At 40.2% G+C, this 57,671-nt stretch carries 48 protein-coding genes and 2 tRNA genes (1 of these 50 running past the window's edge); 4 read left to right on the forward strand and 46 right to left on the reverse strand.

The window, feature by feature from the left end; all coding sequences use genetic code 11:
• Positions 1-428: 428 nt before the first annotated feature.
• From J7K40_13885 to J7K40_13950, 14 genes are all read right to left on the reverse strand, one after another.
• Positions 429-1,781 carry a sigma-54-dependent Fis family transcriptional regulator gene (locus J7K40_13885; protein ID MCD6163487.1) on the reverse strand — a complete coding sequence of 451 codons (1,353 nt, stop codon included), beginning with the start codon at positions 1,779-1,781 and terminating at the stop codon, positions 429-431.
• An 11-nt stretch (positions 1,782-1,792) separates the two neighbouring features.
• Positions 1,793-2,995: a PAS domain S-box protein gene (locus J7K40_13890; GenBank protein MCD6163488.1), complete on the reverse strand. Its 1,203-nt coding sequence runs from the start codon at positions 2,993-2,995 to the stop codon at positions 1,793-1,795.
• A gap of 265 nt (positions 2,996-3,260) precedes the next feature.
• Positions 3,261-4,334 carry a chemotaxis response regulator protein-glutamate methylesterase gene (locus J7K40_13895; protein ID MCD6163489.1) on the reverse strand — a complete coding sequence of 358 codons (1,074 nt, stop codon included), beginning with the start codon at positions 4,332-4,334 and terminating at the stop codon, positions 3,261-3,263.
• 10 nt (positions 4,335-4,344) lie between these two features.
• Positions 4,345-6,087, reverse strand: coding sequence for a chemotaxis protein CheA (locus tag J7K40_13900; GenBank protein ID MCD6163490.1), 1,743 nt, complete (start codon positions 6,085-6,087; stop codon positions 4,345-4,347).
• 101 nt (positions 6,088-6,188) lie between these two features.
• Positions 6,189-6,797, reverse strand: coding sequence for a protein phosphatase CheZ (locus J7K40_13905; protein ID MCD6163491.1), 609 nt, complete (start codon positions 6,795-6,797; stop codon positions 6,189-6,191).
• A 13-nt stretch (positions 6,798-6,810) separates the two neighbouring features.
• Entirely contained in the window at positions 6,811-7,188 is a 378-nt protein-coding gene (locus J7K40_13910) for a response regulator (protein MCD6163492.1), read from the reverse strand.
• Positions 7,189-7,200: 12 nt separating this feature from the next.
• A complete protein-coding gene (locus J7K40_13915) occupies positions 7,201-7,593 on the reverse strand; it encodes a response regulator (GenBank protein MCD6163493.1) in 393 nt (130 codons plus the stop codon).
• 17 nt (positions 7,594-7,610) lie between these two features.
• Positions 7,611-8,531, reverse strand: coding sequence for a protein-glutamate O-methyltransferase CheR (locus tag J7K40_13920; GenBank protein ID MCD6163494.1), 921 nt, complete (start codon positions 8,529-8,531; stop codon positions 7,611-7,613).
• Positions 8,532-8,638: 107 nt separating this feature from the next.
• A complete protein-coding gene (locus J7K40_13925) occupies positions 8,639-9,052 on the reverse strand; it encodes a response regulator (GenBank protein ID MCD6163495.1) in 414 nt (137 codons plus the stop codon).
• On the reverse strand, positions 9,030-10,874 hold the full coding sequence (locus tag J7K40_13930; GenBank protein MCD6163496.1) for a HEAT repeat domain-containing protein: 1,845 nt from the start codon (positions 10,872-10,874) through the stop codon (positions 9,030-9,032). The genes J7K40_13925 and J7K40_13930 overlap by 23 nt, the downstream gene beginning before the upstream one ends.
• Before the next feature lie 20 nt (positions 10,875-10,894).
• Positions 10,895-11,227, reverse strand: a complete 333-nt coding sequence (locus tag J7K40_13935) for an STAS domain-containing protein (protein ID MCD6163497.1) — start codon at positions 11,225-11,227, stop codon at positions 10,895-10,897.
• A 23-nt stretch (positions 11,228-11,250) separates the two neighbouring features.
• Positions 11,251-11,682, reverse strand: coding sequence for an ATP-binding protein (locus J7K40_13940; protein MCD6163498.1), 432 nt, complete (start codon positions 11,680-11,682; stop codon positions 11,251-11,253).
• The gene (locus J7K40_13945; protein MCD6163499.1) at positions 11,679-12,995 is read right to left on the reverse strand and encodes a SpoIIE family protein phosphatase; all 1,317 of its coding nucleotides are present in this window, start codon (positions 12,993-12,995) and stop codon (positions 11,679-11,681) included. Before J7K40_13945 ends, J7K40_13940 begins: the two co-directional genes overlap by 4 nt.
• A gap of 51 nt (positions 12,996-13,046) precedes the next feature.
• The gene (locus tag J7K40_13950) at positions 13,047-13,451 is read right to left on the reverse strand and encodes a response regulator (protein MCD6163500.1); all 405 of its coding nucleotides are present in this window, start codon (positions 13,449-13,451) and stop codon (positions 13,047-13,049) included.
• A gap of 328 nt (positions 13,452-13,779) precedes the next feature.
• Here J7K40_13950 and J7K40_13955 point away from each other — a divergent pair.
• Positions 13,780-13,851: transfer RNA gene (locus J7K40_13955), tRNA-Cys, on the forward strand.
• Positions 13,852-14,134: 283 nt separating this feature from the next.
• Positions 14,135-14,944: a mechanosensitive ion channel gene (locus J7K40_13960; GenBank protein MCD6163501.1), complete on the forward strand. Its 810-nt coding sequence runs from the start codon at positions 14,135-14,137 to the stop codon at positions 14,942-14,944.
• Between the two features lie 321 nt (positions 14,945-15,265).
• Here the strand turns inward: J7K40_13960 and J7K40_13965 are convergent, their stop codons facing one another.
• From J7K40_13965 to J7K40_13980, 4 genes are all read right to left on the reverse strand, one after another.
• Positions 15,266-18,448, reverse strand: coding sequence for a pyruvate, phosphate dikinase (locus tag J7K40_13965; GenBank protein MCD6163502.1), 3,183 nt, complete (start codon positions 18,446-18,448; stop codon positions 15,266-15,268).
• A 211-nt stretch (positions 18,449-18,659) separates the two neighbouring features.
• Positions 18,660-19,946 carry a Glu/Leu/Phe/Val dehydrogenase gene (locus tag J7K40_13970; GenBank protein ID MCD6163503.1) on the reverse strand — a complete coding sequence of 429 codons (1,287 nt, stop codon included), beginning with the start codon at positions 19,944-19,946 and terminating at the stop codon, positions 18,660-18,662.
• Between the two features lie 476 nt (positions 19,947-20,422).
• The gene (locus tag J7K40_13975; protein ID MCD6163504.1) at positions 20,423-25,324 is read right to left on the reverse strand and encodes a T9SS type A sorting domain-containing protein; all 4,902 of its coding nucleotides are present in this window, start codon (positions 25,322-25,324) and stop codon (positions 20,423-20,425) included.
• Between the two features lie 711 nt (positions 25,325-26,035).
• A complete protein-coding gene (locus tag J7K40_13980; protein ID MCD6163505.1) occupies positions 26,036-28,675 on the reverse strand; it encodes a zinc-dependent metalloprotease in 2,640 nt (879 codons plus the stop codon).
• Between the two features lie 171 nt (positions 28,676-28,846).
• Here J7K40_13980 and J7K40_13985 point away from each other — a divergent pair, with 171 nt between their 5' ends.
• Entirely contained in the window at positions 28,847-29,695 is an 849-nt protein-coding gene (locus J7K40_13985) for a proline dehydrogenase family protein (GenBank protein ID MCD6163506.1), read from the forward strand.
• 46 nt (positions 29,696-29,741) lie between these two features.
• On the opposite strand, the gene J7K40_13990 is transcribed toward J7K40_13985, so the two are convergent.
• From J7K40_13990 to J7K40_14110, 25 genes are all read right to left on the reverse strand, one after another.
• Positions 29,742-30,218, reverse strand: a complete 477-nt coding sequence (locus J7K40_13990) for a hypothetical protein (protein ID MCD6163507.1) — start codon at positions 30,216-30,218, stop codon at positions 29,742-29,744.
• 130 nt (positions 30,219-30,348) lie between these two features.
• Complete coding sequence (locus J7K40_13995) at positions 30,349-30,543, reverse strand: hypothetical protein (GenBank protein MCD6163508.1); 195 nt, start codon at positions 30,541-30,543, stop codon at positions 30,349-30,351.
• A 178-nt stretch (positions 30,544-30,721) separates the two neighbouring features.
• Positions 30,722-32,167 (reverse strand): RtcB family protein, encoded by a 1,446-nt coding sequence (locus J7K40_14000; protein MCD6163509.1) that lies wholly within the window; start codon positions 32,165-32,167, stop codon positions 30,722-30,724.
• 328 nt (positions 32,168-32,495) lie between these two features.
• Positions 32,496-32,984 (reverse strand): archease, encoded by a 489-nt coding sequence (locus tag J7K40_14005; protein MCD6163510.1) that lies wholly within the window; start codon positions 32,982-32,984, stop codon positions 32,496-32,498.
• 66 nt (positions 32,985-33,050) lie between these two features.
• Positions 33,051-33,404, reverse strand: coding sequence for a hypothetical protein (locus J7K40_14010; GenBank protein MCD6163511.1), 354 nt, complete (start codon positions 33,402-33,404; stop codon positions 33,051-33,053).
• Positions 33,405-33,526: 122 nt separating this feature from the next.
• On the reverse strand, positions 33,527-33,769 hold the full coding sequence (locus J7K40_14015; protein MCD6163512.1) for a hypothetical protein: 243 nt from the start codon (positions 33,767-33,769) through the stop codon (positions 33,527-33,529).
• 257 nt (positions 33,770-34,026) lie between these two features.
• Positions 34,027-34,401 (reverse strand): PEGA domain-containing protein, encoded by a 375-nt coding sequence (locus J7K40_14020; protein MCD6163513.1) that lies wholly within the window; start codon positions 34,399-34,401, stop codon positions 34,027-34,029.
• A gap of 364 nt (positions 34,402-34,765) precedes the next feature.
• Positions 34,766-35,533, reverse strand: coding sequence for a ComF family protein (locus tag J7K40_14025; GenBank protein ID MCD6163514.1), 768 nt, complete (start codon positions 35,531-35,533; stop codon positions 34,766-34,768).
• Positions 35,505-36,326 carry a prolipoprotein diacylglyceryl transferase gene (gene lgt / locus J7K40_14030; GenBank protein ID MCD6163515.1) on the reverse strand — a complete coding sequence of 274 codons (822 nt, stop codon included), beginning with the start codon at positions 36,324-36,326 and terminating at the stop codon, positions 35,505-35,507. The genes J7K40_14025 and lgt overlap by 29 nt, the downstream gene beginning before the upstream one ends.
• A 2-nt stretch (positions 36,327-36,328) precedes the next feature.
• Entirely contained in the window at positions 36,329-37,537 is a 1,209-nt protein-coding gene (rodA, locus tag J7K40_14035) for a rod shape-determining protein RodA (protein MCD6163516.1), read from the reverse strand.
• Positions 37,534-39,246: a penicillin-binding protein 2 gene (gene mrdA / locus J7K40_14040; GenBank protein ID MCD6163517.1), complete on the reverse strand. Its 1,713-nt coding sequence runs from the start codon at positions 39,244-39,246 to the stop codon at positions 37,534-37,536. The genes rodA and mrdA overlap by 4 nt, the downstream gene beginning before the upstream one ends.
• Positions 39,247-39,320: 74 nt before the next feature.
• A complete protein-coding gene (locus tag J7K40_14045; GenBank protein ID MCD6163518.1) occupies positions 39,321-39,818 on the reverse strand; it encodes a hypothetical protein in 498 nt (165 codons plus the stop codon).
• Complete coding sequence (gene mreC / locus J7K40_14050; protein ID MCD6163519.1) at positions 39,808-40,596, reverse strand: rod shape-determining protein MreC; 789 nt, start codon at positions 40,594-40,596, stop codon at positions 39,808-39,810. The genes J7K40_14045 and mreC overlap by 11 nt, the downstream gene beginning before the upstream one ends.
• Positions 40,597-41,052 (reverse strand): PTS sugar transporter subunit IIA, encoded by a 456-nt coding sequence (locus tag J7K40_14055; GenBank protein ID MCD6163520.1) that lies wholly within the window; start codon positions 41,050-41,052, stop codon positions 40,597-40,599.
• Between the two features lie 9 nt (positions 41,053-41,061).
• Positions 41,062-41,229, reverse strand: a complete 168-nt coding sequence (locus tag J7K40_14060) for a Trm112 family protein (protein ID MCD6163521.1) — start codon at positions 41,227-41,229, stop codon at positions 41,062-41,064.
• Positions 41,230-41,241: 12 nt separating this feature from the next.
• Positions 41,242-42,228 (reverse strand): acetyl-CoA carboxylase carboxyltransferase subunit alpha, encoded by a 987-nt coding sequence (locus J7K40_14065; protein ID MCD6163522.1) that lies wholly within the window; start codon positions 42,226-42,228, stop codon positions 41,242-41,244.
• The gene (locus tag J7K40_14070) at positions 42,225-43,268 is read right to left on the reverse strand and encodes an undecaprenyl/decaprenyl-phosphate alpha-N-acetylglucosaminyl 1-phosphate transferase (protein MCD6163523.1); all 1,044 of its coding nucleotides are present in this window, start codon (positions 43,266-43,268) and stop codon (positions 42,225-42,227) included. The genes J7K40_14065 and J7K40_14070 overlap by 4 nt, the downstream gene beginning before the upstream one ends.
• The gene (locus tag J7K40_14075; protein MCD6163524.1) at positions 43,265-44,125 is read right to left on the reverse strand and encodes a glycosyltransferase family 2 protein; all 861 of its coding nucleotides are present in this window, start codon (positions 44,123-44,125) and stop codon (positions 43,265-43,267) included. The genes J7K40_14070 and J7K40_14075 overlap by 4 nt, the downstream gene beginning before the upstream one ends.
• Positions 44,126-44,309: 184 nt before the next feature.
• Positions 44,310-45,629, reverse strand: a complete 1,320-nt coding sequence (locus J7K40_14080; GenBank protein ID MCD6163525.1) for a glycosyltransferase family 2 protein — start codon at positions 45,627-45,629, stop codon at positions 44,310-44,312.
• A 129-nt stretch (positions 45,630-45,758) separates the two neighbouring features.
• The gene (locus tag J7K40_14085; protein ID MCD6163526.1) at positions 45,759-46,754 is read right to left on the reverse strand and encodes a flippase-like domain-containing protein; all 996 of its coding nucleotides are present in this window, start codon (positions 46,752-46,754) and stop codon (positions 45,759-45,761) included.
• A 2-nt stretch (positions 46,755-46,756) separates the two neighbouring features.
• Positions 46,757-47,869, reverse strand: coding sequence for a glycosyltransferase family 4 protein (locus tag J7K40_14090; protein MCD6163527.1), 1,113 nt, complete (start codon positions 47,867-47,869; stop codon positions 46,757-46,759).
• A 1-nt stretch (position 47,870) separates the two neighbouring features.
• Complete coding sequence (locus J7K40_14095; protein ID MCD6163528.1) at positions 47,871-50,309, reverse strand: DUF2723 domain-containing protein; 2,439 nt, start codon at positions 50,307-50,309, stop codon at positions 47,871-47,873.
• On the reverse strand, positions 50,296-51,045 hold the full coding sequence (locus tag J7K40_14100) for a class I SAM-dependent methyltransferase (GenBank protein ID MCD6163529.1): 750 nt from the start codon (positions 51,043-51,045) through the stop codon (positions 50,296-50,298). Before J7K40_14100 ends, J7K40_14095 begins: the two co-directional genes overlap by 14 nt.
• Positions 51,046-52,008: 963 nt before the next feature.
• Positions 52,009-53,379, reverse strand: a complete 1,371-nt coding sequence (locus tag J7K40_14105) for a chemotaxis protein CheV (GenBank protein ID MCD6163530.1) — start codon at positions 53,377-53,379, stop codon at positions 52,009-52,011.
• 2 nt (positions 53,380-53,381) lie between these two features.
• Positions 53,382-54,152, reverse strand: coding sequence for a hypothetical protein (locus tag J7K40_14110; GenBank protein ID MCD6163531.1), 771 nt, complete (start codon positions 54,150-54,152; stop codon positions 53,382-53,384).
• A 376-nt stretch (positions 54,153-54,528) separates the two neighbouring features.
• Here J7K40_14110 and J7K40_14115 point away from each other — a divergent pair.
• Positions 54,529-54,601, forward strand: a tRNA-Thr gene (locus J7K40_14115).
• 384 nt (positions 54,602-54,985) lie between these two features.
• Here J7K40_14115 and J7K40_14120 read toward each other — a convergent pair.
• The 3 genes in view from J7K40_14120 to J7K40_14130 are tightly spaced (at most 51 nt apart) and all read right to left on the reverse strand, a layout consistent with a single transcriptional unit that may run on beyond the window.
• On the reverse strand, positions 54,986-55,687 hold the full coding sequence (locus J7K40_14120) for a hypothetical protein (protein ID MCD6163532.1): 702 nt from the start codon (positions 55,685-55,687) through the stop codon (positions 54,986-54,988).
• 51 nt (positions 55,688-55,738) lie between these two features.
• Positions 55,739-57,088, reverse strand: coding sequence for a TldD/PmbA family protein (locus J7K40_14125; protein ID MCD6163533.1), 1,350 nt, complete (start codon positions 57,086-57,088; stop codon positions 55,739-55,741).
• Positions 57,085-57,671, reverse strand: partial view of a TldD/PmbA family protein gene (locus J7K40_14130; protein ID MCD6163534.1) — the 3' end only. 856 nt of this gene lie beyond the right edge of the window; 587 of the gene's 1,443 nt are visible here — the last part of the coding sequence; its start codon lies beyond the right edge, outside the window; the stop codon is at positions 57,085-57,087. The genes J7K40_14125 and J7K40_14130 overlap by 4 nt, the downstream gene beginning before the upstream one ends.

Below are 57,671 nucleotides of genomic sequence, written 5' to 3' on the forward strand. Positions count from 1 at the left end.
TTAGCATGATCAATCTCTGGATTTCCAATCAAGTTGGGAATGACGTGGGCAGTGTGGGAATGACGTGGGTAATGTGGGAATGACGTGGGTAGTGTGGGAATGACATAATTATTACATCCGCCTAAGGCGGACAAAAGCCCGGACAGTGGTGAATAATTATATAACGTGTGTGGCCTCTATCTATAGTATTCTCATCCCTTGAGAAAGGTTAGGGGACATATGCAATATACCCCTACGTGATTGATATTATTCCCCTCTTGAGAGGGGTTAGGGGTGTATTTTTAACGCTAAATTTTCAACATAATTCAGAACAATATTTTAATCCATCTGTAATTATATTGCACAATCCGGATTTGTAATTGGTCTAATAAAATGAATATATTGTCGAGCTTCCATACCTGACAACGCCGAGTAATTTTCGCGCTTGACTATTGCTGTGTTCTATATTCGCCTAATTTATTTCTTAGAGTTCTGGAGGTTATGCCAAGTATTTCTGCTGTTCGGGCTTTATTCCAATTGTTAGCCTCTAAGGTTTTATAAATCAAACGCCGTTCCATATCTGCAATTGTAGCTCCCGCTTCATTATCGGTTTTTTCAAAACAGGGCGATCCGATCGCGACTTCCATAGGGAAATCTGAAACTTTCAATTCCTGACCTTTCGACATAACAACCGCGCGTTCAATATAGTTTTCCAATTCTCTGACATTTCCCGGCCAATTATAGCTCATGAAGAATTTAATGACTTTTTCGGAAAGGTTTTTGATTGGAACTCCTTCGCGGTAACAGTATTTTTTTAAAAAGTGATCGAATAATAGAGGAATATCATCAAGCCGTTCTCTCAGCGGCGGCAGATTTATTGGGATAACCTGAAGTCTGAAAAACAAATCATCCCTAAATCTTCCCTTTCTAACTTCCTGTTTAAGTTCACGATTGGAAGTGGCGACAAGCCGAACATCAATAGGAATAGTCTGTCCGGAGCCAAGCCGCTCTATTTCTCTTTCCTGAATTACCCTTAGAAGCTTTACCTGTATTCGGGGAGAGATTTCAGATATTTCATCCAGCAGGAGAGTTCCGCCATTGGCCTGCTCGAAGCGGCCGACAGTTGATTTCACGGCGCCAGTAAAAGCTCCTTTTTCATGGCCAAAAAGTTCCGATTCTATAAGACCTTCGGGCAAGGCGGCGCAATTCATTTTTATAAAAGGCTTTTCCGCCCTATAAGAATTGTAATGGATGGCTCGGGCGACCAGCTCTTTGCCGGTGCCGGTTTCGCCGTTGATAAGCACAGTTGATGGGGAATCGGCAATATTATTGATAATCTCATATATTTTCTGCATATCGGGAGATTTCCCCACAAGGCTATCGAAAGAATAATTCCCCGCAAGTTCCTGTTTAAGTTTTTTATTTTCATCTTTGAGTTTTTTAAACTCTAAAGCTCTTTCGACCAGGATTTCGAGTTCTTTGGCATTGAATGGTTTGGTAACATAATCATAGGCGCCCAGCTTCATAGCCTCAACAGCGTTTTCAATTGTGCCGAATGCAGTTACAACCATAACCCGGCATTCGGGCTGAACTGTAATAACTGCTTTTAAAACACCCAAACCGCTAATTCCCTGCATTTTCAAATCGGTTATAACTAAATCCAACTCCAGCTGGTTAAGTATTTCGACAGCTTTTTCACCCGAGTCTGCCTGCTCGACCTGATACCCTTTTCTTTTTAATACTTCAATTATAAACTCTCGAACCAGGGCATCATCATCAACAACTAAAATTCTTGAATACATACTACAATACCTCAAATTGGCAAATCTATTATAAAAACAGCTCCGCCGTTTTCTGATATTCCGGAATCAATAACGCCATTATGAAAATCAACAACCTTTTTTACCATAGACAACCCCAATCCGATACCGTTGTTGCGAGTAGTATAAAAAGGTTTGAATAATTTTTCCTTTTCTTCTATGGAAAATCCTTTGCCAGTATCAATGAATTTTATTCTTAAATTATTGCTATTTATAATTTCCAAAGTTACGGTTACCGTCCCACCGTCAGGTTCCATAATCTGACAGGCATTTTGAATAATATTGATAAATGCCTGCCGCAGTAATATTGGATCAAACTTGTAAGATATCGATTCGACATCGGTTTTGAAATCGATTACACTATTAACAGCATACGGTTCGTTTGAGAGCGATTTAATAATATTCTCAATAAAGTTCACCATATCAAGTTCGAGATATTTTGGTTCCATTTTCTTTGTGAAATCTAAAAGGCTGGTTATGATTCTGTTTAGCTCTTTTGCGCCGGTTGATATCTTTTTAGATATCAAAGATGAAGAATGGTCTTCAGGCAAATCTCTTTGCAAAAGATCAGTAAAACCAATAATACCGGCTAACGGATTCCTAACCTGATGAGCAACAGTAGCCGCCATCTCACCCAAAGCCGCCAGCGCCGATACATGACGTATGGTTTCTCTCAATTTCTTCTCAGCAGAAATATCATATAATATTTCCACCACGCCGCAAAACACATTATCGTCATCAAAGATTTTGCTTGATGAATAACCTACTGGCTGAGCGCCAAACCATTTTTCGCCATGAACCTTAATTTCCTTGCTTTCCAGCAAATTATATGTTGGCGCATGCTCATCCTGTGGAAAGACATCTTGATAATTAGTATTAAGAATATCAATTTTTGAAATACCTGTCAATCTTTCGGCCGCCTTATTAAATAAATTTATACTCCCGTCAATGCCAAAAACCACAACTCCGGCATTTAGGCATTCGAGGATATTATTCAGATATACCGAAAGTTTGCTGTTGCTTACTAATGCTTCGGTTAACTGTATATTAGTCTGTTCGAGTTGTTGGCTTTGCAGTTCGAATTTTTCTGATATTTCCTGATAATCTTTCTGAAATTTTTCAGCCAAATCAGAAATGGAAATATAAGAATCTGAGATTCTCTTTAAGTTGTTTAATTTTTGATTATCTTTTCTCATAGTTATTATTTTACCATAAACCTGAAATATTTCAATTGTTTTATTTGATTATTTTTCACAACATTTTCTGCGAATTAATAGTACAGCCTGTAAAAATAGAATAATGTTCCCATAACTTTAGTCATAATCAACTTCTTAGTATTTAATTTTGGAGTGTATAACTTCCGAAAAACAACTTCTTACCGTACAACTTTTATCTGAACTCCGTGTTATTGCAGCCAGCATTTTAAATCAAACATCAGGCTGGCAAAAATAAATAGTACTACTAGAAACAATTCACAATTTCTGAAGCCATATGCTGAAGCGGAACAACTCTATCGGCTAAATTATTTTCCACTACTGCTCTTGGCATGCCGTACACTATACATGTTTCTTCATTTTGAGCAAAAACTGCTCCTCCTTTACTTTTAACAAGCCGCATACCCTCCAAACCATCCGCGCCCATTCCGGTTAATATCACTCCAAGAACTCGTGAGCCATACCCCTCTGCTACAGACTTGACCATAACATCCACCGCCGGTTTGTGAAGCGTATCGGTTGGCTCATCAGATAAACGCACTTGCGATAATGATGGCATTTTTCTTACAAGCAAATGTTTATCGCCAGGAGCGATATATACGGTGCCGGGATTTAATTGTTCGCCTTGTTCGGCCTCTTTTACGTTAACTTTAGAAAGTGAATTAAGTCTTTCGGCTAAGGATTTGGTAAACAGCGGCGGCATGTGCTGTACAACTGTTACCGGTACTGGCAGATTTTTTGGTAAAAGCGGAATGATAGCCTGAAGCGCCGGCGGGCCGCCGGTTGAGACTCCGATAGCTATAATGCTTGCGTTTAGCTTTTTTCCCTTACTTTTCAGCGAGCTTGCGCCCATAGTTGTTGCTACGGATATTGTTGGCTTGCTGCTGTTTTTGTTCCGAAAAGCCCTGATAAGACGCGCTTTATTTAAGGCAATATCCTTAATCTTTTTAAGCAATTCCTCTTTTATATTAACAATATCAAGAGCCACAAAAGATAACTGTTTTGGGATAAAATCAACCGCTCCCAGCGAAAAAGCCTCGAGCGTAGCCGATGCCCCGTCAGTAGTAAGCGAACTTAGCATCATAACCGGCGTGGGATTCTCGTTCATTATATGCTTCAAAGCCGTAAGCCCATCCATTCTCGGCATCTCGATATCCAAAGTTACAATATCGGGCTTAAGCTTTTTGACCATCTCGATGCCTTCTAACCCGTTGTTAGCCGTGCCAACAACCTTGATGTCAGGGTCGGACTCTAAAAGCATTGATATTGCTTTCCGCATAAAAGCGGAATCATCTACAACTAAAACTTTTATTTGTATCATGATTTTTCTTCTAAACTAACTCAAAAAGGCTTGCCAGATCTATAATAAGCCTCACTCTGCCGTCGCCCATGATTGTAGCACCCGCCACACCGGGCGTTTCACCCAGGTAATCGCCCATTGATTTAATAACGATTTCTTCTTGTCCGACAAGCGAATCGACGATTAATCCCATTCTCTTTTCGGCTAAACCGACAACCACGATTCTTAAGTTGTCCCTATTTTCGGGAGATATGTTAAATAATACATGAGTTAATTCCACAATAGGCAGTATGCTGTCGCGAAGCTTTATTACCGGTTTTTGATTTATATATTTAACTTGACCTATAGGCACAATCACGGTTTCAATAACTGACGCAAGCGGCACTGCAAAAACATCCTTGCCACACTTTACCAGCAATCCTTGAACTATCGCCAGAGTAAGAGGAAGCCTTATCGTTACCAGAGATCCTTTCCCCTCTTCGCTAGATAGTTCAATAGTGCCTTTTAGTTTTTCAATGTTTGTTCTTACTACATCCATCCCTACACCGCGCCCCGAAACTAAAGTTGTTGTTCTCGCGGTAGATAAGCCGGGTTGGAATATATAGGAAAGAATTTCCTTTTGCGCCATTTGTTCTACAGCCTCAGGAGAAGCTAAACCTTTTTCAATAATCTTCTTCTTAATAGACTCCAAATTCATTCCTTTGCCGTCATCCCCCACCTTGATAACAATATTATTTCCTTCCTGACAAGCAGATAGTTCAATTGTACCGCGTTCAGGTTTGCCGGCGTTCACCCTGTCTTCAGGCAATTCAATTCCATGGTCGGCCGAGTTTCGAATCAGATGCATTAAAGGATCATTGATTTCCTCGATTACCGATTTATCAAGTTCTGTATCCTCGCCTGAAATTTCCAAGTCCATTTTTTTGGATAATTCACGTGAAAGGTCGCGTACAATTCGCGGGAATTTGTTGAATACATGACCAATCTGCAGCATTCTCATTTTCATAATGGCCACATGAAGTTCGGTGGTCATAAAACTGATGTCTGATGCTGCCTGAACAAGTCGTTCTACATTTTGGTCGGCCTCATGTGCGCCCTGAAGTATGTTTGTTGTCTGTATAAGGGCGTTTCTATGAAGCACCAGTTCGCCAACCATATTAACCAAACTATCCAACCTGTCGACGCCAACCCTGATAGTTGATTCGATAACATTGCTTGCGCTTTTCTTAGGTGGCGCAGAACTTGAAACCGCCGCTTCAGTCCGTGGAGATTCCTTTGGCTTATCGGAAGCTGCTGTTTCTGCTTTTATTTCGGTTGTTTCAGCCGCCGTTTCACCTTTGGTTTCCTCTACTTCAACGCTTGCTGAATCAGCTGCTTGCGGTTTTGATTCAGGGAGCGGTTCGCTATTGTAAATTGCGGTTAGCTTAGAAATAATTCCGGAGGTGTCGGTATTACCCTGCTGATTATCGATTATATCCTGTAAAACCAACTTAACATAATCGACAGCCTCAAGCAGAACATCCATTACTTTTTCCGTAACCTGTAGTTCGTTTTTACGAAGCTTATTTAGCACATCCTCCATGCGGTGAGTCAAATTCATCAGGTGGTCATATCCCAGAAACCCGGAGGTACCCTTCATTGTATGAGCGCCCCTGAATATGGAATTTAGTAGTTCTAAGTCATGGGGGTCCTTTTCGAGTTTAATCAGATCTGAATCTAAAGATTCGACAATCTCAGTAGTTTCTATCATAAACTCATCTATAATTTCCTGCATATCATCTAACGAATTATCGGTTTCACTCATTATTTGCTCCAGTAAGAAAAGTTTAGCATTTACACAGTTTTGAAAACTAGATCGGCTATTTCAAAATTATATTACCGGTTTTTAATGATATCATCGATTTCCCGCTGCTGTTTTTTGTCTTCTACGGTAAATTCTGCATTGGGATCGAAAGCGCGCTGTTTTTTAGTGCCTTTGTTTTTAACAATACCATTTTTGTTGCCAATAGCGTTAAGCAGGGACATTAATCTATCCTCAACATCATCAAGCAGCGTTATAGCATGATCCACCTGCTGAGTAGTAATATCCTGAAACTGCATAGCATCCATGATATTGAACAGATCATTGAGATTACTCACGGTATTTTTTCCGACTTTATCCATTAATGACTCTAATTCATTTGATGCTGACAACACTTCTCTGGGGATTAGTTCTTTAATCTTGCTAACCCATTCACTGATTTCAGATTCACGATTATTGATAGCTTCTACCATATCCAAAACTCTATTAGTGGCTTGTTCGGTTTGTTCGGTTACTTTTTCAAGTTGTTGAGCGGTCGTAGGAACTTTTTTAACTGATTCCACAATAGGTTTGCGTATTTGACGGAATGCTTCCATCATTTTACTTACGGATGATGTTAATTCTTTTAATTCGTTGCTTATCATACCGGTAATTTCAATTTTGTTTATCTTTTTTGCTGTCATCCCTAATCCTCCACTAAATAGATTGAAGTACTTGATTAATCTTTTCCGCAAGTGTCTCTGGCGTAAAAGGTTTAACGATGTAATTGTTAACTCCGGCATCCATAGCTTGAATAATATCATCCTTGACAGACCTGGTTGTAATCATCAAAACGGGCATAGATTTTAGACTATCATCGGCTCTGAGCGTAGTAACAAATGTCAAGCCGTCCATTTCGGGCATATTCCAATCAGTAATAACAAAATCGAATTTGTCTATTTTTAGCTTTGCCAAAGCATCTTTACCGTCGCATGCTTCGGCAACATTATTGAAGCCGGCTCTTTTCAATGTGTTGAGAATAATTCTCCGCATAGTTGGAGAATCGTCCACAGCTAATATTTTTATATCAGACACTCTATCCCTCCTTTATATAGCAGGCTGCTTTGTTTTCAGATACTTTGACACTTCAGCCATCAGAACTGGTGGCTTGAAAGGTTTCACTAAATATGACGAGGCGCCAACTTTGGTTCCAAGTTTCTTGTCTTTTTCCTCCTCCTCAGAAGACAGAATGATAATTGGAACATTAGTATACGCAGGGTTTTCCCTAACTGTTTTAATTAATTCGTAGCCGTCAACATTCGGCATGTTAAGATCTGTTATTATCAGGTCAACTTCTTTCTCAAGTGATGACATTTTTTCAATGGCATCCATACCATCACAGGCAGTAACAACCTTACAGCCTGATGACCTTAATGCGAAAGAAACAAATTTGACAACTGTCGGAGAATCGTCAACTACCATTATCAGATTTTCGTTCATATCGTACTCCATAAATATTATTCTTTTTTATACACAAGCCCATTTTTCAAGTAAACAAGTTTAAAAGCCTTGCTAATACCATGCAGCGATTCCGAATGACCAATAAAATAGTAGCCGTTCTTAACAAGACTGCTATAAAAAGATTTAGTTATTTTTCTCTTAACCTCATCCGAAAAATAAATCGTAACATTCCGGCAGAAAATAATATCTATGTTCTTTATTAATGACATTTTTAATGAATCCGTCATATTTATCTGAGAGAATTGAATCAGCTTTTTAACTATGTCATTAATATGATAAACACTGCCTTTTTTAGTAAAATACTTATCTTTATAATATTTAGGAGTAGTCCGCAGAGACAATTCATGATAGATGCCTTTTCTGGCGGCTTGAAGAACATCTAAAGATATATCGTTGGCGATTATCTCAATATTATAAGTTTGCCAATTGGGAATTTTCTCCATAACAGTCATTGAAAGCGTAAATGGTTCTTCTCCGGTAGAACAACCGGCGCTCCATATTCTCAAGTTCTTATTATTGGTTTTAGCTTTTTCTTTTATCACCATAGGTAATACCTCGTCGCTAAAAGCAGTAATCTGAGGTAGATTGCGAAAAAAGGATGTTTCATTTGTCGTCAGCAGGTTCATTAAGACATTGAATTCTTTCAAGCTGGTATCATATTTAACCATATAGAAATAGTCTTTGAAGTTTTTGATGCCGAGTTGATTCATTCTATTCGAAAGACGGTTTTTAATCAGATACATTTTATTTTCATGAAAAAACATGCCGCATTTTTCATGGATGAAATCTCTAAAATTTATAAAATCCTCGGTTTTAAGTTCGATTGTTTTTATTGATACAGAAAATGCTGGCGCAGATTTGACGACCGTACTTCTACCCCCAACATCCTTTTTAGGCAATTTCGCAGTTAATGTCATAATTTCACCTATACTCTTATATCTATTTACCTAAGTATTTAATGATTAAATACACCATTCCTTCTTTAATAAACTGCATGAATCAGTTCGTTAGCTACAGTACCGTTTTATGTGCAGCCTCTTTCCATTCTGTATTTAGCCTCATTTAAAGCGCTTTTCACTGTTTCGGCCAATTCAGTCATTTTGAATGGTTTGACAATATAATTAAATACTCCTTTTCGTATTGATTCTATAGCGCTATCCATTGATGGAAATGCAGTCATAATTATTATCGGCACTTCCGGTTTTTTTCGTTTCAACTCAGATACAACTTGTATTCCATCAACTTCCGGCATTTTCAGATCTACCAAAGCTACCTGAAAACTAACCTCATTGATTATCTTGAAAGCTTCCTTCCCATCACCTGCCATATGAACTTTATAGCCCTGGGATGTAAAAAAATCATAAAGAAGATCCCTTATTAAAAGTTCATCATCCACAACCAGTATTTGAGCATTCTCAGCTTGCATTTCTGCTTTCAATCGCCTCCATAGCGGCATTTCGAATATCTTCGTTTTCTGATTTTGATATTTTTTCCAGTTCCGATACAACTTTAGAATCATCAGCTATTGAAATCAGATTAATTATTGGGATTTGCACAAATGGCGGTTGAGCCGGCATTATTTCAAGCAATTTATCAAGGCAGCTTGCATCGTTGATTGAAGCCAAAGCATTAATAGCATAGAACCGCACCCACATATCATCATCATCAAGAAGAACTCTTATTTTTTCGCCGGCATTTTCACCCAAGATATTCAAATAGGCGTCAACGACAGCTTTTCTGACCTCCGGGTTCTCATCTATAAGCAGATATGTTAATTTATCATCTAAGCCCGGATAGTGCATTTTTGATAAGCCAATAACCGCATGACGGCGCACTTCAGCTTCCTCGTTGCCTAATGAGTTCAGCAATATTTCAACTGCCTGCTGTTCGCCAATCCAGCCTAACCCGCGGACTGCCAATATTTTTCTCTGTATGTTCGAGCTTTCAATATCCCTTTTAAACAGGTTAATTGTTTTTTCGCCGCCAATCAGCACTAATGCGCCAAAACAAGCCTCGCTTACGTCCGAATACTCATCATCAAGATGTTTGGCTATATTCTCAACGATAGACTCATCACCGATATAACCGAGCGTTTTAAGGGCTTCTGCTTTAACATGACCAACATCATCATTTGTGAGACTCAGTAGGACATCAATAGTTTCTTGATTATAGAATTTTGCCAGCGTTTTAGCCACAGCCACTCTAACATCAGGGTTATCAGATTTTGCTTGAGATAGAATAACCTCAAGCAATTCGGGCGATTTTAAAAACGATGATATTTCGATTAGATATGTTTTTATTAAATCCGTACCGTTTTTAACACCGTCAATAATAGCGTTCAACCCGGTACTGCCGGCAATTCTTAGCGCTCCCTGAGCCATTTCAACAACTTCCTGATTGGGAAATTCACACGTTTTGATAAGAGCTTCCACTACCTTATCGCCGCTCCAAAAAGCCATTTCGCCGATAACAGCTTTTTTTACTTCCAGGTCATCGCTGGCTGAAGCCTCTATTAAATAATCAACGAATTTGCCTCCGGAAGCATTGAAGAGTTCGTCTCTACTTCCGGAACCAGCCTTTTTTAGTATCGCTGTCAGAACAAAATTTCTGAGTTCGGGATTTTCAACATTCATCAGCCTTAAGAGGTTCTTTAAAGAATCGGGTGAATCGATTTTACCAATCGCCTCAATAGCGGCATAAGCCAGCACTATGTTGTCGGACTCGGATTTTTCATAGAGTATGGGAATAGCTTTATCAGAGCCTATATTCCCTAAAGATTCGATAACCTGAGGACCGGCATCGGGATGCGAGTTCAGGCATTCTATCAAAGGTTCAATAGCCTCGGCGCTGGTAACCTTGCCTAAAGCTTCCGCCGCTGAACCGATTACGTTTTCGTTTGAGTCTTTCAGTAGTTTTATTAAGACGGGCACATATTGAGAGTCACCAATAAGAGCCATAATATCGACAGCAAATTTTCTAACATCATGGTCGCTTGATGAGCATTCTTTTATCAATGCTTCAGACGCAACTGTTCCCATTTTAACTAAAACTTCTGCAACAAGATTCCGAATAGAAATATCCGGATCATAAAGAAGCGAGCATAATTCTTCAGCCATTTGAGGGGCAGGATTAGCGGCCAATTCATAAGCCGCATCCTCTCGCTCCATTCTGTCGGGGTCTTTCAATTTCAAGACCTGTTCAGAAAGCTTGACATGCTTCTTCTTGCTAATATTCTTTATTGCTGAGGATGAAACTGACATAATTTCTCCTGTAAGTCCGGTTAATAACTAGAAAGCGCCTGTTTTTCATCAGGGAAAATCTCGAAGATGTTTGCAAGCTGAGTTATATCGAATATCTCTTTGACATAAGGCGCCAGATTTGTCAGTTTCATCGACCCTCGCGAGCTGCGCACTTCTTTGAGAATCGATACTAAAGCACCAAGTCCTGAGCTGTTAATAAAATCGACTTTATTAAGGTTTAAAATCATTTTTTTCGATTCCGATTCCAGCACCTGTTTTGATGCATCTTTCAAAGATGAAGCGCTTGTTAAATCAAGCCGACCTTCGATGTTTAGGATGGTAATATCACCTTCCATACGTTTTTGAATATCCATTTTTGCATCCTCCAGCAAATATATTAAGATCTCACTATTTTATTCTCATCAATTTCAATTTCGACAAATACTTCAAATATATTATTACTTATTTTCCTGAATTCTACTTTATCGCATAATTGCTTAATAATTTTTAATCCCCTCCCCGATTCGACATCTGCTGAAGGGTATTCATTCCAGCTAATATTTTTGTCGTCAAATCCCGTCCCTTCATTTATTATCGAAGCTGTAAATTTATTATTTTTGAAACATGTTTCAAAAACAATTTGGGCATCTAACGAGTCTTTATTGCCATATAGATAGGCATTATTATAAGCTTCCGATAAAACGGTCATGATATTGTATGCTTTCTGGCGATCTGAGGTGACATTATTAGCAATAACGCTGAATATATCCTCCGCTATTTTCAGGTATTCCCATCTGGCTGGAAAATATATTTTTAGCGGGCATGTCATTTTTTTACCTCTATATGCATCAAGGTTGTATCATCAACATAGCCAACATCATAAGAGTATTCCTTAAGCAGAATTTTTAAATCATTAACAAAATCATGCCAAGGAGCGTGACAGTGTTTTTTCAGGAATTTTAAGGAATTAGCTAAACCCAGCATTTCTCCTTTCGAGTTGACAGATTCGAAAATGCCGTCAGTGTAAACAATCAACTTATCGCCGGTTTTTAAAGGCGTTTTGTTTTCTATATATTTAATACCGGAAAATTGACCAACGAAAGGACCGCCGGTTTTTAATTTTATTACTTCATCACCGCGGAAAAGATAACCGGGAGGATGTCCAGCATTTACTGATAATAGGATATTTTCTTTTAGGTCGAATAGTCCGAAAAACATGGTTATAAACATACCGCCCATTCTTTGCATATCCCGACATAAAAACTCGTTAAATTTGGCAACGAATTCGGATAAAGAACTAATATCTTCGGCTAGTATGTGAATATACGATCTCGCTGCTGTCATTATCAAAGCCGCCGGCATACCCTTATTAGACACATCAGCAACAATTGCTAGATATTTGCCATCCTCCAATTTGACAATATCATAAAAATCGCCCCCAACCTGACCTGCTTGATGATGATAGACGTTAACATCAATTCCATCATATTCTACATTTTCCTGAGGCATCAGTGTTTGTTGAACATGTTCAGCTATGTCAAGTTCATGTTCGATTTTTTGCTTAATCAGGGCTTCCTCGTGAAGTTCCACATTCATAACAGCCACAGCCGCGAAACTACCGAGAAGTTCCAGGGAAAATCTATCATCTTCATCGAATTCCTGGCCATCTTCTTTATTGGCAATTGTAACGACGCCGACAACTTTATCTTGAGCTTTTAAAGGTGTTGATATAATTGAATTTATGCTAACCTGATGAACTCTAACTTTATCGTTGTCATGGAAACTAAGATTATTTATTGTTATAGATTCACCTGTATTCCTTACATGGTCAATTATATTGACGCCCTGTTGGGTTTTAATTTTCTGAATGTTTTCATATGACAACCCCCAGCTTGCCGTTTTCGGCTGTTCCCCGGAATCAAAAATGATTATCTCGCCTACTTCGCCCTTTACTATCCTTAAGGCGGTCTCAATAACCATAGGGAGAATCATATCCAGGTCGAGAAGAGATGTAAAAACAGCGCCTATATGTGATAGGTCTATAATTTTGTTTATTTGGTCTTCAAGTTTTTCTTCAATTTCGGTAAGCTGTTTTTCTAAAACTTCGCCAATTTGAAAAAAGTCGTCAATTGATTCGCCCATAAAAATACACCTGTATATTTATACTGCTTTTGATTGTTTAGATGCCTAACATCAGGCAGAAGTTTCCTTAATCGAATTATCTATCATCTCCATAACAGCATCTAAGAAAATCGGTTTATGATAGATTTTTTCAATTCCTAATGATTTTTGCATATTGAGCATGTTTTTATCATAATATCCGGAGATTAAAGCAATCGAGATTTGTGGATATTTATCTTTCAAATATCGAACAAGATCAAAGCCATTCTTTCCCGGCATAATGACATCAGAAATAACCATAAAGTATTCATCCGAATTTAGAATTTTCAAAGCCTCATTCACAGAACCAACAATTACCGGAATATAGTTTAACTGCTTGATATAATTGCTTAACAACGATGCCATATCACTTTGGTCATCAACAATTAAAATTTTTTTCGTTTTCTGACCAACTTCGTTTTCTTTAGTTTGGCGCATATTTATAATTCCCTATCAACAACAATTCATTTATAAACATAGTCGGTTAATCATAATAGAATGTTTAGCAGATATTAATGGTATTGTTCATAGTGATTTTAAAATGTTTTGACATTTTTAATAATAAGGAAAGAGATTAGCATTTAGATATCATGATATTAATATAAATAGTGATTTTCTGCTTTAGATTCTATATATGTGAAACTTCCGGAGAACTTCTGCAAGTTTTTTCCTTGACATTCTCAAGCGACTTAGTATTCTATAACGATAATAAATATGAGTCTATTTGAGGGATTCATAGAGAATAATTAAACTGAATACTTTTTTAGGCGGCTTAGCCAAGTGGTAAGGCAGAGGTCTGCAAAATCTCTATTCTCCGGTTCGAGTCCGGAAGCCGCCTTTTTTCTTTTATTATACAAATAATATACTAATCGCTTGGGGTCTATGCTTTTGCGAGAAGCATTCATGGAAATACTTCGGATTTACTATAGATGCCAAGCATCGTCCCAAACCAGATAGCCTCAGATGAGCCGTATGGCTGATTAACAATGTTATGATATCTCATGAAACTCCTGCGCTTATTTATGTTGACATTATAACTTCGAATCTATATTTAGCTTTTTTAATTGCAAGTGGGTTAAGTGATTTATGATAACTTTATATTTAGACAAAAGGAGATTAGAATGGAAAAAGCTATTGAGCAGTTAACTATTTTTGCAACGGGATATGGTTTAAAAATAATCAGCGCTGTATTAATCCTTATTATCGGACGTGTTATTGCCGGCGTTGCGCGAAAATTCGTAATTAAGCTATCAACCAAAGCTAAAATAGACCCGACAGTAATTTCATTTGTCGGGAGCGTTTCTTATGTGCTCATACTTGTATTCACCATATTGGCCGTTTTAGCGAAATTCGGGATTGAAACCGCTTCTATGATAGCAGTGCTTGGGTCGGTCGGATTCGCCATAGGGTTTGCCCTGCAGGGTTCGCTGTCAAATTTTGCGGCGGGATTGCTCATTTTAGTGTTCCGATATTACAAAGTTGGCGATTATATCGAAGCTGCCGGAGTATCAGGCACGGTAAAAGAAATATTGTTGTTTAACACTGTTCTGGCTTCGCCCGACAATGTGAAGATAATGGTGCCCAGCAGTAAAATATTTGGCGATACTATCAAGAATTACTCAGCTAACGACATCAGAAGGATTGATCTGATTGTGGGTGTTGGCTATACATCCTCCATTCAAAAATCGATGGAGATTGTTTCAAAATTACTAAATGAGGATAAAAGGATATTAACAAATCCTAAACCGCAAATAGATGTATCTGAACTTGCCGATTCAAGCGTAAACCTTTTCATACGTCCCTGGGTAAAAAGAGATGATTACTGGGCAGTCAAATGTGATATTACTTACAAAATCAAAGAAGCTTTTGACCGAAATAATATTGAGATACCATTTCCCCAGCAAGTGGTGCATATGGTTTCTGCCGTGTAGAATATTCGGTCTTGAGAGATTTTCCTCTCCCGCATTATTCACAATATTAATATGTGATTATTATACCAGAGCTGTCGGAAGCAACTTCTGACAGCTCAAAAATACAGTCCCTGCGAGTAATGTAGCGACGAAGAAATCTCTTGTTAGACAAAGGATTGAGATTGCTTCGCCCGCCTTCGGAGAACTCGCAATGACTAATTGTAATGAAGTTATTTACGGGATAGCAGATTAGGATGTCTGCTTCTCGTAATGATTTTGAATTGACTGAAATTATATTCTCTTCAGGAAACGCTGATAAAGCTATCCGGGAATTGAGCTGGATTATTTAGTTTGCTTCATTAACTGCAAAGGTCGGGCTGCATCAGTAACTGCCTCGATTTTAATAGCATAGCTTGTCTTCTTGGCAATATCATCATCGGTAATAATATGGATATCCAAAAGGCCACCATTATCAAATCCGGTCTTCTGGTAATTCATCTCAGCCAAACTCAAACTCCACCCCTCCAGCCACAACATAAGCTTTTTACGCTGCTCATCTGTTCCCTGAAAATGAATTAAAACATTAATATCGCTTTCCGGTCCGGCTGTGGCATTTTTAGTACTTCCAAAAACATAAAAACCTTTAACTCCAAAACGATCGGGGGCAATCTGTGAGGCAATTTTTTCAGCCATCTGTAGTCGCCAAGCCCAGTGATTTCCCGATTGCTGTTCGCTATAATCTTCAATACTTTTCCGAAAAGGTGCTTCCTTTGAGGGTTTTGCTAAAATTCCAATCGCTTCATTAAGTTCGGCATTCATGAGCACTTTTAATATTTCACCATCGGTAGAAGCGGATACATCAATCAGCTGTACTGTATCTTTTAGCGATTCATATTTTGGCAAAACTTCAGAAAGGATATTATTTGAGCCTTTCAGGAATTTTTTATTGAATAATGTATTTTTTTCATCCGGATAAAGAGGCAGATAACGAATTCCTGCTTCTACTAAATCCTGGAAAAAATGTGTTCCAAAAGATAAATCAGGCGTGTAATTCCCTTTCTTCCAGGCAATCTCAATAAGCATAGCAGTATTGTTAATATCAGAATAAGTAACATTAACTCCTAGCTTAATATCGCCGCGGCTGCCCCAGCGTCCTGGCCCCATCAAAATAAATTGACGTTTAGGAAGAAGCTTGTTTAACCTGCCAACTGCTCGTCCGACAGAAAGCAGGGATGATTTATCCGATAGCTCGCTATAACTCTGCGGATCAACATATACGATGTGAGTAATATCCGGAATCTTTCCATTGGAAATGTAGCGATTGGCTGAAAACACTATCTTTTCTTTTGGGACATCCTTTGGAATTGGCGAAGGAAAGCTATCCTCCGAATAACTCTGCGGCCGGCATTGCAAAAGATAAAAGTTTTTCCCATCATGAGCAAATTCAATATCAACGGGAGTTTCAAACTTATCTTCCAAAAGCTTTAGAACGTTCCCTATCTGCTTGACAAAAGGAGTATCTGTGATTAGCCCCTCAAATGTTACCAACAGGTCATCCTTTTGATAATCTATGTTAAAGCCTATCGGTTTGCGAATATGATGACCATCAAAAATGGAAACTGCTTTACTGATGCCGGGAATCTGATCGCCGTACTGTTTTAATAAATCATTAATATCGATTGTTTCAAAAGTATTATTTTTCAGATTTACAACATCAATTTTCTTGGGAGAATATCGAACCACTTCATCAGTGGTAACATTAACCCGCAAGCCTGGCTGGCCGGGCGCTATTAAAACGGGATAATCATCAGCTACCCTGTCAACGGCTCGGGTTCCCAATCCGGGGACTAATCTGACTAAACCATCTTTCCGTTTTATTCTTGGCGACCAGCAAAACTCGTTTCTGCTAAAGGCAACTCCGGCAAAAGTAGGGAGGAAATAATCGCCGATTTTAGTTCCTACTACCTCTTGAATCATGATACCCATTTCTTCACTAAAATCAAGCAGCCCCCTCTCGGCTCGATACTCAATCGGATCAGGTCCAAAAACAGAGGCGTATACTTCAGCTATAGCGTCGGTTAATGCCTCGAGCCTTTGCTGCTTACTACCCTGATTAGAAATAAACAGGCTTTTATACTTGCCGGAAAACGCAGTCCCCATCCTGTCTTCCAATAAACTGGAACTCCGAACAATCAAAGGACAATCCTGAAATTCATCAAGAACCATCGCAAGGCTCTGAATGATATCCGGAGGGAAATGACAATTTTTAAATGATTGAACAATATGGGGATATTCAAAGCGAATCTGGTTAATATCTTTGTATTTTTGTTCTATAACTTCACCAAGGTTGTTATATTTTAAGAAATACAGCAATATATTCGATGTGATAAACCACGATCGGGGAATCTTGATATTACTAAGAATATCAGAAGAATCACCGGCCTTTTTAATTATCTGTTCAGCCAATAGTAAACCGGCGCTCTTACCGCCAAGCTGGCCGTGGCTTTCACCGGAATAGATAATATGATCGATTTTATCATGAATATCGTTGATAGTAAAAAAGTTTTTGGCAATATTAATATATTGCATCTGGCTGGAAAGAAGCCGTCGAACAAGAGCAATTTCAACCCCTTTTTTAGTAGCTGGAGGCAACTCAATTCCTTCGGGCGCAATAAAATGATAGCGGCGAACAGCATCAAAAATCTCAGCCAGTGATGAATTCTTGTTGGCTGCATAGGTTAAGAAATTCAGTTTATCCTGCTGTATCCATTTTTGAATCTGGGCAAGTATTTGATCATCATAAACATGCTTCTCGGCAATCTCATAGATTTTATTGCAAAACTCTTCTGATAAGACTAATTCTCTTTTTAGATGCGGCTGGTTATCCTCACCTAAAACTTCTTCTTTATATATATTTTGAATACTGGATTGTTGAAGCAACTGTACCGCCTCATCATATCCGCTCCAACTAAGAAAGTTTAGCATTTTTTGCGTAATGTTCAAATATAGATTTTTATCGGTTTGACGGAGCAGGTTTAAGACAACTCGCCATTCTATTGTTTTATTTTCGGCTATATGTTTTCTGACAGTTCGGTATTCCAAAGAAATCTGTTTCATTCTGTTTATCATCGTAAAATGACCTATCCGGTCGGCAATCATTTTAAGAATCTTGGTCTCTTCTTTAAGAAATGGGCTGTCATCAATGTTGGGCATTTCCTTAGTATAATAGACGCTGATTTTTCCAATTACCTGGTCATGAATGTTTATATCAGCGCTCTGTACCCAAGGGGTTTCTTTAAATCCCCGGGATTTATACTCGGAACCCTCAAGAACAATTTTTACCTGGCAAACATCGGAATATTGCCAGCCTGATGGAATAGATTCTATTGCTCCCCGGCAAACATCCTCTATGGCAACATCAGCTTTATTTATTATTTCTTCCAATCGATAAAGGCAGCTTAATTCCTTTTCCCTTTCTCGAAGGAAACGAATAATATCACTGGTATCTTTCTTCTGCTCATCCATGGCAAATTACTCCTCGCCCATTTCGGCCATCAACTTTTACCTGTAAAGGGGATTGGATTTCAACATATTTTATAAATTTATTTTCCGCATCTGTATTTTGGCAATTGAATCAAGCCAGCACTTTATGTACAATTGTTTCTCGTTACTTGTATTATCATACCGCATCTTTCCGGCTTAGTGCAGAAAGATGCGGCATCAAATTTAAATAAAATTATACCCAGCCACGGTCTTTGCAAGCCTGAGCAACGCGTCCAATAGCAATTACATAAGCGGCATCACGCATATAGAGATTTCTTTTTTTTGCCATTTCGCTAACCGCTAAAAAGGCTGACGTTATTTTAATATCAAGCTTGCTTAAAACCTCATCCTTTTCCCAGAAATAATTCATGTTGCTCTGAACCTGTTCGAAATAACTGCAGGTAACGCCTCCGGAATTACAAAGAAAATCAGGAATCAAGAAAATACCACGTTCTGCGATTACTTTATCAGCCTCAGGGGTTGTTGGTCCGTTGGCGCCCTCGGCGATAATTTTAACCTTTTTACTGATTTTATTAACATTATCTCCCGTTATCTGGTTTTCCAGAGCCGCTGGAATTAAAATATCAACATCCTGCTCAAGCCAGGCATCCCCGGGAAGTATTTCATAACCCTGTTCTTTAGCCTTAGCCTTATCTATTCCGCCAAAACGGTCAGTGATTTTCAGAAGAGCTTTTAAATCTACGCCATCGCTTTTTTTAAAGCTATATGAGGTTTGATCTTTTTGGTCCCAGCAAGAAACGCAAATCACCTTGCCTTGAAGCTGTTCATAGAGTTCAATTGCATATTGGGCAACATTACCAAAACCCTGAACGCTTGCGGTAGTATCTCCGGGCGGTAAATCTAATTCTTTTAAAGCTTCTCTGACATTAAAAATAACTCCATACCCCGTAGCTTCCGTGCGGCCAAGAGAACCGCCCATGCCAACCGGTTTTCCGGTAATTAATCCGGGAGATTTTTGCCCGTGAATGGTTTCATATTCATCGAGCATCCATAACATATGCTGAGCGCTAGTCATAACATCGGGAGCAGGCACATCAACATAGGGTCCTATATCTTTCGATAATTGCCGCACCCAAGCCCTGCATATCTGTTCTTGTTCCCTCATACTCAGATTATGGGGATCGCATATAACGCCGCCTTTACTTCCGCCCAATGGTATATCTACCACAGCGCATTTCCAGGTCATCCACATGGAAAGCGCCTTTACTGTATCTATTGTTTCCTGCGGGTGAAAACGGATACCGCCCTTGGCAGGTCCTCTGGCATCGTTGTGCTGAACTCTAAAACCGCGGAATACTTTCGTACTGCCATCATCCATCCTTACGGGGATGCTTAAATGGTATTCTCTTAACGGCTCTCTCAATAAAGCTCTTGTTGCTTCATCTAATTCCAGTCTGTCGGCTACTTTATCGAACTGAGTCTGAGCCATTTTGAATGGATTATATGCTTTGTTAGCCATTTGATTGATCCTTTCTAATAATAGGATTTAGAACAATTTCTAATACTATGTTTATAAAAAGTAGAGAAAAGCAAAATATTAAAATATCCCAACTTCAACCGGGACATGCAAATTTTACTTTTTTCATTAACAGCGTCTATCATTGCCTTTAAATTCTCCTCAATTAACAAAAAAGTATAATCTTTTCAATATTGCATGTCAAGATTGATTAGGCAATAGTTTCTCTAAATTATTATAAAGTAACGAAATCCATTGGATTTAACAGGCGAACCCGCCAAAACCTGTAAATCGCAGGAGCGCCCGCCTAAAGCGGATAGATATACAAGATGCCCTCACGCTCTACAGTATATATTATTTATGCCCTAATGCATTACTTGCTAACAACTTAAGGGGCGTTCAATTGAACGCCCCTATAGATAGATACTGTTTTTATTCTAAAACAAGCCGCAACTGAGTATGACCTGCTGATTAGACTTTTATTTTAGCAGCAGCATTTTCTTTGTCTGAGCAAACTCGCCTGCCTGTATTCTATAGAAATACATGCCGGATGAATTATTCCGGGCATTCCAGACAACCTGATGATAACCCGCCTGCTTGTTTCCATCAACAAGCTCGGCAACTTGTCGCCCAAGAATATCATATAATATGATGCTAACATAACCCGATTTTGGTAAACCATATTTAATAATTGCGATGTTATTAAACGGATTCGGATAAGACTGATATATAATATAATCATTGGGTACCAGTCTGTCGGCATCATCATCGATACCGGTCAGGTTAGCCGTAAATGTCCACACTTCCGACCAATCGCCCCAGCCGACGCCATTACCGGCTTTAGCACGCCAGTACCAATCATTGTCGTTGATGTAATCAGTGATGTCAATAGATGTTTCATTGCCATCAACAGCGAAGGATATAGCATCTATAAACAGCGTATCCTGGCACAAATCGATTTTAAATGAATCAACATGATTAATCTCATGCCAGATTAAGTATATCGGATCATCTAATAGCGTATCGCTATCGCAGGGGAATATCAATTCGGGAGACGGCGGCAAATATGATTCGCCAACGCCCAATATGCACGGGATAACAATTTCCGGGTTATCGGTGTCATTTACGGCAAGCAGAATATCCGACAGATGCTGACCGATATCAAGACCGGAAGCATCGAATGTAACATCGATAGCCATTGTTTCATCAGGCAGCACAATGCCTTTCATCGGGGAAACAGTCAGCCAGCTTATTGGCAGGCTTATTTTTACCGCCAAATCCGGCTCAATATAAGTTTCATTAAAAGCAACCAAAGTGGCTATGGAAGCGTCATTATTCTGAATGCCTACAGTGCCGCCATTAGCAGCGCCAACAATCTCATCATACTGGAAAAGAATGCTGCCATTATCATAAAGAATTATCTGAAATGTTAATGATGCGCTGGGATCGTTAGCAAGCGGCACATCAATATAGGAAATAACCAAGGAATTATCGGACGAGTAATAATACGCCTGTCCCCTTTCGTTGAAATTCAGATTATCCCAGAACGGAGCAACAAGATTTAGCGGTTCAATTCCATTAGTAGGCAAAGAACGATTGAATGAATTAGCCGCCGCGGATGTAAATGAAATAAACCCGTTGGTGCAGAATCTGAATGTTTCAAAAGTATTTCCATAAAATGGGAATTCAAAACCGATATCGAAAGGCCCAACATTGATATCATCATCAATATCGGTTATTTCAACTCCAACGTCTGAAATATCTACCCAATTGAATACAGGTCCGTTCGGCTCGCGCGAGTCTTTCCATGAATAGCCGAAATCATCAGGACCACCGAAATCCAAAAGTAAATTGTCATCGGAAGGCGAGTTGCTGTTTTTCTTGGAGATAGGTGTTGTTCTATCATGCCTCATTGTCAACGGTATAGCATTATCCGGAGACGATGAAAGCAAAAGCCCGTCTGATTCAATAGAAACATCAAACTCGAGTATGCCCTCGCCGCTGTTAGATAGCAGTATCGGAATAGTTGAAATCTCTCCCTGTTCGAGCGAAACATTAAACGATGACGGATTATAGCCAATATCCGGCAAAACATCAGCGCTCCACCCGTAGCCATGTATAACAACACCATCGATATACCAACCAGCGCGGTTTCCGAAATTATCTGAACCAAAACGGAACTTGGCAATAATCGTTTCGCCGATATAACCGGATAAATCTATATGGCAATATCTCCAGTTCGTTATTATACCGGAGAAACCGGGTTCGCCGTCAAGACCGGTTATGTTTGCAGCGGCATAACCGCCTTCCGGCTCGGCTATTTCCCAAGTCCAACCGCCATCAGATGAAATTGATATATTCCCGCCATCAGCTTGCTGGGTTTCGTACCATTGATAAAATGAAAGAAAAGCTAGAGAATCGCTGATTGAGTAGTATGGAGTATACAACGCGCAATCGGTATTGTTGGGATAATCGCCATCCAAAACAGTAGCCCAAACATTATCGCCATGATAGGCATAATCCGGGCCAGAGGTTGGTGAACCCCATTCCCAAATATCATCACCCTGCCAACCAGCTCCGTCAACTTCGAATGATTCGAGACTTTGAAGCGTAAAACCCAGACTTGTTGTATAGCCGCTCTCAGCTTCAATGACCAGATTAAACGCAACCGAATAGCCAGTAGGAAAATCAGAGCTGGCAGTTACAATAAATGGCTCATCAGTATTATTTGAACTGCCGCCGGAGGGGCTTAAATCGCCAAAGGCACTGCTATTATTTGCAAGGCTAACATACTCATCATCCTCAGACAAAACGCCGGTTACATTATAAGCCTCAGCAGAACCTTTATTTATAATAGCAACAATTACTTCAACCGTTTCACCTGCATCAAGCATACCATTATTATTACCTGAGGCGTCATTTATATCGACAAGAGTAAGTTCTACATTAGGAGCATGGGTAGTTAGATTAAAAAAACTTGTCCAGGTGTCGCGGGCATTTCCGGTAATCTCCAGTTCAAATGGGACAATATGCCCATCAGGAGTAAAATTAGATACCTCGAAAGCATAAGCGTCATCTATATTCAATGTACCGCTGTTGCCGCTTATTGTGCCGAAGGTTTCGGCAGCATCAGTAATCGCAATGAACGTATCGACTGAGCTTAAAGAGGCTGCTACGCTATATGCGGGGTCAAGCCCGGGATTAATCAACTGCATCCCAAGCAGGATATTTTCACCGAAATCAATAAGATTGTTGTTATTGCCGTCGGCATCGTTAATGAAGCAAGTATCATAAAAAACAATCGGCTCTTGAGGAGCTATCACCACGATAGTATCAATATACGGTTTATAATTATGAGCTGAAGCGGTTAAAATAATTCCGCCAAGAGATTGCGGTAGAATAGGCAAACTAACAGTTCCGGAGGAGGCAGTGCCTACTGAATATACTTCATCGCCTTTCCATAGGCAAACCATAGCGTTATACGGCAAACCCGAAACCATAAAATCGGAGCCGCCTATATATGTAGAGTCAGCAAACATCGGATTCATAGTAAGCGGATTTTCGGTAAATATATCTAATGCGGGGTCGCCGATTGAGTTTATTCCGTAATTGAGCCACCTCATGATGCCATCTCCGCATTCGGGGACTTTAGAGGCTTTATGAGCAGCCGCAACAGCTCCCATCCAGTAGGGATAACCCTCAGGTATTCCAATAGATTCGCCGGTGAAAAGATAATGGAAGAAAGCATCCGCATACTGAAAGGAAGCGCCATGCTGTTGATACGGCGGGCCGGGAAAGCCCCAGCCATATCTGCTGCAAGCCTGAAAGCCTACCGCTCCGCCGTTGCCGTTGCGGATAAATCCTTCCGACAGACAGGGGTCATTATGGTAGCTTCCATCGCAATCAAAAGCATTCACGATACATGATATCGAATAAACAATTCCTTGCTCATCGCTGTTGGTCAGCGAAAGCGCATGACCGCTATTGAAGCCGTTGCCGGTTTCCGTTGACCAACCAGTCTGCCAGCCATGGGTTGCCATAAAGAAGAAACTGTAGCCGTCGCTCAGCACATCAATCATATTGGCGGCAGAAACCTGGTAGCTGGGTCCGCCGAAATCCGTATTGGTGTCATAAAAGCGTTTTCTGGCATGAAGCGGCCAGACTGGAGCAACATAGTTGTTCCAGAGGTTTTCGCATTTTGCCTCAGCATCTCCCGAATTCCATAATAATACACCGCATAAAAGCATGGGATCGACAAAGCTGTTATCCGGAGGATTTTTAATATAATTTATGGTTTTATTAACGAAATTATCCGCTTGATAGCTCGCGCGGATAGGAGCGCGGGAAATGAAAACCTCAGGATAAAGATCAATACCGTCAGAATATTCGCCTACTTGAGTATCGCCATCGGAATTCCAGTCGAATCGGTTATCGAAACAGGCATAGAACAGGTCGGTGGGCATAGTATTATCGGTATTGCTGCCGCCATCAGCCAGGCAGTTCTGGTCAGGAACAACAGTATCATCGCCGCCTAACAGGACGAACATTGTTCCCTTGTTTACTGCATAATCATAGATACAGGTTTTTATTTTAAGCTGAGTAGTAGCTCCTTCGTAATTACTGATAATATCCGACATGGTGATAATCTCAGCCGGAAAGCCTGATTGAGTGTGCCAATCTGCTAACGGCCGGTAAGATGCAACAAGATCGTCTTCGGCAATTATCAGGTATTTCACATCATTGGGGTCAATCGGAGAAAGAACTACAGGCTGAAATCGAACATCCGCTGGATTATCCACCATCTTTGAAACAACTGTTCCAATTTCAATTGATGGTGAAAAAGGCGTAAAGACTGCCGAATAATCTACCTCAATTTCCAATTTCTGAAGCAGTTCGAGGCGACCTGAAACCGGATAGTATCTCAAAGGATAGATTATATATCCTGCTAATGAATAGCCGCGCATCTGGCCGCCGCCGCTGAAAAACATGGGACTTGGCGGATAGGGGTTGTCGGATGAGTAGATTGCGTTATTACGTACAATTTCAGGCAAAGGTCCCTTGTATGATATCGGAACCTGTGTTGGCGCCGGTTTGATATTATATTCGCCGGGAAGCTCAATCCAGCTTTCGCTGATAATTCTGATATTATCAGCCTTAGTGCCAAACGGCAATACAATATGCCCCGATTTTGACGGAATAAATGGCTCGCCCGGAATGCCGGTTAAGTCGCAGCCTTCAATTTCCAGCAGATCGCCATATTGATCGCTTGTTGGCTGAATCATATTCTGGTCGAATGCAAACTCATACGAATTCGCCCAGACTCCTGCCGCCGATGCTATAACAAACATCGAAACTAAAATCGCCCTCATTAAACATCTCATGACTATTACTCCCTTAAGTCTTCTTTATATCTCACGGCAACTGCCTTTAAACAGGTCTGAAAGTGAAGTACTGCTAAAAAGGCGCTTACAATAAGATAATAAAATCATAAAATAAATCAACTTGTAAAATCTATTATTATTTTTGGAAATTCTGTTATTGCAGATAAAAACCAGCAGGTCTGTTTCCGAGATATTAATAACTTCAAAAACCAAAACAACAACCTCATGGAACAAAGAAAACTCTAATATAAATATTATCGTCATTCCTGCATATATAGTAATAAATAAAACAGCTTAAAATCAATGATTTTTTGATATCGCTATATTGTGTAGCCAAACTGGTTAGTACTTGCTTGCAAAAATCAGTTTAACATGATTTGGTTTTGATAATGAAAAGCCATTAGATTATTATAAATAATAGCAATAGGTTACCAAGCAGAGCTTGGTAACCAGGAAAAAATACAGGAGAGTCATTGCGAGGAGCAGAGCGACGTGGCAATCTCGTTGTTGCTGTGCTGATTATAAGCATTGAGATTGCCGCGCTCCCTTTGGTCTCCGCCTAAGGCGGAGCAATGACAGATTGGCATGCTGTTGCATTACCCTATAGAGTTTATGAATTATCCGGATTAGACTAACTACAAACTGACACACAAAAGGGCGTCCGTTTTAGGCGGACACCCTTACTCTCAATTAGATTATTATCTTATAATATTATTTTTTCACAACGCCAATATTTCTATCGATACCGGCTTTCAAAGCGGCATCAATACGCGCTTTCGACTCTTCAAGGTGTGCTTTAGTGATTATGTCTAATGTGGGAACAGTAATAGCCTTAGCAATAGCTCTCTGGAGGATTTTCAGGTCGTTCCTGGCTAATGTTCTGGCATCCTCAGGTATACCGGCCTGCTTTTGCAAAACCATGCCGATTGCTTTATCCAGATGATAACGCTGGAGTCGCCTTCTGAAACTATTGATATTCTTACCGCTGACAATTTCTGGAGACCAAACAGCCCGTCGTAAATCGGTGAACATATCAGTCATAGTATAAATTTCCTGACCTTTTTCATAGTGAAGGACTATGTCTTGTAGTCTCGATAAAGCGATTGGATTATATAGGCGGTCTATCGCTATTTTTTGGCAGGAAAATACTCTGTCATGAATAGGGTAATCCAAACGCTTAATTTTGCCGGCAGACCATTTGAAATCCTCAAGCCTTTCGGGCTGAAGCTTATTCAATAGCGATGCCGGGAAACTAAACACATCCGGCGCAAACAGATGTTCTTTTAGAAACTGCATAGCCTCTTTTTGCTTTGATGCTGGTACCGGCTCAAAGGGAAGTGTGTTTTCCGAATCGCCAACATGATAATTATTATGATAGATGCCGCCGATAAATTTGGGAATCAGACGAGCAATATAATAATACGGACTCCAACCGCGGTTAAAAGCCGTTAACATTTTCTGATATCGATTGCCGGGGTTTTCAAATTTCTCCTCTATTTTATCCCAAAGCTCCGTAGATAGAGATATTTCATCCAAAAGGTATGCCATCGGATCAGAACTTAAATCAAACATATTACAAAGCGGGTCGATTGATGTCATGGAATTGCCGAACACGTCCTCATCGGTGGCATAAATCAGAAGCGGGTCGGTGCAGCGGGAAGCGATTTTCTCAAGTTCAGGCAGTTCATCCTCAGGAGTTGCGGCATCAATAGGTTTGTAGCCATATTCGATTGCCCAAAAATCATATGTGCCGGGTATGGAATGGAAAAACTCGCCCTGCTTGGTTCCCTCGGGAGCGATATTGGCGGGATTGTAATCCATAACCGAACCGGTTACACCAAGCTTTTGCGTTCGGGTTTTATCATGCCGCTGTTCATTGGTATTGATAGTCGAGGCTTTGAAATTATGACGAAGGCCTAAAGTGTGCCCAACCTCATGCACAACAAGATCGACTATATATGCCTGCACAAATTCCTTTGTTGTTTCGTTTTCATCATCAAAATCGCTGCGAGCGTTTAGAATATTCATGGCAAAGGAGGCATCCTTGGCGGACTCCTGGGCATAATTGCAGCGGCGATGGTTAGAAAATATGCCGTCATTATAGAAATCGGGTTCAGCTGTTTCGCTAACCAACGGGTCGATATAATATTCTGACTTGATATACATCCAGCGAATAAAATCGACACAAATTCTGACATCGGCATCATATATCTGGCCTGTATACGGATTAGTATGTGATGGTCCCACCGCATAACTTCTGCCGGGAAATACCACCCATTGAATAGTACTGTATCTCGCATCGGCAGGGTCCCAACTGGCAGTATCAGACATCTGCTTAACTACGATAGCATCTTTAAAGCCAATTTTCTCGAACGCCTTATTCCACAGAAGCACTCCCTTTCTTACATATGGCCGATACTCTTCGGGAATAGTATTTCCCAGCCAATATACTATCGGTTTCACGGGCTTCGAAAGCGCCGAATCGGGATAGGCTTTTTCTAGATGCCAGCGGTTGATATAGCGAACATACGGCGTCTCTTTATCCAATTGATTATAATCCTGATAAAGCGTCTGGAAATACCCGATGCGGTCATCGGCAAAGCGCGGCTTATAACCGGTATCAATCAATGCCGACAGTGAAAAATGATAGGTGTGAAGCATACTGTATGAGCTGGGGAATGTCTGAGCATCATTGGGCTTTTTGGTTTCAAAATGATAGACAGCGTCGATTTCACTGTTTAGCGGGAAAGATTTAATTTCCCCGAAATAGCTGTTGTCTTTATCGAAAGTGTATTCCAGCTTGCCTTTTTTCCCAAGATAATAACTGATATTGCTTATATCCTGAATGAAGAAAGCCGAGGGGTCGACTAAGACCGTCTTAGTCTCTTTTTCGGGTTCCGATTCGATTTTGGCAATTCCGAAAATCGAATTGCTAACACCTCTTTCGATAGCTCGAGACAGCGTTGAAGAAGTATCGGCTCTGAACCGCAAATTTTTCTGAATCATATGAATATTTTTTCCGATTCGCTTAAACTCGAATGGAAACTCTCCTATATCGGCGCCATTGTCATAATAAGTGCCATCGCCGGCAGAACGAGTGATATTACACATATAAGTTTGCTCAAATTGATCAGGCTTTATCTCCATATAAACTTTGCCTTCATCGGCTTTAGTATAAAATGTGAAAAAACCATCGATTTTTTTATAATCCTTGATTACTTCCTCGAACGCTTTGCCATTCTCTTTTTTCTTGTCATTGTCTTTTTTCTTTTTAGCCTCAAGCTCGCCGGCAGGTATTAGCGCAATTAAGACAGACAGCAGGATTAGAAGCAATTTAGCGGGTTTAAACATACAACCTCCATGTATTTGAAATATGTTGAATTGTTAAATTAGATTCGATAAAATGAATTGTCATAATGCTAAATAGAATAATATTATCTTTATAATAAAGCAATTAAAATATTCTCTTGCATATTTGAGCCTGTGATTTTAAATTGGGGGGTCATATTAGCGGAGGAATTAATGGGTTTTTTAGCATTTTTTGCGCAACGGTTTATTGCGGGAGAGACAGTGGAAAGCGCCATTACGGCGGTAAACCAACTTAACGCATCGGGCATGACAGCGACTCTGGATATTCTTGGAGAGAATGTCAAATCACAGGAGCAAGCGATACGGACGGCTGATAAATATATTAGCATGCTTCAGACTATTGCCGATACCGGCATCAATTCGAACATATCGATAAAGCTTACTCAAATGGGGTTGGATATATCCGACCAGTTTTGCTATGATAACGTCAGCCGGATATTAGACAAAGCTGACAAGCTGAACATTTTTGTTCGGGTTGATATGGAAGGTTCTGATTACACCGAAAGGACTCTTCAGCTTGTATTCAAATGGTATGAGAAATACAAGAACATGGGCATAGTAATTCAATGCTCTCTTTATCGCTCTGAGAAAGATATAGAGGAGTTGAATAAACGTAAAATAACGGTAAGACTATGCAAAGGAGCATATAAAGAGCCGAAAACAGTTGCTTTCGTATCCAAAGATGAGGTTAACGCCAATTTTATAAAGCTGACCGAAATGCTTATTAAGGATGGCGTTTATCCCGCTATTGCCAGCCATGACAGCGTCATGCTAAAAGCCGGTTTGGATTTAGCTGAAAAATATGGCAGAGGCAAAGATGATTTTGAATTTCAGATGCTTTATGGGATCAACCGTTCGGCTCAACGCGAGTTAGTGGAGCAAGGTTACCGGGTAAGGGTTTATACGCCATTTGGTAATCACTGGCTGCCGTATTATTTAAGACGGATGCGCGAACGCAAAGAAAACGTGCTGTTTATATTAAAGCATCTGTTTAAGGATTAATTATATCAGTAAACGCGTAGGGGCGTCATATACCCTGAGAGATTAGCTATTCGATAGAGATTTCGGTATTTTTATTACATTCAGGGAATAAGTCAATTAGAATAATTTCAAGTTTATACAATCTTGCTAGTATAATATATTGATTTACCATTAGCGAAGATGCTACTTTTATATATCCGCTTTTTCCTGCGCCTTTATAATCATGATTTCTCATACAAATATATAATTTTTTTACTCGAGAATCCAGCAAAGCTTTCAGAACATCTTTAAAAAATTCAGAAAATGCATCAGATAAGCTTATTTCGAAAGCAGTTCCGGTATCCAAATCTAAAATATCAAATGCTTGTAGTTTTGAAGAGTCGATTTTTGTTTCTTTACTTTCATTTAATGCATCAAACCTTAAAGTCATTCCTTCAGCTACAGGTGCTTCAACATTAACTCTGGTTTTAAATCTTTCCTTGATTATTTCTTGTAATTTTTTTGTAGTTCTAGATGTCTTAGCTTCATCTCTATAATCTTCCAATAAATCTATTTGTTTTAGCCATTATTTTTTGTAGGAAGCAAAATGATATCCTCTTCTATTTGTTTTAATCTTAAAAATCTGATAAAAGAATTTTTTTATTTCATTTAATATTTCTTCTTCTGGTTTCATTTTACCAATCTATCTCTTTAAAACCATTCATGGCAAATTCTTTTCCGCAATTAGAACATCTAATTAATTCAATATATTCTGAATCTGGAAGACAAACAAGAATGTTTTTTTCGTCAAAAAAACCTTCATACATCTTATCTGCATGAATTATAAATTTGTTATTCCCACATTCACAACAATTTTTATAATAATCCATATTATTTTACCTCCTATTTATATTTATTTAAACTATATTAAATTCAAACTTTAAATTGAAACCTTAATATTCACTATCACCTTTTCCTATTGCTTTTAAAGTTCTTATTATCTCCTTATCACCTTGTTTCATCTTATACGTTTTTCGTCTTAAGAATATTATTGATATTTAATTTCTCTCATCCCTTAATATTCGCCAATGGCAGAAAATGCGCCACCTTTTTCGATATCCCCAGATTGTGAACAGCATCGACAACCATATCAACATCCTTATAGGCAAAACCAGCCTCCTCAGCCAAGCCTTTCATCGAGGCGGCTCTTACTGTTATGCCCTGTTTCGTCATCTGGTCTTTAAGCTCATGGCCGCGTATTTTCCGCTTGGCGGCGGCCCGCGACATAAGCCGCCCGGCGCCATGAATAGTACTGCCAAAAGTGATATTCTCAGCTTGTTTTGTGCCCACAAGCAGATACGAACCCGACTGCATTGAGCCGCCAACCAGCACCGGTTGCCCTAAAGGGCGATATTTTTCAGGCAGATCTTTATTGCCGGGGCCAAAAGCGCGAGTGGCGCCTTTGCGATGGACAATCAATTCCTCTAGTCCTTGGCCGGTATCATATTTTTCAATCTTGGCGATATTGTGGGCGACATCATAAATAAGATTCATTCCGAGTTCCTCAGCCGACTTGCCTAATATCTTTGCAAAGCCTTCTCTTACTCTATGCATAATCACCTGACGGTTGACAAATGCTGTATTGGCGGCGGCAGCCATGGCGCTGTAGTATGCCTGCCCTTCCAGCGAATCGAATGGGGCGCAGGCAAGCTCGCGGTCGTTGGTGCGGATGCCATACTTTTTCATCGCCGCGCCGAAACTCTTAAGGTAATCCGTGCCTATCTGATGTCCGAAACCGCGCGAGCCGCAGTGTATCATAACAGTAATCTGGCCAGGCTGGTCGATTCCCAAAGCCGAGGCAACAGATTTATCGCATTGCTCATCGAAAGTAACTTTCTGCAGTTCTAGATAATGATTGCCCGAACCGAGAGTGCCGACCTGATCCAAGCCGCGTGTTTTAGCCTTATCGGAGACATTATCGGGATTTGCGCCGGGGATTTTGCCATTCTGCTCGGTGAATTCAATATCGCTATCCCAGGCATAGCCCTTTTTCAGACACCAGGATGATCCCTCTACCATAAGCTTATCAAATTCAGTCCGGTTCAGCTTTATGATGCCCTTGCAGCCAACTCCGCTGGGCACAAGCTGATATAGCAGGTCAATCAGTTCCGTAATCTTGGGCTTAATTTCTTTTTCGGTGAGATTGGTTCTTATCAATCGGACGCCGCAGTTGATGTCAAAGCCGATACCGCCGGGCGAGATAACGCCGGTCTTGGTACTGAATGCCGCCACGCCGCCAATCGGAAAGCCATACCCGCGATGGCCATCCGGCATGCAGAGCGCATAACGCCGTATGCCCGGCAGGCAGGCAACATTGGTTATCTGCTCGATAACGCCCTCATCAAGGTTATCAAGCAGTTTTTTCGAGGTGATTAAACGCGCGGGGACTTTCATCCCTTGCTTTGACCCTTTGGGAATCTCCCAGGTGTAGTCGTCAATTTTAATTTTTTCCATATTATCCCCTATTCCATATTAATCATTTAATAGTAGGAGCTTTCCAGACCCGATATTTTCCAGCATTGCTAATGTTATTCCGCCCTCAGGATGTCATTCGCTTAGGCTCATTTCCATCCTGAGGGATGTGAAATTTGACGCGTAGGGGCGTATTGCATACGCCCTCTTCTGTTATGCCTCAGGATGGAAGGACATCTCAAACGGACGATATCCTGAGACCGAACTGCTTTGCATGCGCCCACTCTGGTTACCAAGCGGCGCTTGGTAACCAGAGTAAAGCGGCGCTTGGTAACCAGAGTAATTGGTAACTTGAGTAATTCTCATCATCTTACAAATCCAATATCACATGACCGCTATAGCCGCTGTTGGTTTTCCTCACGCTCAATTTATGATATGTAACTGCTTTTACATCGGTTCTCAAATCATGTTTTTTAATGTCGATATACTCACCGGTTGCTTTGCATTTAAGCTTATAATTACCGCATGCCTCAGGATGGAAGGACGCCTCAAGCGGACGACATCCTGAGTCCGAATTACCGCTTATCTCGATATCGAATTGCTTGAAAAATATCTTCTCTACATCTTTTATATAGATTAACTCCGCCAAAAAGGCAAACAGTAAATCCTCGACAGTCTCGGCATCAACAGCGAACTCGACTGTCTCTTTCGGTTCCACCTTTGCGGTATCGGTCATCGCCTCGAAAGACGCTATGCCGCAGACCGCGAACAGTTCCTCAAGCGAATCGCCATAAGCCTCGAACTCGAAATCGGCGAAGGCGCCTGCCTCGATTATTTTGTATTTGGGTTGTTTGTGCATCATGGTTTATTTATTGCGCCGTCAATTGTCGGGTTTCCTCCTTTGATCGGAACCCGACCTGCTTTGTTAATCAATGATATCAGCTATCAGACTATATTTCAGCTTAATTTCTTTTATATGCTTATCGTGGCGACGTATATTAATTATTGATCTTATTATAAGATAGAGGCCTAAAATGACCAAAGAAACATTTATTATCATCAAAGGCACAAATAGATGCATTATATGAGCAGCGTCATAATATTTGGAGGTAGCTATCAAAAAACTAAGCACTGATATGGGTATTGCAAACATGGCAATTCCGGTGCGCAAAGATGCCAATGAAGTTCTCTTTTCTGCCAAAAGTAATTGAACCTCATTAATAATGATACTTTTAGGCTTATGCTTGTCTTCCTGAACGTCTTTTGATTTTAAACTCAACGGGTTTTCATTTAAATCCATAGTACTCGTCTCTGATTTATTTTCCATTTTATCTATCCTTTATATGCCTCGGGATAGAAGGACTCCTTAAACGGACAACATCCTGAGGCGGAATTGTATCTCTACAGACTGTCGGGTTTCTCCCCGCCGCGGTCCGCCATAGGCGGAGAATCCGACCTGTTTTCTTTAATAAGCGCCTTTTCTTTCATTATTGCTAACACATTAGAGGGTTCATTTGTTTCCGAAGCATTTCCGGGAACCGTAACAAGATTTTCGCAATGAGGGCAGTATAGTTCATCAAAAGGCAACAAAAATCCCGCGATAATGAGCTTACCGCATTTAGCGCAATCAAATTTTAATCCCATTTTATCTCCTGCATTCCTGTTTCCTCATGCTTTACGCCAGCAAATTGATGAGTTCATATTTTCATCCTGATATATTCATCCTATATGCTACCCTAAATAGGCAGAAGTCAAAGACTTCTTCCCTACTTTGCTGTTTTATATTCTACTACGCCGTACCCCACCAAATTGATGGGTTTAAATTTTCGTTCTGATATTTCAATCCTATATGCTACCCCAAGCAGGCAGGAGTCGGGGACTCCTGCCCTACTTTGCTATTGCTAATAAGTTCTTTTAATATCCAACGGCAAATCAATATTTGAAGTATCCAATCTGTACCATGAACCCGTTGCAGCATCCACTATTACAGGTAAAAGTCCACATAGAACATCAAGAACAATTATACCTCCCGATACACGATTTGCTATCGAATATGTTTTGTCTTCATACCCATCTTTTTTGAAAGTAACAATATAGGAATCATTAGTTTTTAGTTTTAGATGAATTGGCGTTTTCCCCATGTTATTCCCATTTATTATTACCGTTGCACCCTCAGGGTCAGTGTTCATGCTAATATTTTGGCCGGAACCTAAAAATATTGCACCGCATCCGTTTAAAACTAATAGTATTAATGTTAGCACTACAAACTTCTTCATTTTCTACCTTTCTTTTAAAAGTTCGCTGTGATATTTAATTTATAACTATAATATATAATTTCTTATGACAGAACCTGTCAGTAATAATTAAATATTTCTTATTAATATTACGCTTCATTAGTATTAGGTTGGGTTATCCGCCTAAGGCGGACCTCAGCGGGTGAGAAACCCGACACCCCTCTACCCCTCAAATACTCCAATTTATCAAAAAAATACATCCATTTCCTCCCTTTAAGACTTTAATAAATATAGCCTAATGTCCTTATAATATCAATGCCTTTTATTATTCGTGGTTGGCGTACGAGGGCGTATGCAATACGCCCCTACGAGAAACTGACGTACACCAACTACATCAAATTATCGTTTAAATGCGGTTTGATATACTGCGAGAGCCTCGATTGTTCGATATCAGGGCAAACACCGCGACATCTTTGACGCCGGCGGCATACAGCGCCTTGGCGCACTCACAGCAAGTGGCGCCGGTGGTTACTATGTCATCAATCAAAAGCACACGTCTCCCCTTAAGATTGGCAGAGTCATCAACGGCAAAAGCATCGGCGATGTTTGTCCATCTTTCGCTGGCGCTAAGATTAGCCTGCAGTTCCGTCTTTTTGACCTTCCTTAATATGTCATACTCAACCGGAATAGCCAGCCTTTCCGAAACATCCTCGGCAATTATATGAGTCTGATTAAAGCCCCGATTGTTAATGTCTTTTTTTAACATCGGCACCGGTATAATGTAATCGAAGCTTATCCCCTGCATTCTATTATATAATTTATCCATAGCGATTTTGGTTAGATATCGTCCAAGCTCATTATGACCATCGAATTTGAATTGATGTATCAGTTCCCTGACGACATCCGCATATAGCCCCCAGTAATACATGCGCGGCACATTAAATTTCTTCTCAACTCGACACCGGCAGGCAATACCCTCCGGACATTTGCATATCAGGCAGACTGCGCCATCGCCGGAGAAATCCAGATGTTTGCGGCAATCATCACATAAAGGATTATGCGGGTTCTCCATATATTCATGGCAGCCCGGACATGCGGGGGCAGAAATGAAAGCAAATATCTCATCCAAGCAATAGCTTGTTTTTTCACGCAGGCTGTTCAGCAGGTTTTTCATTTTTTCGCTTCAGATAAATAAACCATATAATCGCTATGATGATTAAACATATACACAGGAATTGATTCCTTGTAAAGTTTATATCGCCTATAGAGGCGAATATCATGGAATCCTCATAATATCTGATAAAATCGATGATAAACCGCCAGCCGCTATATAACATCACCGCCAGCCAGAATGTGAAGCCGTGAAAAGTCTTTTTCCGTTCCAAAAGCAGAATCAGGCCGAATAGTATAAATCCCGCCGCAGAGGAGAATAATTGGGTAGGCCAAATTGCAGCATCGGGAAAAACCCAGCCAGCCATAGAATCAGGCGGAAACACTACGCCGCAGCTGCATTCTGTCGGTACTCCGAAACAGCAGCCATTGAAGAAACAGCCTATCCTCGTAATGCCCAAACCAAGGAAAAATGCTGGCGCCATCGAATCGAGAAGCGGCCAGGGCAGCATCCTTTTAATGATAAAAAATACCATTACCGCTATAATAGCCAGCACAATACCGCCCATCATCGACAAACCGGCAATGCCGACCTCGCCTGATGATTGGAAAGGATTGACGGCATCAAGCCAGTGTCCGGTAAATTCCTCGACATGATAGACGACATAAAACAGGCGCGAACCGATTATGGCAGCGACTAAGATTATAAAGCTTAAATCTATCATCACCTGGCTGTCAAGCCCTGATTTTTTTGCCCTTGCTGCTGCGACCCAAACTCCGACAAAGAAGGAAATCGCTAAAGCCAAACCATAGACTTTTATATGTATCGGGCCTAAACTAAAAAGATCTGGATGCATATTTAATACTCCTGCCAATCACGGTTAATAGCTAATAATAAGCCAATAGCGCTCCAGAAAAACAGCATCGATGAACCGCCATAGCTAACAAACGGCAAAGGCAAACCGGTTACCGGCATCAAGCCAAGTGTCATGCCGATATTGATTATTGTCTGAAAAAGAACCGCCGATATTAAGCCTCCGGCGACATAGCTGTAAAATGTATTTCTCACTTTGTAAGCTATCATAAAGCCTCTAATAATCAATGCCGCAAATAATATAATTACAATAACGCAGCCGACAAAACCCATTTCTTCGCCAATTACAGAATATATAAAATCGGTATGCTGAGCGGGAAGATAATTAAGCTTTGTCTGCGTGCTCTCGATAAAACCCTTGCCCCAAAAACCACCTGAACCGATAGCGATTTTCGATTGGATAATCTGATAGCCGGCGCCTGCGGGATCCTGGCCAGGGTCAAGGAAAGTCAATATTCTCAGGCGCTGATATTCATGAAGACGATTCCATAAAATTGGCGTTATCATTCCCAAAGATAAATTCAGCGTAAAATAAATTAAGCTCGGTAATAATTTGGGCCGCACCATATAAAGCAAGAATAAAAACGCTACGAAAAATATCGCCCACGACAGCCAGTGGAAAGCGGTAACAATACTTATAACCGGTGATATAACCATCAGTATTCGCGAAATAGGTGCGCCTGTCCAGATAAGCAAGCCGAAAAATATTGCTATACCCACAAGCGAACTGCCGAGGTCGGGCTGTTTGATAACCAGCAAAGTAGGGATAGCAACAATAATCATACCCGCAAATATAGTAGAGAATTTCTGTTGTTTCGCCCGTCTGTATGCCAGAAACCTTGCCAAAGCTAAGCATAACGCCATTTTCATGAATTCAACCGGCTGAATAGCTATATCGCCAATCTGAAACCAGCGAGCGGTTCCGGATTTGGAAAATACTAATACCAAAATGAGCAAGGCAACAGCTATGGCATAATAAACATAAGCCATAGCCTCATGAACCCGAAGCGGAATAAAATATATTATGATAGCCGTTATAATACCTGCGGCAAGCCATATTATCTGTTTCTGATAGTAAGACAATCCTGCCTGAGCGGCAAAATGATGCGTGGCGCTGTATATAAAAGCTATGCCGATAAGCGATAACAGCAGCGCTGACCCTAATAATACATAATCTATATCCAATTTATTCATAATGACGCTTGTTTTATATTTTCACCAAGGAAATAATATTTCAAGATCTTTTTAGCTAATGGAGCGGCTTCAGAACTTCCATGACCGGCGTTTTCAACAATAACGGCTATGACAATTTCCGGGTTTTCGACAGGCGCAAAACATACAAACCAGGCATGTTCGTTGCCATGAGGATTTTGAGCAGTGCCGGTTTTGCCCGCCACCGGTATACCCGGCAGACTTACAAAGCGCGCGGTGCCATGCTGTTCGCTGGCAACGCCGTGTAAAGCATCAACAATGATTTGGAAATTCTCTTTATTAACCGGCAGCTTGCCGACAATCTCAGGTTTACAAATAATCGTATCGCCTTCATAAGTAATAATTTTATTAAGAATTCGAGGTTTATATATAATACCCTCGTTGGAAATTGCCGCATATAATACAGCCATCTGTAAAGGCGTAACTAAAATTTCACCCTGACCGATAGCGAGATTATTCATAAAGTATTTTGTCCACCCTCTAACGCCATAGCGCTTATCAAAATAAGCGGACGTGGGACATATACCGGCTTTTTCGCCAGGGATGTCGATGCCGGTTAATTCACCCAGCCGGCATAAAGGCATAAACTGGTCCCATAATTCCATACCGCAAGCAAGTCCAAGCTGGTAAAAATAAATATTGCATGATTGAACAATGGCATCATGAAGTTCAAGTTTTCCATGCCCGCGTTCGAGCCAGCATTTGAAAATCCTGTTGCCGAATTTTTTCTGGCCGCGGCAAGGATCGAATTCTTTTTCCATATCAACTTTATCGAAATGTAAAGCCATCAAGGCGGTAAATGGTTTGAATGTGGAACCGGGCGTATAAATCCCTTGAATAGCGCGGTTTAGCAGCGGATAAGTAGAATCGGCCATGATTTCTGCCCATTTCTCGGTCGGGACTACACCCGAAAACAGATTGGCATCAAATTTTGGACTTGAAGCTAAAGCTAACACGCCTCCATTATTAACATTCAAGACGACAATAGAACCCTGTCCTTTGGCAGCAAGAATAGACTCGGCAAGTTTTTGCATCTGCCAATCGATGTTTAACTGAAGCGTAGCTCCTTTTTGGGGCGATATATCCTCTCTTTCGGAGTATTTTCCCAGCACTCTGCCTCGTGCGGTTACCTCAAGATATGATATGCCGTCGAAGCCCTTAAGATAGTAGTTATAAAATCTTTCCAGCCCTTTTTTGCCGATAATCTCGCCCTTTGAATATTTATTATTAGCTTCAATCTCATTTTCAGATACTTCTCCAACATAGCCATATACATGACTGCCAAAACCATTTTCGGGATAAAGCCTTGTTGGCTCAACCCGAAATACCACTCCGGGAACATCAAGCGAATGTTCCTCAAGTATGCTTATTGTTTTAAAATCAACATCCCGTTTAAGACGAATCGGTTGAAATTTCCCTTTCCAGCCTGCCGAAATAATCTTCTTCAGATAGCTTTCATCCATTTGAAGCATACTGGCAAGGATCGCCGATTCTTCATCGATATTGGGAACCTCATAAGGCACAAGATAAATCGTATATGACGGTCTGTTCTGGACGATAATATTATTGTTGCGGTCGATTATCTCTCCTCTGGGCGCTTTTATAGGCACGATACGCACGCTATTATCAATTGAAGCCTTACGGTATTTAGCGGAGGCAAAAACCTGAAGCGAAAATAGTTTTATAAACATCACTATACAGCAAAAAAGTATAATTGCAAGACTAAGCCGTAAGCTATACTTGCGGGTTGCAGTATGATAAACCATTAAATCAGTTTCCTTAATATATGACGATATCTGATAATTATAAAAACAATAATTCCCGCAATAGCGGTGTTGATGCTTGCGAACAAAATTGTTGTTATCATATAAGAAAAGTTGATAATAAATAAATCAAAATTTGTAAACAGCTGATAGAAGAAGTTATATACGAAAATAGAACATATAAGGGTTGCTATCTTACTTGGTAATGGGTCGATTACAATTTTGTTTTTAATAATACAAACAAGATAACCGATTATTGCCAGCAGAAGGCTTGCCCAACCCAACTCTATTGGAGTAAGCGCGCCAACAAGCAAACCAACCGCAAAACCAAAAATAACTACGGTTTTGGGATTGCATGTCAGCGCTACCCAGATAGTTAAAATTAGCGCCATATCAGCATTGGTATTAGCAAAACTAGTTCGCGGCGCAATAATTATCTGGTAAAATAGCGTAAAGATAGCACCGAAAATTAATTTTATAGTTATGTTTTTATTCATCATAGATAACAACAAAAACTTCCTCAAGAGAACCGAAATCGACCGCTTGTTTTACGATAACATTCTTAAATAAAGTCCCTTCAAGATTTTTAGCATAAATTACAGTTCCCACCATCAAACCAGGCGGAAAAATACCTCCCAATCCCGATGATATAATCGTATCTCCGACCACCACTTCGCTTTCAATCGGAACATCCCCCATTTTCAGGAATCTGCCTCCCTCCCAGCGAATAATCCCCATCGCCCTTGTGGTTTGATCAATAGCTGAAACTTTGCAGTTATGATCGATTAATAATTGAGCAACTGCTGAATTGCCGGATACACCGATAGTCTTGCCAATAATTCCATCCGCAGTTATTATCGGCATATTGACACCTATGCCTTTATCCTTACCGGCATTGATTTCTATTGATTTAGCCATAGAACCAGGGTTTAAACCAATCACCTCCGCCGGGATTAACCGATAAGGTATCTGCAAATCAAAATTCAGCATCCGGCGCAAACGCATGTTCTCATAGTGGTCTTCAGTATACTTGGCTGCCTGCATCGAAACTTGTGTCAGTTTCTGATTCAATTCGATATTTATATTTTTAGTATGAGTCATATCAGTAAAAAACTTATCTACCTGTATAATTGGATAGAAAAACGCAGTAATAAAAACCCTTGATACAGCTATCTTAAAAGATAAAGGCAGGATAATCAGAATTATAGAAATAAACGCAGCAGCGAAAATCGGTAAAAGCTGCTTTCTTTTAATTTGTTTTATTGCTGATGATAGCATCTATTCGTTTGAATCAAGTATTTCTATTAAATCTTCTTTATATTTAGCTTTTATCAATTTACTTCGGTTTTTTTCGTTTTTCATTAAGAATGAAAGTTTTGCCATCACATTAAGATGCGCGCCGATGGCATCCTCCGGAGCGGCAATCAGGAAGAACAGGTTAACCGGTTTACGGTCCATAGCCTCAAAATCAACGCCTTCTTTTTTTCGTCCAAATGCTATTACAACTCCGCGTACCGATTTGGTTTTAGCATGAGGGAAAGCTACATTATAGCCAACTCCGGTAGTAACCAGTTTTTCTCTTTCGAGAACCGCTTTAAGAAGCTCGTCTTTATTTTTAACCATTTCTGAGGCAGCGGCAAGTTCAACCAGTTCGGTAATAATTTCATCTTTTGTATTGCCTTTTAAATCGAATGATATGAGATTATCATCAATAAAACGCGACAGTTTTATCATATTTTCCTCCTAAATTTTTTCCGCTTCATCAATCAACATAACTGGAATATCTCCATCCTCGATACGGTATTTCAGCTTGCAGGCATGACACAATAAAACATTATTGTCTTTGTCATATTCCAGATCACCCTTGCATTTGGGGCAAGCTAAAATCTCCAGCAGTTTTTCACTTAACATAATGCTACCTTCCTACTCATTATATACACCCATTACCCTGAATTTCTCAAGTCTTTTATTACAAAGTTCATCCGCAGAATAATTGGACAATTCAACTAAAGTCGTTAGAAGTTCGTGTTTGATGTTTTCGGCAGTTTGCTTATAATCGAGATGCGCTCCTCCGGAGGGTTCGGGAATTATTTTATCGATTATCTTCAATTCAATTAAATCCTGAGCCGTTAGCTTTAAAGCCTCAGCGGCTTGTTTTCGATTAGTCTCCAGCATGGCTGGATTGGCATCAGCAGGAGATTTCCACAAAATAGCTGCACAACCTTCCGGCGAAATAACCGAATACCAGGAGTTTTCAAGCATATATATTCTATCACCTACGCCAATCCCCAGCGCGCCTCCCGATGCGCCCTCTCCGATAACAACAATAATAATTGGCGTTTCAATTACCGACATCTCGCGAATATTTCGAGCAATTGATTCCGCTTGCCCCCTTTCCTCAGCGCCCGCGCCCGGATAAGCGCCGGGTGTATCGATAAAGATAATTACAGGCAATTTGAACTTTTCAGCCAGTTTAATTAGTCTTAATGCCTTGCGATAACCCTCGGGGTGACAACTGCCAAAATTGCGATACTGGCGTTGTTTCGTATTGCGTCCTTTCTGCTGACCGATTATCATAATATTTTTATCATCTAATTTGGCAAAGCCGCCTACCATAGCTTTATCATCAGCAAAACCGCGATCGCCATGGAGTTCTATAAAATCTGTGAAAATTAACTTTACTAAATCCAGACAATAGGGACGAAGCGGGTGCCGCGCCAATTGAACCCTCTGCCAGCGCGTCAACTTGGAATAGACCTCCTTCTGAAGGCGATTACGTTTTTTTTCTAATACCTTAATTTCTTTCGACAACTCGATATTTTCGGAGGTGGCGAGTTCTTTCATTTCTTTTATTTTACGGTCAAGCTCTATGACCGGTTTTTCAAAATCCAAGTAGCGCTGTTCACTCATTTTCCATTGCCCGCTTTTACATTCCTCAAAATAACAATAGCTGTTAATATAATGAATACTGCCTGCAACACAAATAAAATGTTGCGATTACCGCCGACAATTCCATATGCCGCCAGCGCAAACTGGATACTAACTAAATAAAAAAGCCAAACAGTAATCTTTGCGGGCACACCCATATCCAGTAGAAAATGGAAAATATGACGCTTATCGGCAATGTAAACCTTTTTACCGGCAAATAGCCTTCTGAAAAATGTAACAAATATTTCAATTAGGGGCACGCCAAGAGCCAAAATCGGCACGAACATAACAACGGTAGCGAAGCTTTTCGGCCAGAATATCGATGTTACCCCAAAAATATAGCCCAAAAATAAAGAACCGGAATCCCCCATAAATATCGAAGCGGGAAAGTAATTATACTTTAAAAATGCCACCGTGATGCCAATAACACCAGCCGCCAAAAGCGAAGGCAAAGGCAAATCCATAATTAAGCTTAAAACAAGAAAACTTACCGCTATAATAGCGCTGACACCGGCCGCCAGACCATCAAGGCCATCGATTAGATTTATTGTGTTGATTATGGCTACCAGCCACAATACTGTTAGGGGTATCCCCCAAAAGCCAAAATCAACTAAATGGTAGAAGGGAATATTTATCACTTCGAGCCGCACTCCAAAAGCGACAAGAACCAAACAGGCAGCAATTTCCCAAGCGAGTTTGGTTAATGGTTTCACATCTTTAATATCATCCGCAAAACCTAAAATGAATATGATCAAGCCGCCAAAGAAAATGCCGATTATTGTTTTGATATTCCCCCAAAGAAGGTCAGGCAAAAGCATAAATGCCGGTATCAAACCAAGAAAATAGGCGATAAAAAATGCCGCTCCGCCAAGTCGGGGCGTGGGAGCTTTATGTATTTTGCGCGGCCCGGGCATATCATAAAGCTGGTGGTCTATACAATAGTTTTTTATCAAAGGAATAAAAATATAGCATAAATAACCGCTTAGTATGCTAACAAGAACAAAAGTCGGGACTTCTATCATTTTCGCCTTTTAGGTTTTGTAATATTTATCATCACCGAAATAACAAACCCTGCCGTTAATACTATCAATAGCAATATATTTCTAATATAATTACCCGAGAAATGCTTTGTAAAGTATTTAAACATGGAATGGTGATGATAATAACCCGCCCTAAATGATGCCTTCGATGAGCTAGCACCCAGAATATGCTTTAATTTAACATCAGGCAGATACCATATATCAACATTGATACTGTTCAGCCTGAAGCATAAATCAATATCTTCAAGGTATAAAAAAAAACGCTCATCGAAACCGTCTATAGTCTGAAACAGGTCATTGCGAATGAATAATGCCGTTGCCGATACTGCCGGCACTTTAGAGCGATTTTCAGGCATCAGATAACCGGCTGAATCAATACTGGAAAAACCCATTTGATATAATGGAGATTTTCGGGAGAACAGAACGTTTTTATAGCTTATCAAGTGCCTTGCCGAAAGCTGAGGCGTACCGTCCGGATATATCAGAGCCGGCGATATGACGCCCGGGTTGTTTTGGGCAAACTCGTATAGTTTTTCGAGCATATCGGCAGGGCATTCACAATCGGGGTTTAGTATATATAGATATTCACCGTTAGCTTGCCGTGATAGATAATTTATACCGGCGGCAAAACCGATATTCGAGTCGGCGGCATATAGCTTGATATTGTCATATTGCTTAAGTTGAGTGACAGTGTTATCGGCTGAGTTATTATCTCTGATTATGATTTCAAAGTCTATTAGGGTCTGGTTATCTAAGGATTCTAGACAGCTTGATATGGTATCGGCGTTGTTGAATGTCAATATTAGGATTGAGACTTTGTATTTATATTTTTTATTCATAACGACTTGTAATATATTTTATATTACTTATCAATGAAATAATTTTATCACTGCTGTCCGGCCTTTTGTCCGCCTTAAGCGGATGCTATAATGATGTCATTCCCGTTTTCACGAAAATGACAATACCGGACTCCCGTTTCGCTCTGGTTGCCAAGCAATGCTTGGCAACCAGAAATTGTATTGCTCAGTTCAGTAGATTATTTTTTCGCTGTTTAAGCTCATCTTTCATGCCAACAATCAATTCGGCTAAGAAACCTATAGCAAACAACATCAAACCAGATACGGTTAATAATATTACCGCATACAGCAAGGGACGATAACCGGCATTTTGAAAATATCTCAGATACAGCGCCCAGAGACCTATTAAAAATCCGAGCACTCCCGAAATTAATCCGGCGGAACCAAAAAATAATAGCGGTTTCTTGGTGAATGACAATTGGAATTTGACGCTTAGAAGGTCGAGGAAACCGCCAGGTAGACGACGTAAGCCAAATTTCGATTTGCCGCTGTGACGGGCATAGAGCTTAACTTTCACCTCATCGACTTTATATCCGGCCTGAGCCGCCATCACAATCATATAGCGATGCCAGCCGCTCCGATAACCGAAATAATCTATCACCTCTTTTTTGAACACCTTAATAGAATTCAAATCATGCACTTTAACTTTAAACAGCCAGCGTGATAATCGGTTATAAATATATGACGCTATGCTTTTTAAACCATACTTGCCCTGTTTCCAACCGGTTACTATATCCGCTCCGCTGTCAATTTTGGACACCAGTTTGGGCAGTTCGTTGGCATGGTACTGCAAATCGGCAGGATAAAAGCATAATATCTTGCCGGTTGCTTTTGAGAATCCTGTTTCTAATGCGGCTGTAATCCCGCGGTTTACCCGATGGCTGTATATCTTCAGCCAAGGATTTTTAAATTGGCTGTCTTTGGCTTTAGCAAGCGTCTGGTCAGTTGAACCGTCATCAACAATAATCAATTCCGCCCTGTACGGCAGATTGGAAAACAATTTACTAAACTGTTCAACTAATGGCGCAATGTTGCCGCTTTCGTTAAAGGCAGGCACTACGACGCTAAGCTTAACGGTACCGGTTTTTTTAGTTCGAGTCGAGGTTTTATAGACTGTTTGTCTTGCCGGTTTTTTATAACCGTTGCTTTTTTCGGTTCTATTGCTTCTTGTTCCGGTGTATTTTCTCTCGGGTTTTGAGTATGGTTTTGATTGCCTGGCAGGTGTTTTTCTGATTGTCTCTTTACTGCTTTTACCTTTGAATTCGCGGCTGCCCGAATTTAATTCCAGCGATGGTTGTGCAGCGGCTTTGGTATCTTCCGTTTTTTTCAATCCTTCAGGGGATTTTTCTGATACAACAGGTTTTTCAATAGTTTTCTTAGTTATACCTATTTCGGCGTTTTTTGGTTTTTCGGTTTCATCCGCTTTTTTCGGGTTAATCGGTTTTCTAACCTGACGTCTTCTACCATAATGTTTTTCGGTTTCCAAAAGGCCTCCATTCTTTGCCTCAACCGTCGGCTTTGCCCGCTACGGTTGTTTCGTCCAGCGTTTATTTATTGGGCTAATTATTTTTAATAACATAATCATGTTTTCATTAATGCCCAAGCTGCCGGGTTATTATTCTTGACTGATTTCATTAATCTTTAAGTGTTCCTTTTTAAAATAATACAGTCCAATTATCGTAATTGGGAAATATTGACATGACCAGAGAACTATAGAGTACGACAAGGCAATCGATTTCGAAACATCTTGTCCGAACATGCCCAACGATGCTATAAGGTCAAACGCAAATACACAACCTGCCTGAAAAGTGCCGATAAATCCCGGCGATGACGGCAGTGATACTGCCAGAACAGTCGCAAACAGCATTATAAACGACGCCCATATCGAAGGGTGCAGGTCAAATGCGAAAAATATCATATAGCCGGCAATAGCTGTAAATATCCACAGGAACACTGAATATAAAAAGATAACCGCTATTGAAGCCGGCGATGTCAGGATGCTTAAACCATCAGCAAACTTACGGAGAATCGATTCCGCTTTGGTGGATAGATTTGCCGATACAAATTTTATAGGCGCGCAAAATATTCTAACTGTCGTTTCGGTTTTAACTTTTAAAATGTACAAGAAAATAAGCAGCAGGCAGGTCATAGCTAAAACGATTAATCCGGATTTTTTTAATATCTCCGGATAATCCACAAAAAATAATGTAATGAAAAATACAACTAACAAACCGAAACTGTCGAACACGCGTTCGGCAACGACGGTAGCAAAAATAGAGGACCTGCTCAATGAATGCTTTTTCGACAGCGATACCGCTCTCACAATCTCGCCTATGCGCGCTGGAAGAATATTATTTGCCATAAAACCAATCATAATCGAGGAAAACAGCGTGCCGAATCTGAAGTCTCCAATAGGACTTAGAAGCCATTTCCAGCGCCAAGTCCGAATTACCATGGCAAAAATTACAGACAGCATCATAGGAATTGTCCAGCCATAGGAGGCTTCCGAGAAAGCTTTTATGACCTCAGCGAAATCCACTTGGCTTAAAGCGTAAATAAGGAATACAGCGCTTATTATAATACCAAGAATGATTTTCCAGCGAATTTTCATAATTATTTCGAAAGAACTGCTTCTATCAGTTTTTCTGTCTGGTCGGCGGCAATATTCCATGAGAATTTAGCCGCATGCTTTAAAGCGCCTTGCTCCAATTCAGACCTGAATTTCTGATCTGACAATATTTTTATCGCCATCTCTGAGTACTCATTTACATTGCCATACTCGAACAGCAAACCCGATATGCCTTCATCAACCGAATCGCGAAGCCCCGGAACTCTCGCCGCCAGAACCGGTGTGCCGCAAGCATTCGCCTCAATATTAGTTAATCCCCATCCTTCCTTCAATGATGAATATATAGACAGATGAGCCTGCCTAAGCAATTTTACTTTAGCTTTATGCGAAACAAATCCCTTAAACTCAACCCTCTCGTCGAGATGCATTGTCTTTACACGGTCCTGTAAAACCGGCAGATGGTCGCCGGTTCCAACTATAATCAGCCTTGCTTCGGGAACATGCTTGATTATTTGGGGCATAGCATCTATTGCCGTCTCTATAGATTTATACTTCTTTATCCTGCCAAGATATATAATCGTTGGTTTGTCAAACTTTGCCGTATCGGAATTTGTATTATAGAGATCATGGTCAATACCGCATTCAACCACATGAACCAAAGACTTGTCAACGCCTCGCTCGACCATCTCCTCTGCCGTAGATTCGGAAATTACCATCATGTTGTATTTTTTATAAATCAGCGAAAAAGGTTTTTCGAAGAAATAAATATATGACCCCAGAAGAAAATTAATCTCCTTAAATATGGTATTTGAAAACAGATGAGGAATTACCACAAGACGCGGAATTTTCAGATACAACGGTGAATAGAATGGGATTTTATTAATGTCTTCGAAAAGGATATCATATTTTTTCTGCTTAGTTAGTTTTTTTATGGCAAAGGGCACAATCCAATTGAAATTAGAGCGGGAGCCGCGCCTGATAATGTTTACACCTTCCACGATTTCTTCATCAGCGCCGCCATCAAAACCACAGCATAATAAATCAACATCATGTCCTTTATTAACCAGATGCCGTAATATTTCTTCAAGATGAACTTCCGCGCCGCCGGATGCGGGATGCTTCAAGTCCTGCCAGTTGAGAGCAAGAATTCGAGTCATATTATTGCTGTTGCTGCTGCCGCCGACTTTCCAACGCCCTTACGAGATTATCAAGATTAGCCAGAGCTTTTGGATCATTTTTATTAATTTCGCTCCAGTATTGAGCCAAGCTGTCAACATTATCATAGTTGCCAAGAGTATTTTCAGCAACCATTAGATTACTAAAAGCTGTTAAAGATTTAGGTTCATATTCGAGTGATTTCCTCAAAAGCATGCTTCCCTCTTCCCATTGCTCTTTCGATATAACTTGCTGGGCAGCATTGTTATAAATCTGGGCAATTTCATTGGGAGAGACTCCTTCGATGATTTTATCAATTTCATCGAACTTTCCCACATCGGCGTAAAGGCCGGAGAGGTATGCTCGATGGCGCCACTCGTTCGGGAATATTTCCAACGATTTCTCGGCTACCGTAATGGCTTTATCATATTCACCGACTTTCTTTAAAGTATCGGCAAGCTGTAAAAATCCTGATACATAATTGGCAACCAATCGATTGTCATTTTCATTTTTAAAGATAGTAGTGTCATTAAGGCCGCGGAACTTAAATTTCTCCATATAAAGCTCCCACATCTTTTCGGGATAAACCCTATTGTGTCCCTTATCCGGAACTATCTTATATGCCATACCCTGCATTATCATATTTTTTTCCAAATTAAGCTTATTGCCATGAGATACGGTAACTGCAAAAAAGATTGGAATTTTCCATTTGTTGGCGGTAATGATATGCTTTATCATTTCATCCTGGACTTTCCATACCTTTTCCTTATCCGGGTCCCAAACCGGTCTTAAATTTTCAATCTGGTCATATGTGAGGTTTATCGGCACGCCCATTTCATCTTTTAACTGATGAATATACCAGGGAGTATTTAGAAGACTTAAATTAACTATTCGAACATCGGTGCGAACTCCATCCACCTGCTGAAGGCACCACAGAGGGAAAGTATCATTATCGCCATTGGTAAATACAATTCCGTTTTCATCTACTGAATTAAGAATGTTATAGGCATAATCCCAAGGTATATATTTACGGGACCGGTCATGTTCGAAATAATTTGCTTTAATAGTATGAAGAGGAAACAACATAGTAATAACAAGCGCCCCAACCAAAAGATAATGCCGCTCCGGATGGTTTTTAGTCCAGTTAGCCAGATCGTATAATAATCCTGATAATCCGACTCCTATCAGTACGCCGAAATACATAAATCCGGGAGTAAAGAAATAGTCTCGGTTGCGAACCTCAAGAATAGCTCCTCGCGTTCCATCCGAGAAATTCAAATATAAAACTAAACCAACTGTTGAGACTAAAAACAGCGCCAATAGCCATAACCCGTTTAATTTATCCCTCCTGATTGCCTCATAAATTCCCCAAAGTCCGATAGCAAAAAATAAAAATGTCGCCCATCTTTCCGAGTATTGATCCCTGAAATATCCCCATAACCCCATATGTTTATGGGTGCCGAATTGGTTTGCCCATGTGCCGCGGCGGCTAAACATACGAGTTGCCATCGACTCCTGACCGTACTGTTTTCTTTCAAGAAGCGATTTAAACCTTTGCCAATTATCGGGATTATTTTCATTAATTGCCGGTTTTTGATTGGCTCGAATTGGTATATATAAGTGCGTCGAATAACCAAGAACAGCTGCTACCGAAATAGCAAATACCCATTTCAACATATATGGTTTTTGTTTTGATGTTATTAAAAACACAGCGGAAACTATGACCAAACCCGCTAAGCCATACAAGAAACCGTCTAAATAGCCCGTAATCATCAAAAGAAACATCCAAGTTATCCAGAAACGCCAGTCATACATTAATGACCTGTCTTTAATAGCCATATAAAGCACAAAAATAGGCATTATCAAAAATACTGTCAGATGTATCCCGATTGATAAAAACGCTATATAACTGATAGCCACCAGCAATTTTCCTGCGCCGGGCTTACCAATTCTAGAGCCCCACATTAACAGCATATAGCTTAGCAGCAGCATCAGCATCATCGATAAACCATAAACCTCCGCTTCTATTGCATTGTCCCAGAAGGTTGAGGAAAAACCCATAATTAAACTGCCGGCAAAACCGCCGACAGCTAAAGCAATTTTCTGCCAGAAATCAGTGATTTCTTTTTCAAACCCGATAATCAAGCGAATAATCAGCCAATAAGCTATATATATTGCCGCTACCGAGGACAGCACACTGATAAGATTAATTTTCGCCGCATCATTAAATGTCAAAGGCAGGAGTATAAAAAACCGCCCAATCAGCGTATACAACGGTGTGCCCGGCGGGTGCGGAACACCCAAAATTTTAGCGCAAGCTATAAACTCACCGCAATCCCAGAAAGATAAGGTTGGCGCTTTGGTGAGAAGGTAAACTAATAAGCTAACCAGCCCGGCTACAATACCAAAGGTTAAAAATGTTTTATCTTTATACAGTTTCATCGCTTTTCCTTTTTATAATTTCATAAAAAATCGTGGTTCCGACATTTCTAATTACAGGAAGTTTATCTAAAATCTTAGACAATACAACATCGAGGCTGCTGTTTTTAAAAAGCCTGAATGGCGGCATGCGGAATGAAAGTATTGTCCATTTTTTCCAATCATAGCTGTCATTTGCAAAAACTTTCTTTAAAGCCTTTTTATCAAGCTGCCATTCATCCGGCGAAAAACAACCTATCATCTTTTTTACATTTTCAACTCCAACCAGTTTCATGAAAAATCGACGGCCATAATAGTAGAAAAAGTTAAGGCTCATTCGATGCGGCTCTTGGATAAATACTCGTCCGCCCGGTTTTAATACCCTGGCTGTTTCAGCTAATGAGGCATATTGGTCGGGCAGATGATGAAGTATGCCAAGATAGATTACAAAATCGCAGGAGTTGGATTTAAACGGCAATACTTGGGCATCCGCTGCCGCGCGGGCGCAATCCGGGTCATTTTTCAATAATAGCGCATCGGTTATATCGGTTAGAATCACTAAGTTATCATCTTTAAACCGGTAGGCATGTTCGGACACTCCGCAGCCCAATTCAAGTATTACGGCATCCTTAAGTTTTATCTGGGAAATGTAATCATCGACATTCTTTTTCAAATAACGCGTGTAGGGCCGCGCCATTAATTCATCATAAGCGGCTACATCATCAAAAGACTCGATTTCTTCTTGTATTCTTTCATCCATAATTCGCTACAGTCCTCTCATCAGAAACTTCAATAACTCTGCAATTTACACAAAAAATCAATTAAGTCAATATGTTGTTGATTCGGAGCTTCTTTAATGTTTTTTAGTTTATCGCAGGTTGGGTCGAATAAGCCATACATATTAGGTTGTTGACAAAAGATAATTTTGAAAATTGTTTCAACATCACGGAAATAGCCGGGGCTGGAAAACACCAATCATTAAGTGGTAATATCAATACTTAAAACTTAATAGCCCCGACTTTGTCAACTGCCTATAGGTCAGATATTCCTGTCTGCCCGGACAGACAAGAATGTCTGTCCCACCAATGACTTATAGATGATTAGATTTATTAAAATATTTGGTTTTTATTATTTTTCACTACTGTTCGGCCTTTTGTCCGCCTTAGGCGGATGCTATAATGATGTCATTCTCACACTGCTCACGTGATTCCCACACTGCCCGCGTCATTCTCAACACTGCCCGCGTCATTCCCAACTTGATTGGGAATCCAGAGATTAGTCATGCCGATACCTTCTGCCTGCCAGCGCCCGCCTGTCTGCGGACACGGGGCATGGTATTTTTACTATCCGCCATTGGTTTAGCAAATAGATTCCTGGATTCCCCCGCCGCCGCGGGGGAATGACGCAAATGGGTAATCATCGAATTAAAATCAATTTCTAAAATCTTATCTCGAAACATTTAACAAAATAAAAGATGAAGTGCCGATGTTTATCGGAGTCGCCCAACATCCCGCTGCTCTATGGGTTATGAAATAAGCAAGCTTCGATTGTTTGCGCATTATTTTAAGAACTCTATAAAAAAGGCCGGACAGTAGTGATTATTTTTATTTGATGAGCCTTTTGTAAAAAGGATTATTTAGTGCCAATATCGTCAGGAAAGGATTCCTGACAATGCAGGGAAAAAATTTCTAAAACATTGGCAATTGCAGAATTTGTAAAATTATTACTTATCTTCCTCGACCGCTTCCTTAAGACTATTATTCACCTCAACATTATCGGCATCGTTAATTGTAACTTTGTGAGGGGTATTAATTGTAACTGTTTCAGCATTCATTATAATTTCTGCTTTACTTTCGGTACCGGCATTAGGTTTTAATTTATCTTTGCCGACGTTTGTTTCTTTATTGTACGCGGTTTTTTGATTATCTTCCGGCGCTGTATTTTCAATTGCCTTGTTATCAGTATCCTTGTCAATTTGTTTAATTATGCCTTTCATACTTGTTTCAACTTCGTTAAGAATATTTTCCATTTTATTAAATGGTTCAGCGATATTTTCACCGCCGGTTTGAACAATTGTCTCCCTTTTATTGGTTATCGCTGTCTGAGATTCAGCTACTGCTGCAGGTTCAGCTTTCGCTTCCATCGAAACGGTGGTTTCGGATTCTATTGCTTTTTCCTCAGATGATGTTTTAGCTTCACCTTTGCCGTTTTCTGTTAACCTTATGACGTTTTCTAAAAGCTCATCAATATTCAGTTTTGTTACATGAGCGTCAGCATTCAGGAACTCTGCCCTGGCTTTCATCCCAATATCCCCGATAGATGAATATACAATTACAGGAATATTTTTAAGCTCAGTATCATTCCTGATAGCACATGTAAGAGCCAAGCCATCCATTTGGGGCATCTCAATATCAGAGATTACAAGTTTATATGATTTGTCTTTGGTGAGCATTTCCAAGGCTTCCTTGCCATCATGAGCAGTATCCGCTTCAAACCCCAATTCAGCCAGCTCTGAAGCAAGCATGTTTCTCACTGCCGGAGAGTCTTCGGCAATTAGAATTTTCATTCCCCGGGCATCGTACTTAGTATTAGCTGTTTTTTCCATTTCCTGTGTGCCAAGGTTTGGACATAATTCTAAGATAATTGTTTCATAATCCAAAAGCGGAACCATCCTCTCGCCGTCGGGCTTAACGATACTGATAACATATTTCTGTTTGATTGTTTTTAAAATATCATTAGCGTTTATAACATTTTCCCAATGGAAGTGATGAATCCATTTGACAGAATCAACTAAAAATCCGTTCAAGTGCCCAAAAAATTCAGTGACAACTACTTTTTTAGCGCTATTATCTTCCTTATTTTCCAAACCCAGGAAACCGCCTAAATCGATTAAAGGAATTATTATATCATTATCTTTAAAAATACCCTTTATACTCGGATGAGTATTCATTGTTGAGGTTAAACATTCCGGTTGGGCAACGATTTTCTGAACTTTGAGAATATTTATTCCAAATGATTGCCCGTCAATGGCATATTCCAATATCCTGAGTTCATTACTGCCCGATTGTAAATAGGATTCTGCATCTAAAGTCATTCTTACCCCTTTCTATACATAAGAGCAAATTTAAAACTTGCACCGCCGGTTTCATGATTTTCAGCCCATATCCGTCCGCCCATTGCCTGTATTGCCAATCGACAAAAATAAAGCCCTAAACCTACACCTTTATATTTGCCTTCTTTTCGTAAACCCATTTGCTTATACTTATCAAAGAGGTCATCCGGATTAATATCTTTAATGCCAGGTCCCTCATCAGTAATTGAGATAATAACCTCTTTGCCTGCATGTTCGGTTTTAATATAAACATTACTGCCATTTGAGCTATGTTTAAACGCATTAAACAGAAGATTATCTATAACTCGCAGAAGAAGGTTTCGGTCTGCTTGAACCGACAGGTTAATAGCCAATAAGCTTCGGACTATTGTAATACCATACTCGAGAGCGCTGGCATTTATCATATCGATACTATTGTCTATAACATCGTTTATTTTAATGGTTTCTAATTTGAATGGAATCCCTATCTGCTCAGCCTTAGAAGCATCGAACATATCGTAAATTATTGACTCAGACCGCTTAAGCGCTATAGAAGTGCTTTTAACAAGATTTCTGTGAATCTGATTTTCCGGGTCGTATTTATTCATTTCTAAAAACCTGACCAGAGTTTTCATACTTGCTAACGGGGCTTGAAGATCATGGACCATGATTGAAACAAAATCCATAAGCAAGTCGTTTGCCGAAATCTGTTTATCTTTATTAGAATTTCCTGATGCTAAGGAAATAACATCAATAGTATTTTCAGCTTTGCTCATGTTTAATCCTAATTATCTAAACAATTTAACCCTATGCTATTTATCATTAACCGCTGCGCAATATTACATGATGATTTTATCGACATTATTTGCAATAAATATAATTATTCATTTCTTTATGAAACAATAAAAGCATAACGGAATATCCATTTTTAAAGTAAAAGTTTGTTTTGCGTTAATTCTTATTTAAAAACACTATCCACTACTCTTAAGTAAATATCAGAGTCGATTCTTAAGTCGTATAGGTTGTTAACAATGCAATATCCATGCACGGCTAACAAACTCTTCCGGTTTGCCGGCTAAACTCTATTTAACATTTTCGCTTGTATTAACCGATAAAATAATTATCTTAGCGCTTGTAGATATCTGAAAATTTGCCGGGGTAGCTCAGCTGGTAGAGCAGCTGATTCGTAATCAGCAGGTAGGGAGTTCGAACCTCCTCCCCGGCTGATATGTTTTTATACTTAAGCTAACTGCCTAATTGTCTTGACAAACCACTAATATATATATCATATATAAGCTAATAGGGTAAGATACAAACTAATTTCACATTAATCTTTGGGAGGCAAAATGTTTGTTCAATCAAGACAATTAATGTTGCTTCAGTTCGTAGTGAAGCGTGAACTGAAGCTGCAGCTAATATATCATAGATAATCAATAACGAAATATCGGCAGGTCACGCTTTCGCTGCGACCTGCCTAAACGATAATAACAAAAAGGGCGTATGCAATACGCCCCTACGAACCAATTTTTTACTCTGGTTACCAAGCGGCGCTTGGTAACCAGAGTGGGCGTATCCGCCTAAGGCAGACGCCCCCACGAGCTAATTATACTTAATTTTTCACTTCCACGCCGCCCATTATCGCCATACCCTTAATAATAAGCTTCTTAGCATCTTTCGCTTGGGTTTGCGGAGCATTTTCATCAGGTCTGAATACGGTTTTATTATCCATTCCGCCCAGTATGGGTATTCCCTGCATTATTACCTGCCACTTTTGGGGCGCGATGATTTCTATGCCTCCCATCAAGGCAAATGTCTCAATAACTATAGCATCATTTTGAATATCAGCATCGGTAAGATTGATAGTGCCGCCGCCCATGATAGCTATAACATTTCCACCTTTCAATTGCTGAGACATGAAGTTAAATTTCCCACCGCCTAAGATAAATGATAAGTTGATAAAATCATTACTAAAAGGCGCACTTTTTGAACTCCAAAATGCTTGTTTAATCAACATGATGCCAAGCAGAATCAAAATTATTGGCCATAATGTATTAAATCCAAAACGAAAGAGGTCAAAATTACTTAAAAGGAATAACAGACCGATTAACAGTAGAATTATCGCGCCGAGAGTATTTCGATATTCTTTAGGTTGGAAAAGTTTGCTTAGACCAATTATAATAAATATGAGCGGCCAAAAATCCCATACACTTAACGGGATATCCCAACCAAAACCTTGAAGTAAGGCAATAATACCGGCAATGATTATCAGAAGTCCAACAATTAGCTTCCAATTAAAAACAGACCTACCCATCGCGGGCGGGTTTTTTTCTTCGTTCATTATATCCTCCTCTAATTAAATCCGCTAAAATTCAGTTTTACCCGAAAAATTAAACTTTTTAATCATAATTGTCGGGGAACTGCAGCAGCCGAAATCATCCCACCAGTTGCTGCAAAGTTTTGTTTCTTTCGATATACCGCCTACTCGCGAAAACGCCTTGGTAATCGATTCGGTAAACCTCAGATTTTTGACTCCGCCGTTGATTTTACCATTTTTTATTCTGAAAGTGCCATCGCGAGTCATGCCGGTCATCAGGGCTTTGGTAGTATCCAGCAAGCCGTTGATATAATGAAACCTCGTTACAAGAATGCCGTTTTTAACTCCGGCGATAAGCGATTCTTTCGATTTCTTGCCGGCGGCAATAAATATATTTCCCGACATCGGACCCTCGCCGGAACCCGGCCTAAGGGCATGACCGGTCGATCTGACATTGGCTTTACCAGCATACAGCGAATCATAAACAGGGCTATTGGCAATCCCCTTTTTTACCATAAACACTTTTCTCTTGGCAACCCCCTCAAAATCGAAAGGCACAGCCAGCCCGGAGGTGTTGACAGCATCATCGTAAATGGTAACATCTTCTCCCATTATTTTCTTGCCGATTTTTTTCGATAAAATACTCGTGTTCTCAAAATAAGGTTTGGCGCCAAATGCGATATATGTTAGCCAGTTCATTATTTCGGCAATAGCCTCCGGCTCTAAGATAACATCATATTTGCCCGGTTCGAGATTTTCGGGGTTTTGGCTGTCGAGACATTTTTTAATCGCTGTTTGCGCAAGCAAATCGAACGGTATTTTCACTACGCGCCGCGATAAACCGGAGGCGAAACCGGAGGAGGTATCAGTCATCGCCACAACGTTTATCGAAGCCGCTGTTACCGGTTGATAAGCCGCCAATCCATTTGAATTCACTACCGCCAGTTCCGAGGTTGAGGTTGAAAAAGCGCCGGCAACTTTCAAGCCGAACTTATCAGCCTCACGGCAAATTTTCAGGATAACCTCAGCCCGTTGTTTAGGCGAATATTTAGCGGTTGGTTCGAAAAATGTTTGTATCTTTTTATATTTACAAGGCTTAGGGAAACCTTTAAAATCTGGATTTGACGGCTGATGTTTGGCAATCAGTAAAGAGTTGTTTAAGGTCTTAAGAAGATCAGCTTTTTTAAATGAGTTGGTTGCGGCTACGCCGATTTTACCATCTATGGCAGTTCTGAAATAAATCGTATTGTTGGCTTGGGCAACATTCTGATGGATATAAGAGTTGGCAAACCGTGTCAAACCTGATTGGCTACCGTTAAAAACAGCTTCGGTTTGATCAGCCTCTGATTTATTTATAACAGTTCGCAAAGTTGTCAGGATTTTATTTTCCTTAATCATTTACTCACCCCCACTGTAACATTATTAAATCTTGTTGGCGAGGCTCCATGAGCCACATGAGCGGTTTGCATAGGTTCGCCCTTTCCGCAGGATGGTATCCCCCATATATGCCAGTGGTTTTTATTGCAGATAGCATCGCATGAGTTCCAGAACTGCGGAGTAATTCCAGTATATAGCGGATTCTTATACATCTGGCCTATTTTGCCGTTTTTTATCTGCCAGGCGATTTCGGTACCAAACTGGAAATTCAGCCGTTTGTCATCAATAGACCAGCTTTTATTAGTATCTAAAAGAATACCATCTTTAGTATCGGCGATAAGGTCATCATATTCCCATTCTCCCGGCTCAAGATTCAAGTTTGTCATGCGAATCAGCGGGACACTGTTCCAACCATCAGCAAGCATACAGCCATTGGAAATCGATTTTATCACCGGCGCGGTCTCCCGCGAGGTCAAATAGCCGACTATGATGCCCTCTCTGATAACATCCGAACGGCAGGCTTTGACGCCCTCGTCATCATAGCCGAATGCGCCCAATCCGCCCTCGGCGGTCGAATCGATAACGATATTGACAATCGGCGAGC

This window comes from Candidatus Zixiibacteriota bacterium (assembly GCA_021159005.1).
Lineage (GTDB): Bacteria > Zixibacteria > MSB-5A5 > UBA10806 > 4484-95 > JAGGSN01.

Bases quoted from the DNA above. Each gene is read 5' to 3' on its own strand.
- J7K40_13950 (MCD6163500.1), bottom strand. From the start codon at position 13,451: ATGCGCCAAACTAAAGAAAACGAAGTTGGTCAGAAAACGAAAAAAATT.
- J7K40_14025 (MCD6163514.1), bottom strand. From the start codon at position 35,533: ATGAAAAACCTGCTGAACAGCCTGCGTGAAAAAACAAGCTATTGCTTG.
- J7K40_14085 (MCD6163526.1), bottom strand. From the start codon at position 46,754: ATGAAAATTCGCTGGAAAATCATTCTTGGTATTATAATAAGCGCTGTA.
- J7K40_14100 (MCD6163529.1), bottom strand. From the start codon at position 51,045: ATGGATGAAAGAATACAAGAAGAAATCGAGTCTTTTGATGATGTAGCC.
- J7K40_14075 (MCD6163524.1), bottom strand. From the start codon at position 44,125: ATGAATAAAAAATATAAATACAAAGTCTCAATCCTAATATTGACATTC.
- J7K40_14055 (MCD6163520.1), bottom strand. From the start codon at position 41,052: ATGATAAAACTGTCGCGTTTTATTGATGATAATCTCATATCATTCGAT.
- mrdA (MCD6163517.1), bottom strand. From the start codon at position 39,246: ATGTTTATAAAACTATTTTCGCTTCAGGTTTTTGCCTCCGCTAAATAC.
- J7K40_13980 (MCD6163505.1), bottom strand. From the start codon at position 28,675: ATGTTTAAACCCGCTAAATTGCTTCTAATCCTGCTGTCTGTCTTAATT.
- J7K40_13890 (MCD6163488.1), bottom strand. From the start codon at position 2,995: ATGAGAAAAGATAATCAAAAATTAAACAACTTAAAGAGAATCTCAGAT.
- J7K40_14120 (MCD6163532.1), bottom strand. From the start codon at position 55,687: ATGGGTAGGTCTGTTTTTAATTGGAAGCTAATTGTTGGACTTCTGATA.
- J7K40_13975 (MCD6163504.1), bottom strand. From the start codon at position 25,324: ATGAGATGTTTAATGAGGGCGATTTTAGTTTCGATGTTTGTTATAGCA.
- J7K40_13895 (MCD6163489.1), bottom strand. From the start codon at position 4,334: ATGATACAAATAAAAGTTTTAGTTGTAGATGATTCCGCTTTTATGCGG.
- J7K40_13915 (MCD6163493.1), bottom strand. From the start codon at position 7,593: ATGAACGAAAATCTGATAATGGTAGTTGACGATTCTCCGACAGTTGTC.
- J7K40_13970 (MCD6163503.1), bottom strand. From the start codon at position 19,946: ATGGCTAACAAAGCATATAATCCATTCAAAATGGCTCAGACTCAGTTC.
- J7K40_13965 (MCD6163502.1), bottom strand. From the start codon at position 18,448: ATGGATGAGCAGAAGAAAGATACCAGTGATATTATTCGTTTCCTTCGA.
- J7K40_14005 (MCD6163510.1), bottom strand. From the start codon at position 32,984: ATGCACAAACAACCCAAATACAAAATAATCGAGGCAGGCGCCTTCGCC.
- J7K40_14015 (MCD6163512.1), bottom strand. From the start codon at position 33,769: ATGGGATTAAAATTTGATTGCGCTAAATGCGGTAAGCTCATTATCGCG.
- J7K40_14045 (MCD6163518.1), bottom strand. From the start codon at position 39,818: ATGATGAATAAAAACATAACTATAAAATTAATTTTCGGTGCTATCTTT.
- J7K40_13900 (MCD6163490.1), bottom strand. From the start codon at position 6,087: ATGCAGGAAATTATAGATGAGTTTATGATAGAAACTACTGAGATTGTC.
- J7K40_14105 (MCD6163530.1), bottom strand. From the start codon at position 53,379: ATGACTTTAGATGCAGAATCCTATTTACAATCGGGCAGTAATGAACTC.
- J7K40_13905 (MCD6163491.1), bottom strand. From the start codon at position 6,797: ATGACAGCAAAAAAGATAAACAAAATTGAAATTACCGGTATGATAAGC.
- J7K40_14090 (MCD6163527.1), bottom strand. From the start codon at position 47,869: ATGACTCGAATTCTTGCTCTCAACTGGCAGGACTTGAAGCATCCCGCA.
- lgt (MCD6163515.1), bottom strand. From the start codon at position 36,326: ATGCATCCAGATCTTTTTAGTTTAGGCCCGATACATATAAAAGTCTAT.
- J7K40_13885 (MCD6163487.1), bottom strand. From the start codon at position 1,781: ATGTATTCAAGAATTTTAGTTGTTGATGATGATGCCCTGGTTCGAGAG.
- J7K40_14070 (MCD6163523.1), bottom strand. From the start codon at position 43,268: ATGATAGAAGTCCCGACTTTTGTTCTTGTTAGCATACTAAGCGGTTAT.
- J7K40_14110 (MCD6163531.1), bottom strand. From the start codon at position 54,152: ATGAGCAAAGCTGAAAATACTATTGATGTTATTTCCTTAGCATCAGGA.
- J7K40_13920 (MCD6163494.1), bottom strand. From the start codon at position 8,531: ATGACATTAACTGCGAAATTGCCTAAAAAGGATGTTGGGGGTAGAAGT.
- J7K40_13960 (MCD6163501.1), top strand. From the start codon at position 14,135: ATGGAAAAAGCTATTGAGCAGTTAACTATTTTTGCAACGGGATATGGT.
- J7K40_14020 (MCD6163513.1), bottom strand. From the start codon at position 34,401: ATGAAGAAGTTTGTAGTGCTAACATTAATACTATTAGTTTTAAACGGA.
- J7K40_14065 (MCD6163522.1), bottom strand. From the start codon at position 42,228: ATGAGTGAACAGCGCTACTTGGATTTTGAAAAACCGGTCATAGAGCTT.
- J7K40_14060 (MCD6163521.1), bottom strand. From the start codon at position 41,229: ATGTTAAGTGAAAAACTGCTGGAGATTTTAGCTTGCCCCAAATGCAAG.
- J7K40_13945 (MCD6163499.1), bottom strand. From the start codon at position 12,995: ATGGGCGAATCAATTGACGACTTTTTTCAAATTGGCGAAGTTTTAGAA.
- rodA (MCD6163516.1), bottom strand. From the start codon at position 37,537: ATGAATAAATTGGATATAGATTATGTATTATTAGGGTCAGCGCTGCTG.
- J7K40_13930 (MCD6163496.1), bottom strand. From the start codon at position 10,874: ATGTCAGTTTCATCCTCAGCAATAAAGAATATTAGCAAGAAGAAGCAT.
- mreC (MCD6163519.1), bottom strand. From the start codon at position 40,596: ATGCTATCATCAGCAATAAAACAAATTAAAAGAAAGCAGCTTTTACCG.
- J7K40_14095 (MCD6163528.1), bottom strand. From the start codon at position 50,309: ATGAAACTGTATAAAGATAAAACATTTTTAACCTTTGGTATTGTAGCC.
- J7K40_13935 (MCD6163497.1), bottom strand. From the start codon at position 11,227: ATGGATATTCAAAAACGTATGGAAGGTGATATTACCATCCTAAACATC.
- J7K40_13940 (MCD6163498.1), bottom strand. From the start codon at position 11,682: ATGACATGCCCGCTAAAAATATATTTTCCAGCCAGATGGGAATACCTG.
- J7K40_14125 (MCD6163533.1), bottom strand. From the start codon at position 57,088: ATGATTAAGGAAAATAAAATCCTGACAACTTTGCGAACTGTTATAAAT.
- J7K40_13985 (MCD6163506.1), top strand. From the start codon at position 28,847: ATGGGTTTTTTAGCATTTTTTGCGCAACGGTTTATTGCGGGAGAGACA.
- J7K40_13995 (MCD6163508.1), bottom strand. From the start codon at position 30,543: ATGGATTATTATAAAAATTGTTGTGAATGTGGGAATAACAAATTTATA.
- J7K40_14000 (MCD6163509.1), bottom strand. From the start codon at position 32,167: ATGGAAAAAATTAAAATTGACGACTACACCTGGGAGATTCCCAAAGGG.